Source organism: Haloarcula salina, assembly GCF_049603855.1.
Classification (GTDB): Archaea; Halobacteriota; Halobacteria; order Halobacteriales; family Haloarculaceae; genus Haloarcula; species Haloarcula salina_A.
On record NZ_CP187146.1, the window covers coordinates 2,874,047 to 2,927,170 of the forward strand.

Sequence of the window (53,124 nt, forward strand, 5' to 3'; positions counted from 1 at the left end):
TGACCTGCTCCTCGTACGCTTCGGCGTCGAGTCCCATCGCCTTCGCGACTTCCTTGACGACGACCTGTGCGGTCGGCCCGAGCGCCTCGTAGCGCTCGCTCGCTTCCTCGGCCGATTCCGGCGAGAACTGCCCCTCAGTCTCCATATCGCCCCGTAGTCGCCGGCGGGACTACTGGGTTTCGTCTCCACCGCCGGTGGGGTCGCTCTCGGCGTCGGCGTCCGCGCCCTCCGCGGACCCGTCGGAGTCGTCACTCTCGTCGTCCTCGTCCAGCATCGCTCGGGTCAGTTCGCGGGCCTCGGCCAGCACCTCGCTGTCCTGGTCACGGAGCGCGTTCGTCCCGCGGTGCCGAGACGCCCCCTGCGGAAGGTCGCCGTGGCCGTGGTCGTGATCGTGTCCGCCGCCGCTCCGGTCGACGGTGTCCTCGAACACCTGCGGGAACTCCGTCTCCTCGGCGTGATCGACGACCTCCTCGGAGAGTTCGTCCTCGCCGAGCTGTCCCCAGCCCGGGACGTGTTCGTCGAGCCACGCCTCGTGGTCGTCGCCGCCGGTCATCGCCGTGAACGCGAGGTGGTTCGCGAGGTGGCGAGCGTCGGCTTGCGGGTCGTCGCACACTGGACAGGCGTATCCCATCGGTATCGGGAGAAGGGCACGGAGCCGTATATGGTGTCGGGGTCCGCGCTACAGGAGTCGGACCATCACGAGCGCGTCCGCGCCGTTGCTGTAGTAGTTCGGGATGGTCTTGCGGTGCTCGAAGCCGAAACGGCGGTAGAGCCGGCGTGCGCCGTCGTTGTCCGCTCGGACTTCGAGCTTGACGGAGCCGGCCCCTGTCGCGTCGAGGACCGACAGCGCGCGCTTCAACAGCGCGCTCGCGACGCCCCGACGGCGATAGGACGGGCGGACCGCCAGGTCCTTGACGTGTCCGAGCGGCGTTCCGTGGTTCGGAACCGTGTCAGCGATGACGTAGCCGGCGACAGCGGGCGGGTCGCCGTCGTCGTTGCCCGTTTCGGCGACGAGAAAGCCGTCCTCGTCGAGGTAGCTCTCCAGCGCGGAGAACGGCCAGGGCTGGGGAAACGACGCCTGCTCGATCCGGTGGATCTCGATGAGGTCCGCGCGAACGGCCTGCCGGATCGGCGGGGCGTCGGGCGACCCCGGGCCCTCTGGTGCAACGGTCGTCACACTCGCGTTTCGAGGCGCGTCCTCATATGTGTTGTCGCCGCACGACACTGATCGCATCGGGCAGGCGAAGACGCTCGGAACGCATCCCTCACAGTTCATGGGAGACGGCCGGGGGCGCGAGTGAAACGTCGCAAGGTTCTTTACCGGGACGACCCTTCTTATAAACGCACCCGTTTTGGGTGCCACCACCCCCACCCCCACCCCTCTTTCCGTTCTTTCCGCCGGCGCGCGACGTTTCCGAGAGCGACTGCGCCGCTCACCGGCCGTACTGCAAGTACGAAGCCACGACGAAGAACAGGATTGCGCCGGCGGCGAACGAAAGCAGGCCGACGACCCCGCTCGTCGGGACCGCCCCTCTGACTATCGAGACGGTGAGGAGTCCAACGGCGGCGCCACCGAGGACGAACAGTGCGCCGGTCTGCCAGTTGGCCAGAAACTCGCGGAGGGCGGACTCGGACATAACCGCGACTACTCGGCGTCGGGCCTTAGTTCCACGGCCTGAGTACGAACCGAACTGTCGAGCGGCACAGTCACTGTGCAGATTAGTCCGACCGCTCGCAAAAAATCGAGATTCCTGACGGAATCTCGCCTTAGTCGTCAGCCGGCGCCGCGCCGCCGTCGTCGTGCTGCATCTTCGTGTGGGGCAGCTTGCCGCCGTCGGCGAGGATCTCGCGTTCGCGCTCGGAGGCGTCGAGCGTCGCCGTCGCCTCCCAGTCGTCGTTGACGCGAATCGTAAACTCTTCCTGGCCGGAGCGGACGGCCTCGGCCACGTCGTCGACGATCTCGACGTCGTCGCCCTGCTCGAGCTTCTCGTAGGTGTCCTCGTCGATCTCCAGCGGAACGATGCCGAAGTTGAAGAGGTTCGCCTTGTGGATGCGGGCGAAGCTCTGGGCGAGGACGGACTCGATACCGAGGTACATCGGACACAGGGCCGCGTGCTCGCGTGAGGAGCCCTGACCGTAGTTCTCGCCGGCGACGAGGACGCCGCCGTCGGCCTCGAGCGCGCGCTCGGCGAACGTGTCGTCGACTCGCGAGAGCGTGAACTCGGAGAGCTTCGGCACGTTCGACCGGTACATCAGGATGTCCTGCGTGGCCGGGATGATGTGGTCCGTGGTGATGTTGTCCTCCATCTTCAGGAGGGCCTCACCGCCGACCTCGGACTCGAGCGGGTCCTTCAGCGGCACGTCGCCGATGTTCGGGCCCTTGATGAGCTCGTCGTCGACGGCGTTGTCCGGCGCGATGAGGTCGGACTCGGAGTTGCCGATGTAGGAGTCGGGCATCTCCAGGCCGGGGGCCTCGAGGTCGCCGAGTTCGTCGGCGAGGTTCCGCGGGTCCACGATTTCGCCCTTGATGGCGGCCGCGGTGGCGACCTCCGGCGAGCAGAGGTAGACGTTGTCGTCCTCGATGCCGGAGCGGCCCTCGAAGTTGCGGTTGAAGGTCCGCAGCGAGACGGAGTCGGAGGCGGGCACGTGACCGATGCCGATACACGCACCGCAGGTCGCCTCGGAGAAGTTGACGCCGGCGGCCATCATCTCCGCGGTCCAGCCCTCGCGGGCCAGCATCTCGGAGGCCTGCTTCGAACCGGGCGCGACGATCATCTCGGTCTTCTTGTCGATGTTGCGCCCTTCCAGCATCTTCGCGCCGGGGAGGATGTCCTCGTAGGCGCCGTTCGTACAGGAGCCGATCATGACCTGCTCGACGTCGACGCCCTCGACCTCGGAGACGGGCACGACGTTGTCCGGCATGGACGGCTGGGCGATGAGCGGTTCGAGGTCCGAGAGGTCGACGACGATCTCGTCGTCGTACTCGGCGTCCTCGTCGGGGCCGATCTCGACGAACACGTCCTCGCGGCCGAGGCGTTCGAGGTAGTCCTCGGTCTGCTCGTCCGTCGGGAAGATGGAGGACGTGGCACCGAGTTCGGTCCCCATGTTGGTGATGGTCGTCCGCTCGGGGACGGTCAGCGTCTCGACGCCGGGGCCGGTGTACTCGAGCACCTTGCCGACGCCGCCCTTGACGGAGAGGCGGCGCAGGAGCTCGAGGATGACGTCCTTCGCGGTCGCCCACTCGGGCAGTTCGCCCTCGAGGCGGACGTTGACGACTTCCGGCATGTCGATGTAGTAGGCACCGCCACCCATCGCGACGGCCACGTCGAGCCCGCCGGCACCGATGGCGAGTTCGCCGAGACCACCGGGGGTCGGCGTGTGGGAGTCCGAGCCGAGCATCGTCTTGCCGGGCGCGGCGAAGTTCTCCTTGTGGACGTTGTGACAGATTCCGTTGCCGGGCCGGGAGAAGTGGGCACCGAACGTCCCTGCGGCGGAACGGAGGAAGCGGTGGTCGTCCGTGTTCTTGAAGTCGAACTGGTAGGTCTGGTGGTCACAGTACTGGGCCGCCAGTTCCGTCTGGACTTCGTCGAGGTCGAGCGCCTCGAACTGGAGCCAGACGAGCGTCCCGGTCGTGTCCTGCGTCAGCACCTGGTCGATTTCGATTCCGATCTCCTCTCCGGGTGTCAGCTCCCCTTCGACGAGGTGTTCGTCGAGAATCTTTTCCGTAAGCGTCTGTCCCATAACGTCTGTCAATCGATACCGCGCCCGTATAAATCCCGCGTATTCCTCCCCATTTTGCGTTGAAAACCCCCTCCCGTCTGTCACTCGTGCGCGAGTGAATCAGACCGGCAGGCCTATGCGCCAGAGCGCCACAGTCGGGGATATGTTCAAGAGCGGCCGGTTCGTCGCCGACGCGCTCGGCGACCTCAGAGAGTCGCAGGTGCAACCGAACGGCGTCGACCTCACGCTCGGCAAAGTCTACGAGCAGGTCGAGCCGGGGCGAATCGAGCGCGGTGGCAAGACGGTCGGCGAGCGCCGCGAATGCGAGGCCGACGACGGCGTCTACCACCTCGACCGGGGCGGCTACATCGTGGAGTACGCCGACCGCGTCGCCATCCCGGAGGGCCACGTCGGCTTCCTCCTGCCGCGCTCGTCGCTGCTTCGCAACTCCTGTATGCTGGACACGGCCGTCTGGGACGCCGGCTACGAGGGCCGCGGCGAGGGACTCCTCGAGGTCCACCACCCCATCGAACTCGAATCGGGAGCCCGCATCGCCCAGCTCGTCCTCGCAGAAGCCGCCCACGAAGGAACCTACGAGGGATCGTATCAGGGGGAGAACCTGCAGTAGCGCCGGACACAGTGCCACTTCGGCCGACGAGGGACCAATGATTCCTTCGTGCGAATTTCGTCGGGGGTGTGACCGAGGCTGCCGTTGCCGAGGCAGAACGCAGCCGCTGACCGCGCGAACGGCCGCTGGCGTGACGAATTACAGAACATGGTAGACCATGCCGTGAATTTAAGTGTATCTCCCGAGACGTACCCATTGGTGCTGAACGATACCGACTTCCGGCGCGAGTCCCCGACAGCCTTCAGCGGCCGGGAGTTGCACCGGTATCGCTCTCGAGTACGACAGTCGTCTGACCGGGGTTTATCACCATCGCTGTTTTCACACTGAGATATGATAGTAGAATTTCACATCGACGTTCCCCTCCTGCAGCGCACCGCGGAAACACTCGGTAACTCGGCGATACGGATACAGCGGCTCCACTGCGAAGGCGACGGCTGTCGCGCCGTCGCCTGGATCGGTCCCGTCGAGCGAGCGGCCGTCGAGGCGGGACTTGCACAGGACGAGAGTATCACCGACTACGCCCACGTGGCCGCCGAAGGTGACGGGCACTGGTACACTGTCCACACCGCGAACGGAATCGTCGACACCGTTTCGCGGTCGCTGCTGAACGCCGACGGGTTCCTCCTCGGCGCGGCACAGACCGGCGACGACTGGATCTTCCGGGCACGGTTCCCCGAGAAGAGTTCGGTCCTCTCGTTCCGCGACGCGCTCATCACCGAGGACATCAACATCGATATCCAGACGATCACCGACGACACCGAAGCGTCTCCGCAGTTCGGGGTGACCGACCCCCAGAAGGAGGTGCTGCTGCTCGCGCTCAACCGCGGGTACTTCACCGTCCCGCGGGAGTCGTCGCTCTCCGATCTCGCCGCGGAGCTCGGAATCTCCAGTCAGGCCGCTTCCGAGCGACTGCGCCGCGGGACGCGAACGCTCGTTCAGAACACCCTCGCGGCCCCCGAGCGGCCGCTGGTCGGCTCGCCGCCGGAGTAGGCGACTCGGCCCGCTCGCCGGACTGGGTTGTTTCACGCACTGAAATCGCTCGCACGCTGTTATAACGGAAGTGCCCGTACGTACGTCCATGAGCTACGAGGATGGGACAGTCTACGTGCTCCGGGACGGCGGCACCGACGGTGACGGCTGGGTGAGTCCGAGACCCGCCGACGAGGTCATCACCGACGCCATCGTGGAGGCGACGGATCTGCAGGTCGACGATCTCGACGACCTCGAGACGTACGTCGACACCGAAGTGCTCCGAGCCGTTGTGGTCGACGGCCAGGAGGAGACGGTGACGTTCGCGGTCGAAGGCCACGACGTGACGATCGACCGGGACGGAGCCGTCGAGGTCGGCGGCTGACGGGAATCGAGCGGGTACCACACGCTCGCTTCGCCGTCCGCGGATCGACACATCCGTCTGAGCCCACCCAATGACATAAGGCGGTCGCCCGAGAGCCACCGGTATGACTCGCGTCGCGCTCATCGCCCACGACGACGAGAAACCGGAGATGATCGACCTCGCACAGAGCTACGAGGACGCGCTCTCGGGGTTCGACCTCGTCGGGACTGGCACGACGAGCAAGCGCATCATGGAGGAGACCGATCTGACGGTCGAGCGCAAGGAGAGCGGTCCGCTCGGCGGCGACACCCAGATCGGGGCGGAAGTCGCCGAAGACCGCATCGACGGCATCGTCTTCCTGCGCGACCCGCTGACGGCCCAGCCACACGAGCCGGACATCTCCGCGCTGTTGCGTATCTGTGACGTCCACGACGTGCCGCTGGCGACGACGCGAACCTCGGCGGAGTTCCTGCTCGAAGGGCTGGTTCGAGACGAAACGGACGGGTGAACGGTCAGTCGGCGTAGGTCGGCCGCTCGGCGTAGTCGATGGGGTCGCGCTCGCCGATGCGCTGGAAGGCCTCCAGCCGGAAGGCGCAGGCGTCGCAGGTCCCGCAGGCCGGTTCGTCGTCGCGGTAACAGCTCCAGGTGTCCGCGTATGGGACGCCGAGTTCCACGCCGCGCTCGGCGATATCGGTCTTCGACCACTCGACGAAGGGGGCGACGAGGTCGATCTCGGTCTCCGGTTTCGTCCCCGCGTCGATCACCCGCTGGAACGCCTCGAAGAAGGCGGGCCGGCAGTCGGGGTAGCCGGAGAAGTCCTCGCTGTGCGCGCCGATGAAGACGGCTCCGCAGTCGTTGGCCTCGGCGTAGGAGACGGCCATCGACAGGAGGTTCGCGTTGCGGAACGGGACGTAGGACGTGGGTATCTCGTCGCTATCGGTGTCGGCGTCCGCGACCGCCATCTCGTCGTCGGTCAGCGAGGAGTCGCCGATTTGCTGGAGATGGCCGGTCTCGACGTGGAGGAAGTCCGCCGCGTCGACGTGGTCGGCCAGCGCGCTGGCGCACTCGTACTCCCGGTCCTCGGTGTTCTGTCCGTAGCTCGTGTGCAGCAGGTACAGGTCGTCGTACCCGCGGGTCTGTGCCTCGTAGGCCGCCGTGGCGCTGTCCATGCCGCCGGAGGCGAGCACGACAGCGCGGGTGTCGTCAGTCATGTTGTCGGAGTCGATGGTCGGTCAGGTTCCCGGTGCGTCGTTCCAGAGGTCGACGTGGAGCCGCGGCGTGTAGCGGTAGCCGTACTCCATCGCGAGGGCCGCGACCGTCTCGCGCGTCTCGTTCAGTTCCGCTCGCGTCTGGCCCTCTGGCATCAACAGGACGTCGTCGTCGCGGACGGGAGTCGAGGCGGCGTCGCGGACCCCCTCGACGACGCGCTCGATTTCGGCCAGGTCGTCGGGCCCGGTGACGACGAACTTCAGTTGCGTCTCGTAGGTCTCGACGAGTTCGGCGAGCGTCTCGATGTCGAGTCGCCGGTCCTCGTGGCAGTCGGCCCACTCGCCGTCGCCGGCGGGGTCGCGCTCCGCCGTCGGCGTGCTGGAGGCCAGTTTCGGGCTGACGCTCGCGAGGTCGACGGGTGCGTCCGGGACGATGGTCCCGTTGGTCTCGACGGTGGTGTGATAGCCCCGGTCGGCGAGTTCGGTCAGCAGCGTCTCGCTGGCGTCGTGAATCAGCGGCTCGCCGCCGGTGAGGACGACGTGGTCTGCGTCGTGGTCCGCGACCGCCGCGAGCACGTCCGCGACGGAGAAGTAGTCGTGGGTCGGCTCCCACGAGGTGTGATAGGAGTCACAGAACCAACAGCGGAGGTTACAGCCGCTCGTGCGGACGAACACGCTCGGGACGCCGGCCAGTCGGCCCTCACCCTGGAGCGAGTGAAACAGCTCGTTGATCGGCAGGTCCGCCTCGCCGTCCCCTTGGTCGTCGCTGTCGGCCTCGGAGCGGTCGCCGTCGGCGTCAGTCACACCGGCCGCGTCGTCGTCGCTGGCGACCGGCATCAGCGGACGCAGAGTTCCCCGGTCTCCCGGACGGAGACAGCGACGGACGACACCGTCTCCGGGAGGCGATCGGCGAGGCGCTGTTCCAGCGTCACGGCCATCACCTCGGCCGTCGGCGGGCGTTCGAGCACGACGACCGCGTCGCCGTCGCCGCTGGCCTCGAACGCGTCGACCAGCGGGTCGCCGGCCTCGAGCAGGAAGCGGTGGTCCCACTCGTCGACCACCGCCGTGATCTCACCCTTGTCGACGACCCACCCCTCGTCGGTGAGTTCGCCGGTGACGCGGACGGTAATCTCGTAGTTGTGCCCGTGCGGACGCGAGCACTTCCCGTCGTGGTGGCGCAGGCGGTGGCCCGTAGAGAGTCTGAGCGGGCGGTCGCCGCCGACGACGAGTTCGCGTTCACCGGCGGCCGCGACCGTTCCCTCGGAAGTAGATATTCGCTGGGACATACTCCGGGATTATCGAGGGATGTCTTAACTCCATCGTGACCGCCGTAAGCGATAGGGAGGTCCGGCCCTCACAGGCGAGTGTGACACGACGTGCCGTAGAACAGCAGTTCGAGCGTTACCTCTCGCAGTTCGTCGACGAGACGTACGCGGCCTTCGACGTGGGGGCCGTCCTGCGCGGCTCGCGGGGCGGCGGGAGCCGCGTGGCGGGAAAGCTCCTGAAGAACAGCCAGCCGGTCGAGCGCCACGTCGTCCGACCGAAGCTCCGGGCCTACCAGCAGCAGATCCTCGACCAGCTGGAGCCCGTTCTGGACTACGCCGAGGAGACCGACGCGGCGTTCGACGCGTACGCCGACGAGGTGCTGGCTCGCGACCTGTACTGGAACGCGCTCAGAGAGGAGGTCCGCGGTGACCGCCGCGAGCAGATCCGCGAGCGACTGCTGGCGCGCCAGCGCTCGTTCGGGGACGACCTCGCGCCGCTCGTGGCGGCCGACACCGACGACTTCTGGGCGGCCGTCGCCGACGCCTACGACCGGAAGACGGCGACCGAGGTACTTCGGGAGCACCTCGAATTCACCGTGCCGCTCCGGGAGGAGCGCGACGCCTTCGCCTTCGAACTCACCATCGACCCCGGCGAGGTGCTCGGCGGGCTCGCCCGGGCACTGCCGTCGCTGACGGTGGAGTTCACCGACGAGGCGCTGCGCTCGATGCGGACAGCCGAGGAGCGCGTCATCCCGCAGGCCACGGCAGACGTTGAGCAGGCCTACGAGGAGTGAGCAGTCAAACGGCGTCGCCGTGGCTCCAAGCGGTTTCCGATCCGGGACGCGACGGCCGCGGCTCGCCGGCGAACCGCACTAGAAGGACACGATAGCCGTCGTGGCACGGTGACGGCCGGTTCGTGTCGCGTATTGGTGTTGGTGTTGACTGACGACGGCAGGCGTGGCTTCGCTCACGTCGGCCCGGTCTCGGACTCCGCGAGACCGGCTTAGCATGGGAGCTCGGCAGTGGACCCCGGCGACGGCGTCCGTCTGCGGGCTACAGTAGTAGTCCAGCCCACCTGCCATTGGTTGACATGCAATGCAACGATAAATAACCTACGAAATATGTTACTTGTGTACCGAGTAAATACTTCGACAGGCGAGAGAGCGCGTGCAGACCCAGAATGACAGCGGGGCACTATGTGTAAGTATTCTAGTACGACCGGTCGCCGACGAGTCGCGCCGGCCCCAGCCCTCGGGACGCGCTCCGCCGTGGAACCAGTTACCCGTCGAAGGGCCAGTCGCCGGTGATCCGCATCCCCTCGGCGAGGCCCTGCGATTCGAGGGCGTCGGCGATGACCGAGGGGTCGACTGGCTCGGGGTCGACCGTTCCGTCGGCGAGCGTCACCGCCAGATCCGTCAGCAGGACGGCCTGCTCGCGGAAGGTCCGGGGCTCCAGTTTGTCGAGCGTGTCGGCGTGGGTGTGACCCCACCCGCGGCCGGACTCACCCGTCTCGCTGGTCACGTGATAGCCGGGGACGCCCCGGCGAACGAACGGCCAGTGGTCGCTGTGTGGGCCCTGCTCCGGCGTGAGCGAGATGGGGTGGTCGAAGCGGTCGGCCACCCGCTCGGCGGCGTCGGCCAGCGCGTCGAAGCCGTGGGTGTAGCACTCGAGTGTTCGGCCCTGAACAACCCCGTCGAGATTGAGGACGGCGGTCACGTCGTCGAGGTCCGTCTCGGCTGCGAGGTGGTTCGAACCAACCAGTCCGACCTCCTCCGCACCGAAGGCGACGAACTCCACGCGGGTGTCGAGTTCGTGCTCGCGACCCGCGAGCGCCCGCGCGAGTTCGACGACCATCGCCGTCCCCGCGCCGTTGTCCATCGCGCCCTCGGCGATGTCGTGGGCGTCGACGTGGCTTGTCACCAGCAGGCGCTCGTCGGTGTCCGGGCCGAGTTCGGCGTGGACGTTCCGGCTGGTCGAGTCAGGCGTCTCGCAGTCCACCGCGACGGTCACCGCGTCGCCGTCGTAGCGTCGCGAGAGTCGCGCTCCCGTTTCGCTGGCCACGCCGACCGCGGGGATCTCACCGATCGGTGCCTCGGCCGTCCCGACGCTGCCGGTCGCCGGGAGGACGCCCTCGACGTGGTTCCGGTAGACGAACGCTGCCGCGCCGGCCTCGACGGCGTGGTAGTACTTCTCTCGGCGGTGGATGTAGCGGTCGTACCAGTCGGGCACGTCCGAGCGCGCCATCACGACGCATCCCTCGCAGTCGGCGTCCGCGAACTCCTCGGGCAGGCCGTGGCCCACGTCGACCAGTTCGCCGGTCACCTCGTCGGCGGGCGAGCGCGGCAGAGCGATGCACTCGTGGGCCAGCGCGGCGACCGGTTCGCCGTCGGCCCGGATCGCGCTCTCGCCGCGCTCCCAGCCCTGTACCTCGAACTCCGAGAGCCGGGCGTTCCGGGCGTGTTCTGCGAGAGCGTCGCGGGTCTCCGCCGCGGCCGCCCGTTCGCCGTCGCTGCCGGCCATCCGGTTCCCGATGTCGACCAGCGTCTCCAGGTGGTCCCAGCCGGCGTCGCTGGTGAACGTCTCGCCGATCCAGTCGGTGTCGCTCATGCCCCACGCTGGGGGCGTGACGCGTTTGAAACTACGGGTGAGTTCAGGTCGCCGCGAGCGGACCGTACCGGCTGGCGACGCCGTAGATCAGCACCGCGAGCGCGCTGACCGCGAGGCCCACGAGGACCAGTCCGGTGAGCAACTGCAGCGGCGTGACGACCACGATTGGACGCCCCAGAAGTGCGTTGTAGGCCGTGACGAGCGCACCGTCGAGCGCGGCCGAGGCGACGAAGCCACCGAGGCTGACGACGCCGACGCCAGCGCTCCACCGGCAGCGCGTTTGCCGAGAGAGGCCGCGCTTCGCTGCGTCGGCGGCGACCAGCGCGACGGCGACGGGGACGACGAACAGGGCAGCGAGGAGGGGGAGGGGATTCACGTTGGGGATACTGCAGCGAGCGCACATAAAGTCGGCCGCACCGCGGGGGCCGATCCGGTCACACCCGCGCTTTTGGCGCTGCCGGTCGAAGCCGGCCCATGCGCGCCGCAGTGCTGGAGGCCTACGGCGAACCGCTGGCGGTCGAGGAGCGGACGGCACCGGAACCGGACCCAGACGCCGCGGTCGTCGCGGTCGAGGCGTGTGGGATCTGCCGGAGCGACTGGCACGCCTGGCAGGGCCACGGTGACTGGGCCGACGACGACGTTCCCCTCGGACAGGTGCTCGGCCACGAACCGGCCGGGCGCGTCGTCGCGACGGGGCCGCGCGTCTCGACGCTCTCCGTCGGCGACCGCGTCGTGGTCCCGTTCAACCTCGGCGACGGCACCTGCGACTACTGCCGGAACGGCCACGGCAACGTCTGCACCGACGGCCACGCGCTCGGGTTCGAACCGGCGGTCCCGGGCGCGTTCGCCGAGCGAGTCGGCGTCCCGAACGCCGACTACAACCTCGTCTCGCTCCCCGACGGCGTCGGCTTCGACGCGGCGGCGGCGCTTGGCTGTCGCTACGTCACGGCGTTCCACGCGCTCGCTCACCGGGCAGATATCAGCGCCGGCGACCGCGTCGCCGTCCACGGCTGTGGCGGCCTCGGACTGGCGGCCGTCCAGATCGCCGACGCACTCGGCGCGAGTGTGATCGCGGTCGACATCCGCGAGGGACCGCTCTCGATGGCCGCCGACGTGGGCGCGAGCCAGGTCGTCGACGCCAGCGCGGTCGATGACGTGCCCGGCGCCGTCGACGACCTGACCGACGGCGGCGCGGAGGTGTCGGTCGACGCGCTCGGCATCGCCGAGACGTGCCGGAACAGCGTCCGGTGTCTCCGCCCGCGTGGCACGCACGTCCAGGTCGGCCTGACGACCGACGCCGAGCGCGGCGAGGTGGCGCTCCCGACGGACTGGATCACTCGCTGGGACATCAGCGTGCTCGGCTCGCGCGGGATGCCGCCGTCGCGCTACGGCGAACTCCTCAGGCTCGTCGCCGACGGCACGCTCGACCCCGGCGCGCTGGTCACTCGCCGGGTCGGCCTCGACTCGGTGTCGGAGCGCCTCGCCGCGATGACCGACTACGAGACGGCGGGCGTCGAACTCGTGACGACGTTCGAGTGAGGGTTCGCGCGTCCGGCCGTCACCCCGCGTCCCGCCAGCGCCAAGTCGGCTCCCAGTCGAACAACCGCTCGGCCTTCGACGTGTCGACCAGCGCCGCGTAGGGGTCCCCGGAAGCGAGTGACTCGCGGCACTCGGCGTCGGGAAACAGTTCGGCAACGAGGTCCGCGCTCGGCGTCTCGGCGCTCGTGTCGGGAGCCGACACCCAGACCCGCTCGTGGCCGTCGAAGGAGGCCTCGACGGCCCGTCGGACGAGCGAGGCCGCATCGGTGGCGTGGACGTACGAGAACAGGGTGTTGCGCTGGGTGTGGAAGTGCCGCGAGTCGCGGAGCGCGGCGAGCGAGCGGTCCGCCTCGACGAACGTCTCGCGCGCCAGGTCGTCGTCGACGACCCACGGGAACCGCAGCGAGGTGATGGTCCGCGGCGCGCCCTCGTCGCGGCGAGCGAAGCCGTCGGCGGCGAGTTCGAGCGCCTGCTTTCCCATGCCGTAGGGATTCGATGGCGTAAGCCGGTGGGACTCGTCGACGGGGAGGTAGTCGACCGTGATCGAGTCGGGCTCGAAGCCGCCGCCGATGGCGCTGAAGCTCGACGCCAGCGCCACCGTGTCGACGCCCAGTTCGCCGGCGGCTTCGAGCACGTGATACGTCGTCATGACGTTGCTCTCGTAGGTGCGGTACCCCGGCGTCCGGTCGGGCGTCGGAACCATACCGAGGTGGACGACGGCGTCGGCGTCGCTCCTGGCGACGGCCCCGTACACCTCGCCCGCGTCGAGCAGGTCCGCGGCGATGTACGCGTCGGCGCGCTCCTCGTCGCGCCCGCCCCGCGAGAGATTGACCGTCCGATACCCCGCGTCGTTCAGGTGGGCGAGCACGTGCCCGCCGACGCGTCCGCTCCCGCCGGTGACGGCGACCGTCTCGGTCATACCCGCCGACTCGGCTCGAAGGGTGAAAACAGCCACGCAGGTCGAGCGGAGGCGTGCGGTCAGGCCGAGACGAGCGCCTCGCGCACCGCGTCCTCGATGGGCGTCTGGTCGATGGGGACGACCTGCTGGAGGTCCAGTTCGGGGTCGACCGTCACGGGGTTTCGCATGCTCTCGGCCAGCGGCCGCGCGATGGCGTACTGCACGTCCGTCGTCAGGCGGAGCCAGTGCGAGGACAGCGCCGGCGTCATCACCGGGACGGAGACGATGAACACGCGCTTGCCCTTCTCGCGTGCGGTCAGTTTCAGCAGCGACTCGTAGGACCACACCGACGGCCCGCCGATGTCGTAGGTCTCGCCGCGGGTCTCGTCGGCGGCGAGCACCGCGACGAGGTAGGCGATGGCGTCGCGCACGCCGATGGGCTGACAGGGCGTCCGGACCCACTTCGGGACGAGCATCACGGGCAGGCGGTCGGTCAGGTCGTTGAGGATGCGAAAGCTCGCGCTCTCGGCGCCGATGATGACGGCGGCCCGGAGCACCGTCAGGTCGTAGCTCCCCTCGGCCAGCACCGACTCGACCTCGCGCCGGGACGCCAGATGGGGCGAGAGGTTCTCCTCGTCGCCGCTGATGCCGCTCAGATACACCACGCGGTCGACGCCCGCCTCGGTCGCGATTTCGCAGAAGCGCCGCGCGTACTCGCGGTCGAGTTCGGCGAAGTTCTCGGCCGTCAGCGAGTGGATCAGGTAGTACGCCGCGTCGACGCCGTGACACAGTCCGGACAACGTCTCCGGGTCGCCGAGGTCGCCGTCGAACGGCTCGACCCCCTCGGGGAACGACTCCTCGCTCGCGCTCCGGGAGAACGCCACCACGTCGTGGCCCGCGTCGTTCAGGGCGCGGACCAGTCGCTGTCCGATGAACCCCGTCGCACCGACGACCAGCACTCGCATGTACCTTGGTTGTCGTATCGAACCCCCAAGTCGTTTTGCCCCGTCAGAACGCGTCGATGACCGGGATGCCGGTCGTCTCGAACTCGGTCATGGCGTCGAGCAGGTCCGGCGTCCGGTCGAGCGACACCGTCTCGGAGACGATGGCCGTCGGGTCGAGCTTCCCGCGGTCGATCAGACGGAAGATGTCGTCGTAGTGGGGTCGGGGCATCCCGACCGTCCCGACGAACTGGAGTTCCTTCGCGACCATCAGGTCGGTTGGCAGCGACACCTCGCCGCCCTCCGCGCTCGACGTGAGGCCGATCTGGAGGTGCTGTCCGCGCTTTCCGAGACACTGAACGCTGTTCCGGCACGTCTCGGCGATACCGAGCGCGTCGACGGACACGTGGGCACCCCCGTCGGTGACCGCCGTCACCGCCTCGGGCACGTCCTCGACCCGCTCGGCGTTGACCGTCTCGACGGCTCCGAGGTCGGATGCGAGTCCCAGTTTCTCGTCGAACAGGTCGACGGCGACGACGTTCGCGCCCAGTGCGTCGGCGATGTGGACGGCGGATAGCCCCACGCCGCCGCAACCGTGGACGGCGACCCAGTCGCCGCCGTCGACGTCGGCTCTGTCGACCAGGCCGTGAAAGGAGGTCATGAACCGACAGCCCAGGCCCGCCATCTCGACCGGCGAGATGCCGTCCGGCAGGTGGACGGCGTTGAAGTCGGCCCACGGGACGTGAAAGCGCTCGGCGAACGCACCGGGTGCCTCGGGGGCGAGCCCCAGCGGAATCCGTTCGTCACAGAGGTTCGACATGTCCCGGCGGCAGGACGGACAGGTGCCGTCGGCGAGGTTGAACGGGACCGCCACGCGATCCCCCACGCGGACCGTCTCGACCTCGTCACCCACCTCAACCACGACACCGGCGGGCTCGTGTCCGAACACGTGCCCCTCCGAGAATCCCCGGGACTCCCAGAGCGGGTCGCCCTGCCAGGCGTGCCAGTCGCTCCGGCAGATCCCACACGCCTCGGTCTCGACCACGACGCCCGTGGCGTCCGCTTCCGGTTCGTCGACCTCCCTGACCGCCAGCGGCTCTCCGTGGCCGGTGAACACAGCTGCACGCATACACCACGGCAGACGGTGACGCGCGCCATAACGCTGTGGGGGAGTCGTCGCCTGGATGGTTTCGAGCGGCGACGCTCGCAACCCCTACCGCCAGCTGGTCCAGCCGCCGTCGACCACGAGCGATTCACCGGTCACGTACCCAGCCAGGTCGCTCGCGAGGAACGTCGCCGCGCCGGCGACGTCGTCCGGCTGGCCGTAGCGGCCCAGCGGCACCATCTGCGTGAACTGCTCCGCCTGTTCGGCCGCGGCCTCCGGGTCGGTCGGTTCGCCGCCGATCATCGTCTCGATCCCTCCCGGGTGAATCGCGTTCACCCGGATGTCGTGCTCGCCGAGCCTGTGCGCGAGCGAGTAGGTCAGCGTCGTCAGTCCGCCCTTCGACGCGGAGTAGGTCGGCCAGTCCCCGTTGCCAAAGAGCCCGGCGATGCTGGAGGTGTTGATGATGGTCCCGCCGGTTCCGTGGTCGACCATCCGGTCCGCGGCGACCTGGGAGCCGAAGTAGGCGCCCTTGAGGTTGATGTCCATCGTCCGCTGGTAGTCCGCCTCGGTCACGTCGAAGAAGTCCTCGGCGTGCCAGACGCCCGCGTTGTTCACCATGACGTCCAGCCCGCCGGCCGCGTCGGCGGCCTCCACCGCCTCGATCAGGTCGGCCCGGTTCGTGACGTCACACTCCACGAACACGGCCTCGGCGTCCGTCTCGTCCTCGATCAGTTCGTGCGTCGGCACCCCGTCCTCTTTCGGGTCCTCGCGCACGTCGGCGACGACGACCGCCTCCGCACCGTGGTCTGCGAACCCGTGAGCGATTCCGCGGCCGATTCCCGAACTGCCGCCGGTGACGACGGCCGTCTTGCCATCGAGAAGTGACATTCGTGTAACACCACCGTGAACTGTCGCGGAGGAACGAGATAAAATACAGTGGCGATGTCGCTCCTGTGGTCGGTGGACGGGCGGCGAGGGATTTGAACCCGACTGCGAGACTCGCCAGCGCTCGTCTCGCGTGCTTCGAATCCTCGGGCCGTTTTCACGGCTCACAATCGTTCGCCGAAAAACGGGCGGCGAGGGATTTGAACCCCCGACCATCTGGTCCGGAACCAGGCGTTCTGTCCGCTGAACTAGCCGCCCTTGATACAGGCTATTCGACAGGCTACCTTAACCGTTGTGAACGCGAGAATAGACCGCAGTCAGGGAGATTCGCCGGTCTCGATCGTGAACTCGCCGGTCGGGTAGGCGACGCAGGTCAGACAGTAGCCCTCCTCCATGTCGTCGTCCATCAGCGAGTCGTTGTTGCTGTGTCGGATGTAGTCCTCGGCCGGGCCGTCCTCGATGTGGCCGGCACAGGAGATACACTGGCCCTCGCGGCAGGCGTAGGGGAGGTCCCAACCCTCCTCCTCGCCGGCTTCGAGAATCGTCTCGTTGTTCGCGACCTCGATGGTCTCGCCCTCTTTCGCGAACTCGATCTCGTAGTACTCGACCTCGTCGTCGGCGATGGAATCGGGGTCGAAGCCCTCGTCTTCTTCCTCGGCTTCCTCGCCCTCACCGAGTTCGCCTTCGGCGTCGCCAGCCGGAATCGCGGCGGCGCCGCCGCCACCGATAGAGCGGTTGTACGGCTCGGGGAAGTCCGTCTCGGGAACCGACGCGGCCCGTTGCTCGAGGACCTCCTGGGAGATGTCCTCCGGTGCCTCCCAGCCGGTCCCCTTGGCGTAGTGGAGCGACACCACGATCAGGGTGAGCACGGCCCCGCCGGCGAGTCCAACGAGTTCTACCATGTGGGCGGCTATGGAACACTGGTTTAATTAGCTGTTGTTTCGCCTGCAGGCGTCTCCTCCGGCGCGTCCCGCGCCGGCCCTCCCTCGCCCCCTGAATCGGTTAAATTATTCGAAGGTTCTATTAATACCAATGCTATCAACAACGTATGAGAATCAGGGAGTCCTGGGCCGAGCTGGACGGCGCGACGAAGGTGCTCGTGGAAGTCGTCGGCGGATTCGCCGCGCTGGTGATAGCGGTCGTACTCGTGGTCGTCATCGCGGCAATTCTGGGGTCGTTCGTCCTGGGCGTCGGAGACAGTGTCGAAGAACCGAGAGCGCCCCAGACGTCGTTTTCCATCGAGTACGACCACGCCATGACCGGCCCGATCGTCGTCGTCAGGCACGAAGGCGGTGACGCCATCGCCGCCGACCGACTCACGCTCGAAGCGGACGACCGGCCGGCGAAAACGTGGCAAGACGAAGACGGCACCGTGACCGCCGGCGACGAGTTCGGGATGAACGCACCCAACGGGGCCACCGTCCGACTGGTCTGGCACGGCGAAGACGGGACGGCGGTCCTCGTCCGCGGGCACGTGCCGACCCCCGAGCGCTGAGTCGGGTAGAACGCGGACGGGACGAACCCACAGAAGTACGACACAGCGAGCGCGTTACTCTCGGCGCGGGACCTCGTGTCGGCCGAAGCCGTACCGGAGGCGGTTCGCGAGGCGGCGCGAGAAGCGGCCGTCGTCGGCCCGGGAGCCGAACCGCTCGGCGAGCGACTGATAGATGAGCGGCACGGGGACCTCCTGTTCGAGGGCCTCCTGGACGGTCCAGGTCCCGGTCGACCCGCCCTCGACGCGGTCGGCGACGGTCCCGAGGTCGTTCCCTTCCTCGCGGAACGCTTCCTCGCAGAGCTCCAGCAGCCACGAGCGGATGACCGCGCCGTTGTTCCACGTTCTGGCGACGGCTTCCAGGTCGAGATCGTAGCGCCCGTTCGCCAGCAGTTCGAAGCCCTCGCCGTAGGTCTGCATCAGTGCGTACTCGACGCCGTTGTGCACCATCTTGACGTAGTGACCAGAGCCGGCCGGCCCCATCCGGTCGTGGCCGTCGGGCCCCGTCGCGACGGCGTCGAACACCGGGACGAGTTCGTCGTAGGCCCACTGCGGGCCGCCGACCATCAGCGAGAAGCCCAGTTCCGCGCCCGCGGGGCCGCCGGAGGTCCCGCAGTCGAGGTAGGCCGCGTCGGTCGACTCGGCGCGGCGCACCGAGTCCTCGAAGTAGGAGTTTCCGCCGTCGACGACCACGTCGTCCGAATCGAGCGACGGGGCCAGTTCGTCCAGCGCGGCGTCGACCGGGTCGCCCGCCGGGACCATCAGCCAGATGCGTTTCTCCGGGCCGAGTTCGTCGGCGAGGTCCGGGATCGACTCCGCGGGCCGCGCGCCGGCCTCGGCCGCGTCGGCGACGCTCTCCTCGTCGATGTCGAAGACGACGACCTCGTGGCCGGCTTCGAGTACGCGGTCGACGACGATACGGCCCATGCGTCCGAGTCCGATGACGCCCAGTTCCATACCTGGCGGTCGCCGAGCGCACAGGTAGTGGTTGCGATTCCGCCGAAAAACGTGGCACGAACACCACCGTGCCGTCGTCAGTCAGTCTCTGGGCCCACTTCGACCAGCGCCCTTCGGCGGTGCGGTGAGGAACGGTTGGATCGAAGCGTTACACCGGCGGTCGCCGCGGGCCGTGCCGCGTCCGGCGGGGCTAAATTCACGCCGCTGGCGCAAAAAATCTACGGAAGGCGACCGCGTCAGGTACCCCGGTCGAGGTCGCCGACGCGACCGACCACCGGTGTTTTGCCCGCGCCGCCCGTGGCCGCGGTATGGACGACCGCATTCGCGAGCACGCCCGGACGCTGGTGGAGTGGAGCGCCCGCATCGAGGGCGGCGACGACGTGGTCCTCGCCGTCGACGAGGGCGCACACGACCTCGCTGTCGCCGTCGCCGAGCAACTGGGCGAGCGCGGCGCGAACCTGCTCTCGACGTACCAGTCCGACGAACTGACGCGAGCCTACCTTGACTCCCACGACGGTGAGTTCGACGAGAGCCCCGAGTACGAACTCGCGCTGTACGAGCGGGCCGACAGCGTCCTGTTTCTGAAGGGGGCGCGAAACACCGCGGAGACGGCCGACGTGGACGGCGACACGCGGCGGGCGTACTCGACCGCCCGGCAGGCGATCCGAGAGGCCCGCCTCGACACGGACTGGGTGTCGACCCAGCACCCGACGCGAGCGATGGCCCAGCAGGCCGGGATGGCCTACGCCGACTACCGGGACTTCGTCTACGACGCGACCCTGCGCGACTGGGAGGCGCTCGCCAAGGAGCAGGCCCGGCTGAAGGAGATTCTCGACGCGGGCGAGGAGGTCCGCATCGTCACGGACGGCACTGACCTCACGCTGTTCATCGAAGACCGCATCGCCGTCAACTCCGCGGCCAGCGTGGCCTACGACTCGCACAACCTGCCCTCGGGCGAGGTGTTCACCGCCCCCTACGACACCGCCGGCGTCGTCACCTTCGACGTGCCGATGACCATCCAGGGCCGCCGGGTGAAGAACGTCGAACTGACCTTCAAGGACGGCGTCGTCGTCGACTGGTCTGCCGAGCAGGGCGAGTCGGTCATCACCGAGGTCATCGAGACCGACGGTGGGTCGCGACAGCTGGGCGAACTCGGAATCGGCATGAACCGTGGCGTCGACCGGATCACGGACAACATCCTCTTCGACGAGAAGATGGGCGGGACGGTTCACCTCGCGCTCGGCCGTGCCTACGACGCCTGCCTGCCCGATGGCGAGTCCGGCAACGACAGCGCCGTCCACGAGGACCTCATCACGACGATGGGCGAGGGCTCGCGCCTCGAAGTCGACGGCGAAGTCGTCCAGCGAGACGGGCTGTTCCGGTGGGAAGACGGCTTCGAGGCCGAGGCGTAGCTGTCGCGGTACTGCGGCGTTGTCAGCCGGAAGCGGCCGGTGCGGTGCTGTGGGCCGGGAGTGGCCTCCGTGCCACGACCCGGGGAAGGGCAGGCCTGCCCGGTGCAGTACCGATGATGTACCGCGAGCGAAGCGAGCGGTTTCACTCCGAGCGCGCTCGCAGAGCGCGACTCGGAGGACGTTTTTAGCGTAGATTTTTGCGAGGAGCCCTCCCACAGCGACGCGACGCGCCGCGAGGAAGGGCGACGAAGTAAAAAGGTACTCTTAGATTGCGAGAAATTGCGACACCAGCCACTTCGTGAAGGTCCCGGTGACCGCGCCGATCCACGCGAGGACGACGAAGTGCAGGTAGGTGTTGGCGTAGTGGCCGCCGTCGACGGTCCGTATCATCAGCGCCGAGAGCATGGCCGAGAACATGATGATGATGATGAGCAGGAACTCGATGAGCGGGATGTTGTAGACGCTGGTGTTGATGAGCGAGGCGGCGTCGAGTCGGCTCCCGGTGCTCAGATTGAGCGACATGTCGGCGAGGATGTTGACGACCTGCAGGCCGATGAAGAAGGCGAACGTCGACGCGGCCGTCATCCCGTACAGCAGCCCGACGAGCGTCGTCGTCGCCTGCTTGCGCTTCTGGCGGAGCTGGAGCACCTGGTTCATGTTCTCGGAGATGAGTTCGCCCAGTTGCTTGGGCGAGCCACCCATCTCGCGGCCGATGAGGTACATCTCGGAGAACGTCTGGATGAGATACGAGCGACAGTCGGCGGTGAAAAATCGCCAGGCCGCGGTCGGTTCGATGCGCATGTTGAGCCGCTTGTAGAGGTCGTCAATGTTGTCGGTCAGCGGCCCGAAGTCCTTCTTGCGGAGCGTCCGCAACACCATCCCGGTCGTCGACTGCTTCGCGCCCTCGGTGGCACCGAGCGCGCGGATAAAGTTGGGGAACTCCTCGTCGCGGCCCTTGATGCGCTGTTCCTCCTGCCGGAAGACGATGCCGGGGATGAGCATGGGCGTGATGGGGACGGCCGCGTACAGGGGCAGCGGGACGGTGTCGAACATGAACAGGATGTCGTTGAGTGTCACCGGCGAGACGCCGAGCATCCCGCCGAGCGTGACGAACACGAGCAACAGCGACAGGCCGACGCCGGCGGCCATGGACTTGTCGAGGCGCTCCTCGATCGGCGAGGGGTACTCCTCGGGGTGGAACCACACGGGGTCGTAGGGGGACATCGAGCGGATGGCGAGGTAGAACCCGCTCTGGACGAAGACGAACATCACGATGACGGCGCTGACGGTCATGGTCGGGTTCGTTCCGGTCAGCACCGGCAGGACGACCGCGAACACCAGCGCGAACGTCATCGAGAGGATCATCGACAGGTAGAGGTCCTTCATGACCTCCAGGCTGTCGAGGGTGCTCTGATACACCGTCGAGTAGTGCTGGATGATCTGCTCCTGTTCGGTCAGGAGGTAGTCGTCGAGGCCCTGGCCGGCCCCGAGGGTGTACGCGAGGCGGTCGAAGAAGTCCGAAACGGCGCGGCTGGGGACCTGTTTCGCACGGCGGCGACAGGCGTCGTCGAGGCTGAGGTTCCAGGTGTCGACGAGCTGGACGATGCGGTGCATCTCCATCGCGAGTTCGCCGTACTCGTCTTCCTCGGCCAGGGTGCGAAACACCTCCATCCGGTCGATCTTCGTCGTCGCCAGCACGGTCATGTGGGTGATGAGCAGGTGAAAACGGTTGTTGAGCTCGCGCTTGCGCTGGCTCAGGACGATCTTCGGGTAGAAAATCGCCGATGACATGGCCAGGAAGCCCAGCAGGGGAATCGGGGCGCGAATCGAGAGCGGGAGGTCGAGCAGAAACGCGGCGATCGACGAGAGGACGAAGAAGATCACCGACGGGAGCAGTATCAGAAAGAGGTACCGCTCCACCGGCATCGACATGTGCCGGTAGGACTCGACGAGCCCCTGTATCGTCTCGGTGATCGTCAGATCCAGGTCGCTCTCGGCTTCGCCCTGGGCCATCGTTAGTCCGGCCGCGAAATGTTGAACGGGAGCCCTTCGACGCCGTCGCGCTGGAAGTCGGAGATGAAGTCGTTGACCTCGTGATAGCCCAGGATCCCCTCCTGCATGGCCCGCTCGATGATGTTCGCCCGGAACTGCAGGTCGTCGTAGATGTCGCGGGTGTCCTCGTAGCCGAGCAGGGTCGCGATCTGCTCTTCGAGGACGAAGGAGTTGTTCATCCCCTGGAAGATGATCTCGTCTTCGACGGGGTCCCAGTTGAACACCTGCCGGGTGACGACGCCGTCCATCTCCTTCGAGTACCCCTCGATCTCCTGAACGGACGTGACACGGCGCAGGACGCGGTCGCCCTGCTTGACGCGGTTCTGGAACAGGGCCACGTCGGCCACGTCCATGAACGTCTCCGGGACGTTGATCGGTTCGCCGGTGAACCGCTGGATCATCGAGACGATGTCGCTCGCGTGGAAGGTCAGCATCACCGGGTGGCCGGTCTGGGCCGCCTGGAACGCCATCCGACCCTCCTCACCACGAACCTCGCCCACGATGATGTAGTCGGGGCGCGACCGGAGGGCGGCCGCGACGAGGTCGAACATGTCGATGCTGGTCCCCTCGTCCTCGCCCTCACGGGTGAGCAGTTGCTGCCACGTGTTGTGCGGCGGCAGCACCTCGGCGGTGTCCTCCGCGGTGTAGATCTTGGCGTCGTCGGGGATGAACGAGGTGATGGCGTTCAGTGTCGTCGTCTTCCCGGACGCCGTCTCCCCGACGACGAACACCGTCTGCTCGTTCTCCAGACAGAGCCAGAGGTACGCCGCGAGCTCCGGCGACAGCGTCATCCACTTCGTGATCTGGAACACCGACAGCGGCACGTCGTCGCCCTGACGGATGGTGAGCGAAGGGCCCTTGAGGCTCACGTCGTCGGAGTAGATGAGGTTCAGACGCGACCCGTCCGGCAGCGTCGAGTCGACGATAGGGTCCGAGTCGGACACCGGGTCGCCCATCCGCTCGCCCATGTTGCGGAGCCACTGGTCGAACGCCTCCTCGGTCTCCCACTCGACGGTGGTCTCGAGCATCCCGTAGACCCCGTGGTCGACGTGGCACTCGCTGCGGCCGATGACGTGAATGTCCTCGTTGGCCGGGTCGCGCATGACCGGTTCGAGCGGACCGAGGCCGACGATATCGCGGTTCAGCCGGTAGAGGATGTTCTCGTAAGTCTCCTGGGTGACCTCGACGCTGCTCACGTCGGTGAGGTTCGACAGGCGCGTGAGGACGCCACTGTCGCTGTCTTCGTTGCGGATCTTCGTCGTCTCCTGGAGGAGTTCCTCGATGCGGTCGTCGAACTGGGCCTCGTTCTCCGGCGCGGGCTTGTTGACACTGCGCTGGAGCAGGCGGTTGCGGACCTTGCTGAACACCGTCCGCTCGTCGTCGTCCAGTTCGGGCTCGATGGCGTAGTACTTCGTGTCCTGGCCCACGTCCCCGTAGACGTGACAGAAGATGGGGCCGCCGACGGGATAGAGGACGTTAGGCCGATTTGACTCGTACTCGCTGTCGGCCTCGTCGATGAGCATCGGGAACTCGCCGGTGATCTGTTTGAACTTCTTCAGGTGGTCCCGCAGGTGTGGTCGCCGCGCTGCGATCTGCCGAAGTTCGTCCGACGGTTTCGCTCGTCCGTGATCTGTCATGTCTTAAGTCACCTCTAAGCGACGCTCCGCGATTCGATGACGATGCCGGTCCCCGAGCGCACGGAGAACCCGACGGTGTCACCGACCTGTTCGCCCATGCCGGCGAACCGGAGGACGTTGATCTGCCGGCGCACGTCGTTGCCGACCTCGATCATCTCCAGTTCGATGAACACGTCGGCGATGGCCCGGAACGGGCCGATCGCCTCCTCGTCCAGCGTCGACGGGTCGACGGTGAGCATGATGCACTTGCCCTGTGAGATCACGTCCCGGAAGTAGGAGATGACCTCCAGGGCGGCCTGGCGCTCCTCGTTCTGCCGGACGAGCGCCTCGAACTTGGGGTCGTTCCGGAGGATGGCGTCGAACGTGTCGATGACGATGACGTCGGCCTCCCACATCACCTCGGCCTCCATGAGCCGCTTGAGCAGTTCCTTGCGCTCTTTCTGCTCGCCGCCGGTGAGGGCGTTCGATTCGCCGATGTCGGCGTGCAGGAACAGCACGTTCTCGTCGAGGATGTGATCGACCATGTCGTAGGACAGCGAGTGCATCTGGTCGAGGAAGCTGCCGACGGTGAGCTCCGTCGAGAGGTACGTCACCTCGTGGCCTTCCTCGCAGAGGCCGTAGGTGAACCGCTGGCTCATGGCGGACTTGCCGGCCCCGTAGTCGCCCTCGACGAGGATGATACTGCCGGGTGGGATACCGCCGCCCAGTTCCTTGTTCAGCCGGTCGTGGTCGTCCAGTCCGAGCGAGAACAGGTCGGTGCTTGCGATGCTCATAGGTTGAACTCGAACACCTCCTCGTCGCCGTTGACGATGATCATGACGCGGTGATCGCCGCCGCTGAGGCTCTGGCTGATCTCGAGGCGGACCACGTCGCCGGCCCGCCAGGAGTCGCCGCCGTTCGGTTCGAGCGTCACCGTGTACTCGGTGGCGAACTGGCCGTCCACGAAGACGTCCAGCTGTCCGGGGACCGGCGCGAGCGTCTCCGACCCGGTGTTTTTCACGTAGAGCGTGATCGTGCCGCTGTCGTAGATCGCGTCGCTCCCGCCGTCGGAGATGATCTCGACGTCGCTCCGGACCTCGCTGCTCACGTCGAGGCCCTGCTCGGAGACGGCGTTGCTGAGTTCGCCGATGCTGCTCGTGAACACGCCGGCGACGCTCGCCGCGATGGCCATCGACGCGATGAACAGGATCAGGTGCGAGACGGAGACGCTCGCCATCTCAGCTCACCACCGCGGTGTCCGCGAGTCCGTTCTCGGTGACGACCTTCACTCGGCCGGGCCGGCTGTCGAAGGTCGTCACCGTGATCGTGAGCGTCTCCTGGGGAGCCCAGACGTCGGTCGACGCGTCGGCGTCGACGGCCGTGTCGTAGCCCGATTGGTAGGCGTTGTCGACCAGCAAGTCGGTGTCGCTCACCGCGAGCGTCGTCGAGCCGGTGTTCTCGACGGTGACGTCGAGGTCGTCGGTGCCGCTCGCGTTCCACGTCGCCGCCGTGATCTCGACCGCGGTGTTCTGCTGGTCGAGGAACCGGTCCTGCTGGGCGCCGCGCGCGTCCTGAACGCGCTCGAAGCTGTTCGCGGTCGCCGAGTAGAACATTCCGAAACCGATGAAGGCGGCGACGAAGATGATCGCCGCGGAGCCGCTAACGCTGAAGCCCATCGGAACCACCTCCGCCGACCAGTTTCGAGAGCATGACGGCGTCGGCCCCGCTGTCGCCGTCCAGTTGCGAGATGTATCGCAAGCTCTCCGTGTGGTGGTCGATAGAGAGCCCCGCCCCGGTGTCGTCCACGCCGTCGAAGCCGCGAAGGTACTCCTTGAGTTGGTCCGCGACGGACTCGTCGATCCAGTCGATCGTCTCGTAGTAGTCGATGGCGCGGGCCGTCTCGCGGTACCCGGAGTTCTGGACCAGGTACTCCAGCCACTCGACGATGATGAGGTCCGCCGCGAACCCTTCGGGCATCGTCGACAGGTACGGCTTCCCCCCATCGCCGTCCGTCGTCTCGGCGTCGTCGCCAGTTGCCGCGGAACCGGTGTCGGTGGACTCTGTGTCCGGTTCGGGCTCGGGCTCTGGCTCTGCGACCGGTTCTGGCTCGGGTTCCGGTTCTGGCTCGGGTTCCGACTCGGCGACCGGTTCGGGCTCGGGTTCCGGCTCTGGCTCCGTGACGGATTCGGAACCCGCGTCGGCCCCGTCGTCTGCCAGACCGTCGCCGTCGGCCCCGTCATCCTCGATGACCTCGTCGAAGAGGTCGTCGTCTGCGAGCGCGTCCTCGTCGCCGTCGTCCTCGGCCAACAACTCCCCGTCGTCGTCGGCCAGCAGGTCGCCGTCGTCCTCGAACTCGTCCTCGTCGGCGTCGGCTTCCTCGTCGCCCTCGGCCCACTCGGCGTCGCCGGACTCGTACTCGTCTTTGAGTTCGGCGAAGGACTTGCCGCCCTCGCCGTCGTCGCTGTCTCCGTCGTCGGTGCTCGCGTCGTCCATGCTCATCCCGTCATCCATACTCATGTCATCGTCTCCCGCGTCGTCGAAGTCGTCGAACTCCTCGTCGAAGGACCCGCCGTCGTCCTCGAAGCCGCCCATGTCGTCCCCCTCGTCCGGGAACACGTCGTCGACGCTGCCGTCGTCCATGTCCATACTGTCACCCATCCCCATGTCGCCGCCAGCGCCCTCAGTGAGGTCCTCGTCGAAGAAGCCTTCGGCGTCGGCGTTGGCGACGTCGTCGTCGATGTCCTCCTCCGGTTCGTCGCCGCCGTCGTCGAACAGCCCGAAGGAGCCACCGCCCTCGCCCATACCGCCCATGCCCCCGTCAACGTCGTCGGCGAAGGGGTTGACGCCGCGGGTGACCATCTCGTAGATGTCGAGCAGTTTCCGGACGTTCTCCTCCGTCTCTTCGACCGATTCGGAGATGCTCTCGTTCTCGGTCCGGACCGTGTTGACCGTCGAGGAGAGGCTGCCGACCTCGTTTTCCAGTTCGTCGAGTCGGTGTTCGAGTTCGTCGGTGTCCGGGCCGCTCGCGTCCTCCATGTCGCCGAAGTCGTCGTCGCCGAACCCGCCCATGTCATCGTCGTCGTCCAGGCCGCCGAGGCCGCCGAAGTCGTCGCCGCCGTCGCCGCCGTCGTCGGCCATCAGTCCGCCGCCCCCGTCGGCCATCTCGTCGCTGCCGTCGCTTCCGTCCTCGCTCTCGTCGTCCGACAGAATCGAGTCGAACATGTTCTTGATGCTCATGCCGACCAGCCCGCCCGTCAGGAGAACGAAGAGGACGGGTGCCAGACCGACCAGTACCGGCGAGACGGCTGCGGCCAGCGGCTCGAGAGCGAGACTACTCATCTTGCGTAATGGACGCTTCTGCTACCCTTCAATATTCCCCCTAGCGTATCATATCTGATAATAATTGACCAATTTTCCCTCTAAGAAGTCCTAAATAAACAATCTAGTTACTATCGGATTACATTTCAGATTAATTCCAGCTACGCAGAGAAAGAACTGAGAGTGAGGATCGCGTGCCCGGCAGACGGGTGGCAGACACCCGTCTGACGAGTCTGCGCGGGGCTACTCCAGAGATCTTCACGGGCGGTCACCGAGGTCTGTCACAACGTGAGAGACTTGGTGTTGGCGCTCTTGACGATGAGATCGCCGGTCGCTGTTTCGAGTTTGATCGAGCGGCCGTGATCGCCGCCGAGGTCCTCGCCGACGATCGGGATGTCGTACTCTTCGAGGGTCCGGCGGACCTGCTTCGCGTTGCGGGATCCGATCGACGATCCGTTCTCGGAGAAGTCGAGCATGTCGCTCCCGCCGGCGATCTTCGCCCGCATCGTGTCTGTCGTCGACCCCGCTGCTTCGAGCGCCTCCACGAGCACCTCGACGCCGGTGTCGGCGAACTTCGCGCGATTACCACCGTCGATGTCTGCCGCCGACGGGAGCATCACGTGGACGAGTCCGGCGGCTCCGTTGAGTTCGTCGTAGATGGCGACCCCGATGCAGGACCCCAGCCCGCTCGTGGTCAACAGCGCCGCGTCCGTCGTCACCTTGTACTCGGCGATGCCGACCTTGATTCGCTCGGGAGCGTTCTGGGTCGTACTCTCCGCCTGGCTGCCGTCGTATACTTTCATTATTCGAAGATCTGTTCCACGTCTGCCTGCGTCTCGTTCGCTCGCTCGACGTCGAGGGCTTCGAGCGCTTCGCGCAGTTCCTTCTCGTTCGGGAGAGCGAGGATCTCCGCCTCGAACTCGATGTCGTCAGTCTTCATCTCCGATTCGATGATGAAGGCGTGCTCCTGGTGCTGGCCGACCTGCGCCGCGAGTGGGTCGACGATGGCCCGCCCCATGTCGTGGACCACCCGCGGGGGCGTGTGCTCGACGGAGGTCTGGAGGACGTTGGCCCAGCCGTCGACGAACCCGCTGGTCATGATGTTGCCGAGTTCCTCGATGGCGGCCGTGTGCTGGTCGGTCAGTTCGTCGCTCTCCATCTCGATCGGCATCATCGCCTCGGCGACGGTGACCGCCGACACCTCGTCGAACAGCACCATGAGGTAGCCGCTGGGGGTTCCAGTGAACTCCACGACCGTCCCGACGTAGGTCTCCGTCCCGACCTGTTTTGGCACGTCGGTGATGGGCGCGAAGCTGATCTGGGTCACTTCCGCGTCCGTGGGGATGCCGGTCATCATCTCGACGTTGTCCGCGGCCTGCTGGGTCCCCTTCGTGGTCATCTCGTTGAACGTCTGGAGCTTGTCGATGGGGATGGCGTCGTCCTCGGTGTCGGCCTGTTCCATCATCAGCTCCGCGAGCGGCTCGTACTCCGGGAGCATGTAGATGTAGAAGTTCACGGACTCGTCGATCCACTCGATCTGAGACTTGAAGACGAAGACCTGCTGATAGTCGGCGTCGGTCGGCGCGTCCGGGAGCACGTCCGCCCCGGACTTCTCGATGTACTCCGGCGGCGAGTGATCGATGGTCGCCTCGACGTAGTCGGCCCAGCCGTCGATGAACCCGCTCATCATGATGTTGCCGATCTCCTTGACACCGCTCCGGGCCATCGCCTCGTCGGGGCTGTCGCCGGGCACGAGCGCGTCGGCGATCGTTGCGGCGCTGTCGGCGTCGAACACCAGCACGGTGTCGCCTTCGAGCACGCCGTCGAAAGCGAACTGCACGCCGACGAACTCGCGGCCCGTCAGCTCTTCCCCGACGTCGTCCCGATTCAGAAGCGTGATCTTGGTCACGTCGACGACGGCGTCGATGCCGGTCATCTGCGCCATCGAGCGCGTGGCTTCCTCGGCTCCCTCGTGAGCGAGTTGGTTGAACGTTCCGAGCGACTGGATGTCGACGTTCATCTATGAGGGCACGACGTCCTCGATGGCCTCGATCACGCTGGGTTTCTGGAACGGTTTGGTGATGTACCCGTCGGCCCCAGCCTTCACCGCCTCTTTCATCTTCTCTTCCTGTCCGACGCTCGTGCACATGATGACGTTGGCGTCGGGGTTGTTCGACTTGATTTCGTCCGTGGCCTCGATGCCGTCGCGGATGGGCATCACGATGTCCATCATCACGAGGTCCGGGGTCTCCTCTTTGAACACTTCGACGGCTTCGACGCCGTTCTCGACTTCTCCTACGATCTGGTGGTCCTCTTCCAGGATTTCGCGGAGGAGGTTACGCATAAATTCCGAATCGTCGGCGATCAGTACGTCTGGCATGCCTATCAAGGCTACATATCCCGATGAGTTAGATAAAGGTGTCCCGTAAATTATCGCGTGTGATATTATCGGGGACGGCAGCCGGGTCCCTACACCGCCGGAAGATACTCGACGGCCACGCGGACCACGTCGAGGGCGTGGGGGGCGTACTGGAAATAGAGCAGTCCCGAGAGCGCCACGAACGCCGTGGTCAGTCCGGCCGGGAGCGCGACGCCCACCGCGACGACCCGGGACGGAACGCGGTCCGGGGCGACGGTCCCGCCGACGACGGCCGCGGCGCAGACGGCCGCGCCGCCGAGGTTGAGGAGCGCGTGGAACTGCACGACCTCGCCGAGTGCCAGATCGAGACCGGCGACGACGGCGAGACAGAGCGCGGTTCCGCCGAGAGCGCTCGCGGCGTATCCGCCGACGAGCCATCGGGTCGCGTCCCGAGCGGCCCCGGTCACCGCCGGGAGGCGCGCGACGGCGTAGAGCAACAGGGGGACGGTGGGCAGGAGATACCGGACCGTGAGCTGTGAGTACAGCGGGAGCCGTTCGAGGTAGATGACGGTGAAGACGACGGCGAGTGCCGCGACGAGCAGGTCGGTCTGGGCCCGCGGGGAGTACTGACTCGGCAGGCGGCCGACCTCGCTCGCCCGCCGTCGGAGTAGTCGGACCCCGTAGATCGGGGCGGCCGCCAGCGCGCCCAGCACCGGCACGGATTCGAGCAGCGTGAGTTCGATGATTGCGTGTCCGTTGAGGTGATAGCGGACGCTTGGGATGTGCCCGCTTCGGAAGAAGACGTGCCACATCCGACCGAGGTCCGTCAGCGACTCGAACCCGCCGAATATCGCCGCCGGAACGAACGCCATCGCAGGCCCGATAACGTCGCCGACGCGCCCGACGATGGCGAGGAGTGGCGCGAGGACGGGAATCGCTCCGAGACCGCCACCGCCAGTTTCACCCGACGAGTCACCGCCCCCTTCGCTCCTGCTATTGCCGTCGCCGCCACCGTTCCCTCCGCTTTCATCACTGCCGTCGCTTCCGTCGCTCCCGTCGCTTGCGCCGTCGCCACCACCTGTGCCGGCCCCCGTATCGGAGTCGCCAGACGCCCCGTCGTCAGAGAACATCGTGTCCGGCACGAACTCGGCGTTGGCCCCGTCGACTCGCGGGAGCAGACGCGGGGGCTTTGCGGGGTTGCCGGAGATGAGGTAGTTCGTCAGGAGCATCGGCAGCGAGCCGACGAACAGCGCACAGCCGATCACGAGGAGGTCGGCGAGCGCGTTCCGTCGCGCTGTCACGAGGTCGACGACGCCGAGCGTCGCGACCAGGAAGAACCCCTCGAAGGCGTGCGTCCAGGTGACGAGCGCCGCCGTCAGGTACGCGCCAGCGCGGAACGCCAGCGCCCGGCGGAAGCGGTCGTCATCGTACGCGATCCGGCTGCGAGCGAACGCGTAGACGGTCGTCAGCAGGAGCGCCGCGACGAGAACGTGACGCTTCGGGAGCGACGCCCAGAAACCGACGGAGGAGGCGAGACCGACGGCCGCGCCGGCCGCCAGCGCCACCGACCGGCCGTGCCACAGCCCGACGAGCCGATACAGGACGAGACCGGTCGTCGCCGCCGCGAGCATCGTCGAGAACTGGAACGCGGCCAGCGCGAGTGCAGTGTCGGGGAGCGCCGTCGCCGACGAGACCCCGAGCAGGAACAGTGCCGTGACGACAGCGCTCCCACCCCACAGGATCGCCCGCCGCGACACGCCTGTGTGGCGGGAGCCGAGCGTCCCCAGTTGCGAGACGAACGCCAGTGCCAGCCCCGACCAGAGGCCCAGCAGGAGCAGTCGCGGGGCGACGAGCGCCGAGAGGCCCCGGAAGGCCCAGACGAACGGGACCGCGAGTGCCACCTGCCCGTAGTTCCGCCCGTAGAGCTCGCCGCCGACGTGGTGGAGTCCCGGCTGGGAGCCGAGCGTCAGCGAGTAGGGCGTCTCGACGACGTTCAGGTGGCCCTCGGCGACGGCCACGAGCGTGTTGGCCGTGGTGTAGGTGTCGGCGATGAAGATGCCGACCCGCCAGTACAGCGAAAAGGCGACGAGCAGCCCGAGCCAGAGCGCGACGCCGTACCGGTCGCCGAAGACGCGGCGAGCGATCGCCCGTCCCCGGTCCCCGAGCGTGTCGCGGCGACGGCTCATTCGACCACCGCCACGGTGACGTTCTCGTCGTACACCGTCTCGGACGCCTCGAAGCTCTGGACGGTGATTCGCACGGTGCCGTTGTACGACTCCCGGCCCACCGAAGAAGGCTCCAGTGCCCGGTCACCCGGGGCGAGTCGATACGTCCCGGCCGTCGAGAACACGCGTTCAGAGGTCATCGAAACGTCCAGACGGGGCACCGAAATCTGGTAGAGCAGTCGCGGCCGCCCCGTCACTCCGTCGACGGCGACGGACGCGTCCGGGACTCTGAGGTACGGAACCGCGGTCCCGAAGCGGCCGTCCGTGACCCGGAGGTGGGCGGTGTCCACGTGAACTGCATCGATGGAGGCGGTCCCGTCACCGATGGTCGTGGCCCGCGGCTCGAACCCGCCGATACCGACGAGCGGCCCGGTGGCGACGAGCGTCGCGAGAACGAACAGGGCCGCGACTGCCGGGGGCTCGAATCGGTCCATTAGCTACCCCACCAACCGCCGTGGCCGCAGTTAAATCCCTCGCCGCTCAGAACTGGACGCCGTCGTCGTCCTCGACGGCTTGCAACAGGTCTGCGATGGAGTCGTCGGGCGAGAGCTGCGTCGACTTGACCAGCTCTCGGACGGCCCCGGGCGGGTAGCGGACCGGGACGTTCGACTCCGAGAGCAAGATTCCGAGCACGTCCTCGACCGCCGTCGAACCGTCCATCTGCCGGCCGTACCAGAGCATGAAGCTCTCGAAGACCGTGACGATGTCGTTCGAGACCAGCTGTTGCTGGTCGACCTCGCCGTCGAACTTGGCGGTCACGTCGAACCCGTACCGGGCGTTCGAGTCCGCCATCTGCTCTGCGAGCCACTGGTGGACGTTCGCGTCGGTGAACTCGGGTTCGGGCGGATCCTCTTGCGGTGTATCCGACGGGTCTGACGCCGAATCCGACGGGATCTGGTTCCCGTAGGAGTCGTCGGTGCGGACGTCCGAGGAGACGACGTACCGACCCTCGTCGATCTCGGTGACGTGCTCGTCGTCTGCGATGTCGAGCTCCTCGGGCGAGAGAACCTTGCCTTCTTCCGGATTCGATTCGTCTGACCGCCGTGCCATACGTTGTACTGTGTGAGGAAGTGGTATAACTCCGTCGCCGTTCGAACTGAGAGATCGTCAAGAAAAGAAACGCGAACTTAGAGGCTGACGGCGGAATTACCAGACAGAGTCTCCGGGACCACGAGGCGAACCGTGCTCGTCCCGCCGGACTGGGTGTTCAGGCGGATCGTCGCCGTCTCACCTTCGCCGAGACCGTCGCCGTTGCCAGACCCGCGGATCTGTTCCGCGCTGAAGAGGATCGCCGCTCGGTCGGACGGGTCGTTGAGCACCTGACTGCTCGAAATCGAGCTGTCGTCGTCCTGAATCCCACTCACGGCGAATGAGGTACCGTCGGGGTCACTGGCGCTGTCGTACGTGAGGTCGTAGGAGCCGGTCGAGTCGACCCACTGGGCGATCGTGCTCCCGAGGTCGATGTTCCCGGCACCCGGAGCCTTCTTTACCGTCACCTTCACCGTGTTGATGGTGTTACTCGCGCTCTGGATGTCCTCGCCGACGCTGTTGACGACCTGCAGTCGGTTGGTCACCTGGTCGCTGCTCTGTTGTCCAGTTTCCTCGGCGCTGCTCTGCAGGAAACCGGCCGTGTTGATCAGGACGCCCGCGGCGATCGCCGCCACCAGCACCATCGCGATGAACACGATCAGCGTGCCGATACCGACCTGCCCGCGGTCGTCGTCGTTCGTGAGTTTCGTTAACATTGGTTGTCCGGGCCTGTCTGACCCTATCGATACCGTTCCTTTCACGGGTAATAATACCTCTCCCCGAATTATCGGCTGTGATAACACTATTTCATATGCAGAATAACGCCCAATAACAGGCGGTACAGAAGGTAGGTTCAGACTCGAAAGTAATACTCGGAGTGCCTGTACGAGACGAACGATACTGCGTGAGTTGCGGCGAGAACCGTCGTCGAAGCGAGACGGAAAATGAAAGAGCGGTGTTCCTACAGCGTGACGGCGGAATTACCAGACAGAGTCTCCGGGACCACGAGGCGAACCGTGCTCGTCCCGCCGGACTGGGTGTTCAGGCGGATCGTCGCCGTCTCACCTTCGCCGAGACCGTCGCCGTTACCGGTACCGCGGACCAGTTCGGCGCTGAAGATGATAGACGCCCGGTCGGACGGGTCGTTGAGGACCTGACTGCTCGAAATCGAGCTGTCGTCGTCCTGCACGTCTGAGACGCCGAACGAGGTGCCGTCGGGATCGGGGTCAGCCGCGTACCCGCTCGAGGTGAGGTCGTAGGAACCGGTCGAGTCGACCCACTGAGCGATCGTGCTTCCGAGGTCGATGTTCCCGGCACCCGGAGCCTTCTTCACCGTCACCTTCACCGTGTTGATCGTACTACTCGCGCTCTGGATGTCCTCGCCGACGCTACTGACGACCTGCAGTCGATTGGTCACCTGGTCGCTGCTCTGTTGTCCAGTTTCCTCGGCGCTGCTCTGCAGGAAACCGGCCGTGTTGATCAGGACGCCCGCGGCGATCGCCGCCACCAGCACCATCGCGATGAACACGATCAGCGTGCCGATACCGACCTGCCCGCGGTCGTCGTCGTTCGTGAGTTCCGTTAGCATTGATTATCCGGGCCTGTCTGACCCTATCGATACCGTCCCTTTCACGGGTAATAATACCTCTCCCCGAATTATCGGCCGTGATAACAGTTGGTTCAGGCCGATTTCAGGGGATGTGCGAGACAGGCAGTCGCAGAGCGAAACGGTAGCAGACGTCGAGAAATGCGAATTACGAGATCGAGAGAATCGATATCAATGCTGAATCTCGAGTCGGAACAGCGACCCCGAAGAAACAGACACCACCGCGAGCGCATGCACGAGCTGCCACGACCGCTACTCGTAGGTGACGAGACTGTACATGACGAACAGGTACCCGAACGTGGTCAGGCCGCTGTTCACCAGCAGGAGCGATCGGACTCCGCTAAAGTCGTTTATGAACGCACTGATCATCGTGGCGGCCGCCCCCGCGATCGCGAGCGAGAACCCAACCGAGAGGTGGAGCATCGCCTGCCGGGATGTCTGGACGTACGCCCGCATCGCCATCCCGACCATCGTCAGTCCGGCCACGACGAACACCAGCGTCGAGATGGCATAGAGAAGTTCTATCATCTGCACTATCCGGGCCTACACTGATCCCATTATTAAATCCACGCACGAAAATATCGCCGCTGATAACGACAGGGAACGGGGCGTTACCGTTCGGAGAGGGTCCGCCAGGCCTCGTCGAGTTTGTTCGTCACCTCGGACCGTTCTTCGACGTGGACGGTCAGTTCGTCCTCGAAGTCGACGCGCACCTCGTCAACGTTCCGCCGGTAGACCTTGATCCGACGGCGGTCGTCGGAGAGGATGTTGTCGTGGAGTTCGAGCAGGTCGTGTTCGGTGAGCTCGTCGATGCGGCGATAACACGTCGCGATGGGGATCCCGAGATCGTCGCTGAGTTCCTGTGCGGACACGGGTTCGTCCGTCGCATCGAGGATTTCGGCGCTGTATTTATTGCCAAGCGTCTGAAGAATCTCCCCTGAGGCCATCGTTATCAAAACATAAATTCTGTCGATAATAAAGCTATCGCCTGTGATATCGGCGACCCAGCCCGGTGATCCGCTGACGAACGCAGAGGTTCGAAACGTCAGGTAGGATATCTGTACCCGCCGTTATCCGCAATAATAACGAGTTATCGTGTCGTTATATCGGCGATTCTTCTTCGCTCATCATCGAGAAGGCGCTCGCGTTCTGGTGGACCTTGATTCCGCCCGCGTCGATCTCCATCGGATAGATGTCCGTCTCGATGTTCTGCTTTCGCATCTTCGCGACCCAGACGTATCGGCTGACGCCGTTCTCGGTCGGCGTCTGAATGAGATAGATGTTGCCGTCGGTGAGGTAGTTCTCCAGTCCGATCTCGGTGTCCGGGAAGACGGCGCCTTGCTCGTTCGTCATCAGCGTGGTGAGTCCGCTGTCGCTGAGAATGTCGGTGAACTTCAGGAGGTAGGTCCGCTTCTCCTTCTCGTTCTCGAAGAACAGCGCGAACATGGCGAGGGAATCGAGCACGAGTCGGTCGTAGTCGCCCTCCTCCAGTTCTTCGAGGAGGATGTCGAGCGAGGAGGTAAAGTCGTTCTCGCGGAGCAGGACCTGCTTGTCGTAGATCTTGATGTCGCCGTTCTCGACGAACTCCCCCCACTTCTCGAACCCGATCGACTCGGCGGCCTCGCGGAGGTCCTCTTCGTCCTCCTCGAACGAGAGATAGATCCCCTTCTCGTCGAACTGCTCGACGCCGTTGTAGATGTACTGGAGACAGAGAATGGACTTCCCAGCGCCCGGATTACCACTCACCAATGTCGTCGAGTTCTTGACAATGCCCCCGTTCAGAATGTCGTCGAGGCCTTCGATCCCCGTTTTGGTTTGCTCTATCATAGGTCAGAGTTAGCTAGTCGATTAGATACTTTTCAGTCGGGAATGTTAAAAAGTCTTGCTGGTATCCCGCCACAGCGCCCGGATTCAGTTCCCGGCGTGGACGATCGCGGGATCGACCCAGATGACGAAGCTCTCGTCGCGCTTGACGACGCCGCGGATCGAGCCGGTGTCGTTGGCCGGCGACTGGTCGACCTGGTCGGGAGTGACCTGCACCACCTGATAGACCTCGTCGACGAGCCAGCCGGCCGCGCCCTGGTCCTCGACGATATCAGGGTCGAAAACGATGATGCGTTTCTCCGCGCCCTCGTCGTCGATGCCGAAGACGACCTTCGGGTCGACGATGGATGTCGTGCGCCCGCGAAGGTCCATGACGCCCCGGACGTGGGGCGGCGCGTTCGGGACGGTCGTGAGCTCGCCCACGTCGACGATTTCGGTGACGTAGTCGATGCTCACGCAGTACGTCTCGGACCCGAGCTGGAACTCGAGCACCTGGCCGGTCGTGGCTGACTGGGCTGACATAGAACTCTTGATCGTCTGTCTCGGACAGGACCGCATAAAGCTGCCTCCTGGGCTATCAACTTTGATTACGTGGGCGGAGTATTTATTTCGGGGCCGAACGCGATTTCGAGGTAGGTATGAGGATGTCTCGTTCGCTGATGCGCCCTGCGTTCCGGGAGCGTCAGTGACATGGTAGGTGGTGTCCGCGCCGTGGTCGCAGACGATTCCCACTTTATGCGGAGCGTCATCTCCGATATCCTCGACGACGGGGGAATCGACGTCGTCGCGCAGGCACGCGACGGGGAGAACGCGGTCGAGGCCGTCATCGAACACGAACCGGACGTCGTGACGATGGACGTCGAGATGCCCGTGATGAACGGTATCGAGGCCACGGAGCGCATCATGGCCGAGCGGCCGACGCCGGTAGTGATGCTGTCGGCACACACCGACGAGAACGCCGACGTGACCTTCGAAGCGCTCGATAAGGGCGCGGTCGACTTCTTCACCAAGCCCGGCGGCGAGGTGTCGATGGAGATGTCCAGACTGAAAGACCAGCTGGTCGAGATGGTCGTCTCCGTCGCGGAGGTCGACGTGACAGCGGCGGGCGGACAGACACGGTCCCCTGCGTCTTCCGAGCGATCGACGACGAGCCAGTCATCGTCGTCAGCCGAATCCGGCGGCACCTACGTCGAGAACCCGACGCTCGTCGTCGGCTCGTCGACCGGTGGCCCGAAGATGGTCGAGAAGGTGATGCAGAACCTTCCCGCGGCGGCTGACCTCCGCGTGCTCATCGTTCAGCACATGCCCGAGGGATTCACCGGGCGATTCGCTGAGCGGATCAACGCTCGAAGCGAGTACGACGTCCGCGAAGCGACAGACGGGGCACGCATCGGCGGCGGCGAGGGACTCGTCGCCGCGGGCGACCGGCACATGCGGGTCAAGAACTACCGGAACGGGCGGCTCCGAGCGCGCCTGACCGAGGACGCGCCGGTCAACAGCGTCCGCCCGGCGGTCGACGTGACGATGGAGACCGCCGCGGAGACGATCGACGATCCCCTCGTCGGCCTCATCCTCACGGGGATGGGCGAGGACGGGGCGGACGGCATCCGACGAATCAAGGCGGCCGGCGGCAGCACCATCGCACAGGACGAGGCCACGTCCGCAGTGTACGGGATGCCAAAGCGCGCCGTCGAGACGGGCTGTGTCGACTCGGTGTTACCGATCGACGATATCGCAGACGGCATTATGGACACGATAACTACTGAGGAGAGCTAACAATGAACGACCAATATCTGGACGCATTCATCCGCGAGAGCGAGGAAGCGATCACCGAACTGAACAACTCGCTGCTCGACCTGGAATCGGACCCCTCCAACACGGAGGCGATGGACTCGATCTTCCGGACGGCCCACACGCTGAAGGGGAACTTCGGCGCGATGGGTTTCGACGACGCCGCGAACCTCGCACACGCGATGGAAGACCTGCTGGACGAGATGCGTCAGGGCGAGATGCAAGTCACGCCCGACCTGATGGACCTCGTCTTCGCCGGAGTCGACCAGATCGAAGTCATCGTCGGCGAGATCGAAGAACACGGCGAGTCACAGACCGAGACCGACGAGATGGTCGCGGAACTGCGCGCGGTCCTCGAAGAGGGCGCGGCCGCTGCCGGCGACGGCGCGACCGACTCCGGCGCGGACCCGACGGGCGACGCGCCCGAAGAAGTCGTCGACAGCGTCGATATCGACGCCGAATCCGTCGAGGACCGGGTCCTGCGGGCCGAGATCAGCGTCGGCGACTCGGACATGCTCGGGGTCGACGCGATGCTGGCCGTCGAGGCGATCGAAGAGCGCTTCGACCTCCTCGACTCGACGCCGGACCGTGCAGACATCGAGGACGGGAAGTTCGACGGGACGTTCGTGCTCTACCTCGACGCGCCCGACGCCTCGACGGCGGACGCCGAACTCGGCACGACCGGCAAGGTCGACTCCTTCGACGTGACCGACGTGACCGACGAGGTGACGGGCGCGGCGAGCGCGGCGAGCGCCGGTGACGAGCCCACGGACGTGGCCGGCGACGGCTCCGACCCCGAACAGGAACACAGCGTCGACGAGATCAAGTCCGTTCGCGTAGACGTCGACCAGCTCGACGACCTTCACGGGCTCGTCGAGCAACTGGTCACCAGCCGGATCAAGCTCCGGCGCGGCGTCGAGCAGAACAACCTCGACTCGACGAGCGAGACGCTGAACGAACTGGACAAGATCACCGCGAACCTCCAGAACACGGTGATGGACATGCGGCTCATCCCGCTGAAGAAGGTCGTCGGGAAGTTCCCGCGACTGGTTCGCGACCTCGCACGGGACCTCGACAAGGACGTGGAATTCACCATCGAGGGCGAGGACATCGAACTCGACCGGACGATCCTCACCGAGATCTCGGACCCGCTGATGCACATCCTGCGTAACTCGGTCGACCACGGGATCGAGTCCCCCGACGAGCGCGAAGCGGCCGGCAAGCCCCGCACAGGCCACATCACGCTGCGGGCGTCCCGCGAGCGCGACCACGTCATCATCGAGGTCGAGGACGACGGCGCAGGGCTCGACGTAGAGGGCATCCGGAACAAGGCCATCGAGAAGGGCGTCCGGTCACCGGAGGAACTCGACGCGATGGACGACTCCTCGGTGTACGACCTCATCTTCCACCCCGGCTTCTCGACGGCCGACGAGGTGACCGACACGAGCGGGCGCGGGGTCGGCATGGACGTCGTCCACGACACGGTCTCGCAACTCGACGGGTCGGTCAACGTCGACTCCGAGCCAGGCGAGGGGACGACCGTCTCCCTGCGCCTGCCCGTGACGATGGCCATCGTCAAGGTGCTGTTCGTGAAGGTCGGCGACGAGGAGTACGGCGTCCCGATCAAGAACGTCGACGAGATCACCGGAACCGACGCCGCGAAGCAGGTCAACGGCAAGGAGGTCATCAAGCACAACGACGAGATCTACCCGATCGTCCACCTCGACGACACCTTCGACATCCAGGGCGAGACGGCCAACGGCGACGGGATGCTCGTCCGCATCCGCGAGTCCGAGCGTCAGGTCGCACTCCACTGTGACTCGGTCGACAGCCAGGAAGAGGTAGTCGTCAAACCCCTCGAAGGCATCCTCTCCGGGACGCCCGGCCTCTCCGGAACGGCCGTGCTGGGCGACGGGAACATCGTCCACATCCTCGACGTGGTGACGCTATGAACACGGGCAGCGAGCGGACGTTCGACGATCTCGTCGAGTTCATCGGCGAGGAGATGGACTTCGAGTCGGGCTTCTACAACGACTCGTACCTCGACCGCCGCATCACCGCACGGATGCGCCGGACGGATACCGAGGACTACCGCGCCTACCAGCGACTGCTGGAGCGCGACGACGGCGAGCGCGAGGAACTGCTCGACTCGCTGTCGATCAACGTCACCGGCTTCTTCCGCAATCCCGAGGCGTGGGAACACCTGCGGCCGGTCCTGCGGGAACTCACGGAGGAGAACCGCCGCGTCAAACTCTGGTCCGCCCCGAGCGCGGACGGGCGGGAGCCGTACTCGGCGGCGATGCTCGCGCTCGACGATCCGGAAATCGACGCCCGGCGCGTCGAGATCACGGCGACGGACATCAACGCCGACATCCTCGAGGAGGCGCGAGCGGCGACGTACGCCACGTCCCAGACGACCGACATCGCCGAGGAACTGGAGCCCCTCGACGACTACACCCAGTACATCGAACAGGACGGCGACACGTTCACCGTCCGGGACCGGGTCAGGGACATGGTCACCTTCGAGCAACACGACCTCATCCGGGGCGACCCCAAACAGGACTTCGACCTCGTGTTCTGTCGGAACCTCCTCATCTACATCGACGCCGAGTTCAAGGTCCCCATCTTCGAGACGATCCGCGGGTCGCTGCGGGAGGGCGGCTACCTGATGATCGGCATGACCGAGACGCTGCCGACCGAGTGCCGGAACGACTTCGACCCGGTCGACAAGCGCCACCGGATCTACAAGCGAGTGTAGCGACCGATGAGCCTCTACGAACTCGAACGCGACGGCAAGGCACAGGAACTCATCCGCCTGCTCAGGGAGAGCGACAACGAGCGGGTCACGGCACGCGCCGCCGAGCTTCTGGGGAACTTCGACGACCACGACGACCGCCGTGACGTCGTCAACGCACTGGTTCGGGCGGCACAGGGCGACAGCGACGCCGTGACCGCTGCCGCAATCGACTCGCTCGACGAACTCGGCGACGACGCCATCACCGAACTCATCGGGAGCATGGCCGGCGTCGACCTCGAAGACGACGCCGCAGACTGGGTGAAAGCGAAGGCGTACATGCAGGCACTCGACGCCGACGTGGCCGAACTTCGGATGGCGGCCGCGAACGGCCTCGGGAACCTCGACCAGGCCGACGCGGTCCCGAAGCTCACAGAGCGCTTCGAGGACCCCGACCCACGCGTTCGGGCGCGGGCGGCGCGCTCCGCCGGGAAGATCGGGGATTCGCGGGCGACGAATCCGCTCGAGAACGTCCTGACGGACCCGAAAGCCGCCGTCAGGCGCGAAGCCGCCGACGCCCTGGGTAACATCGGGAACCGGCAGGCGCTCCAGGCGCTCCTCCCGCTGTACGAGGACGACGACGAGCGCGTCCGCCGCATCGCCGTGGGCGCGTTCGGCAACTTCGGGAACGACCGCCCCGTCGACTACCTCGTCGAAGCGCTGTCGGACGACTCGGCGGCCGTCCGGCGCACTGCGGTGTACTCGCTCATCGAACTGCTCTCGAACGTCCCCACGGAGCAGAGTCACGAGATCCGCGACACCGTCGTCGAGAAGCTCTCGAACACGGACGACCGGAGCGTCGTCCTCCCGCTGGTCGAGATCTTAGAGGAGAGTACGCAACCGGCCCAGCGACGCAACACCGCCTGGCTGCTCGGGCGAGTCACCCACGAGGCGGAACGCGACCGCGTCATCGACTCGCTCGTCGACGCACTCTCCGGGGACGACCAGATGCTCCGACAGTTCGCCGCCACTTCGCTCGCGGAGCTGGGCGGCGACGACAACATGGTGGAGCGGCGGCTGCTCGATATCGTCGAAGACGACGGCGTCGACCCGCAGATACGGGGCCAGGCCATCTTCACGCTCGGGAAGGTCGGCGGCGAGCGCTCCCGGAAGACGCTCGACAGGCTCATCGACGACACCGAACACGACGTGATTCGAAAGAAGGCGTTCTCGGCCATCTCGAAGCTCGGTGGTCGCGTATGAGCCGGCCGAGTGCATTAAGACCCGCCGGGGCGTACGTCACGTCGACAGTTAGCTGACCGATGAGCGACGGAGAACACGCGCTGGTCGACACGAAGGGGAAGTTCGTCCAGGTCGTCTCGGATGGGCGGAAGCGAAACGACATCGAGTGGCTACCCGGTCGAATCCTCCTGTCGAACAAACGGCTGGTTCTCGCGACGAACCAGGGCAAGCGGACCATCCCGCTGTCGAAGCTCACCAGCGTCACCGCCAGCCAGATGAACCAGTCGCTGGCGCAGGTCGACAGCTACGTCAAGCTACAGGCCGGTCGCGACGTGACGCTCGTCTCCGCCAGACAGGACGAGGAGTTCCAGTCGAAGCTCTACAGCACCCTGCTGGACCAGATCGTCATCCTGGTCAAACACCCCGCGGTGAAAGGCGGCGTCGTGCAGGACGCCGGCTGGGAGAAGACCCGACTCAAACTCGACGGCGACTGCCTCAACCTCGCCATCTCCACGGGCACGTTCGTCGAACTCGACATCGACGACGTGGGAACCGTCGAGGCCAAAGAGAAGGAGATCCGCGGCGACGAGCGCCCGGTTCTGGAGATCGAACACACCATCGAGGGGACCAGCGTCGAGACGCACGTCTCCGGGATGCCCCGGCACGTCTCGCTGCTCGAGGGACTCGTCCGCCAGGGCGAACAGCGCAACATCGCCGACGACGTGGACCTCTCCGACGAGGAGACGCAGGTCCTGATGGCGCTGTACTCGGGCATCTCGCCGTTCAAGATCCCGGACTTCGTCGACATGGAAATCGAGGAGGTCGAGGACGTCTACGACCGGCTCATCGAGTCGGAGATCCTCGAACCGGTTCGGACACGCCGGGAAGTGCAACTCGAAGCGCGCGGGCGGTCCATCGCGAGCGACGCGATGGCCGACCAGTAGCCTCGCGGGCCCGCGTCAACGAGTCACAGTGGTGAACGACGGTTCGACGCGTTTTTGAAGCGCGGTCAATACCACACAGGTATGGCAGAATTTACGGTCGCCGTTTCCGACCCGGAGAGCGGCCACACCTACCAGATCGACGTCGACGGACAGGACGCCAACCGATTCATCGGCCGCGAGCTCGGCGACGAGGTCGACGGCGGCGCGGTCGGCCTCGACGGCTACACGCTCGAACTCACCGGCGGCTCCGACACGGCCGGCCGACCGATGCGCCCCGACGTGCGCGGCGTCGCGACGAAGGAGATCATGTCCGACGGCGGCGTCGGCTTCGAGCCGACCACCGACGGCGAGCGCAAGCGTATCACCGTCCGCGGCCGCGAGGTCAGCGACGACACGCGCCAGATCAACGCGAAGATCACGGGTCGCGGCAGCGGCGAGGTCGACGACCTGCTCGGCGGCGACGACGAGTAAGCCCGCGTGCCGGACCGCGTTCCCAGCGACCACGACACCGTCGAGACACGTCGCGTGGCCGTCGAGTCGGTCGGCCGGACCGACCGACCGCGCGTCGTGCTCCCGGCGGACCTCGGCCTCGCCGAGGGCGACACCGTTCGGCTGGCGCTCGACGGCGACACCTATCACGCCGCCGTCGGCGAGAACTTCGACGGCGAACCGATACTCTCACACGTCGCTGACAACCGCCGCCTGGCCCGCGAGGGCGATGGACCGAATCGCCTCGCCGAGTGGGTGGCGTCGAGCGAGGTGACCCTCGGCGGGTCGGCCCACCTCGACGTGATCACCGCCGGCGAGGAGTACGGCCTCCGGACGCCCGGCAAGCGCGTCGTCTACACCGCGACCGACGGCCCGGACTCGTCGCTGTCGGACATCGCCAGAAACCTCGACAACTGACGGCAGTTCGCGCCGCTCGCTCGGATTCGCCCGATTTTCTCAGTTGATACTCGCGCGAAACGCTCAATATCGGGGCTGCTGTAGGTTCGACAACGCTCGATGTCGGAATCAGTGATCGCGGATTTCGTCGGCAAATTCAACTCCGAGGTGGCCTCACGGGGCGACCCCATCAAGGGCCGCGTCGTCCTCTCCCAGAAGCGACTGGTGTTGGCCGCAAGCGAGACGGACAAGCTGACGATTCCGCTCGACTCCATCTTCGACATCGCCATCGGGCAGGTCCCGCCCGACCTCGGGGACTTCTTCGACTCGACGGTGACCGTCGCCTTCGAGCGCAACGGGCGGCGTCTCATCGCCGCGGTCGAGGCCGACAACGAGAAGATCGAGAAGTTTGGGACCGTCCTGTTCAAGGCCGTCATCAACGGGACCGAGACCACGGTCAAAGAACGCGCCCGCGTCGGCGGTCGCGTCACCGACGACCCGTTCAAGACGGCACGACTGTTCCTGACGGCCGGGACCGTCGAGTTCCGTCGTGACGACGGAGCGTTCACGATCGACCTCAAGACCGTCTCCGACTTCGAACGGGACACGCGGGAAATCGGCGGCGCGAAGCGACCGGTGCTGACGGTCCGCCACATGAAAGACGGGACCGCCATGACGACGCAAGCGGCGCTGGCCTCCGGCCGGAAGATGGCCATCCTCGGACGCTACCTCCGCCGGGAGTACTCCGAACTCATGGAGGAACTGCGGAACGTCGAACTCACGAAGGACAAGAAGGAGGTGCTGGTCGCGATGTACTCCACCGGCGACATGGACGGCATGCCGCTTGCCAGCATCCTCGGGAAGGACTCCTCGCAGGTGTCGATGATCCTCCAGGACCTCTCCGAGGACGGCCTCATCCAGGACGGGGCCGACGGCCCGACGCTCACGCCGACCGGGAAGGTCGTCGCCAGCCGACACCTGGAAGACGTGAACGCTTGACTGGGACGACGCACACTCGCGGCGCAGTCAGCGGCTGTCGGAACCGCCGCCTCACTCGTCGGCGGCGACGATCGTGCTGACCCGCGCGTTCTCCTTCAGTTTCAGTCCCGCGCCGCCGACGGAGAGCGGCACTCGCGGGAGAGAGTCCACGTGCAGCGTCGGGTGCGTGGCCCCGCGTTCGAGCAGTTCCGTCCGGGGCTGGAGCGTCACCGTCGCGTCGCCGGTCAGCGACTCGTTGTATTCGACGAGGAACTGTCCGTCCCGGAGCGTCCACCACTCGTAGTCGTCGTCCGGGTCGCGCCTGTGGCTCTCGTGGAGCGCGGTCGTGGCCGGGTCGAGTTCGCCGCCGCCGAAGTCGATCCGGCCCGGTTCGATGACTTCGTAGACGGTCGCGACCGTGAGGTCGAATCCCGGGCTGTCGGTCTGGGTCGGTTCGTGGACGATATCGGTGACGTACTCGCTGAGATCGACCATGGGCCAGAGTAGCACGGCGTCGGTTGAAAACGCTGTGTGTCGTGACCGAGAGCGGGCCACTTTTGCCCGGCGAGCGTCTCACAGCGGGCATGACCAATCACGCGGAGTTCCTGGCGGGCGAACGGCCCGACGACGTGCTCTTCTTCCTCCACGAGGACGCCGTCTCGAACCCCGGCGCGCTGGCCGACTACGCCGACGCGGTCGAGGACGGGCACGTCCTCGTCCTGCCGGGCGACGACGGCCGCAGCGCCTTCCAGTCGGCGACGGGCATCGACCCGATGGGACTGGCCCAGCAGGCGATGGGCACCGAGGGCCACGTTCACGACGACCTGACCGGCGCGGACTGCCCGGTCGCAGAAGAAGAACCGGACATCGACCACACGACGCGGTTCGTCTTCGCCTTCGCCGAGGAGCAAAACGAGGATGTCGGCGGCTTGTATGCCGAAGGCGACGTGATTCACGCCTACGCAGTCTGTGCCTGCGGCGAGCGCTACAGCGACAAGTGGGTCGTCGAGCAGTAGCCGAGCGACCTACAGCGAGAACGGTCGGGCCAGTCGGACGAGCAGCGCCTTCGGTAGTCCGGTGACGATGCTGCCTCCGTGGGTATACGGTATCTCGACCTCGTCGCGCGTGACGCCGTGGCGGAGGTGCTGGACCCCGTCGATCAGGAACCAGCAGCCCAGGAGCGCCGCCGGGACGACGGCCCACGTCGGCTCACCGGTCGCCGACCAGTACCCGACGAAGCCGAAGATGAGCAGTCCGAAGACCACGTGGTCGGCGTAGTCGCCGACGGCGGCCTGGGCGGCGTCGGCGACGAGCCAGACGCAGAAGGCGATCGCCGCCGAGGCCGCGGCGTACCGTATCGACCCGTCGAGAACGTACAGCGTCACGCCGACCACGACAGCGCTCGCGAGACGCTGTCGCACGGCTACGCTGTTCGCGACGCGTGTGTGGAGGGCGTCTGTCATCAGTCGACGTGACGCCGGAAACGCAAATCAAGATTGCGTCCCACCGGGACGGGACACTCCGTTTCCGGTTGACGCCGCTTATCTGTCGGAGTCTACGCCCTCGTCTTCGTCCTCGGGCAGTCGCCGGAACGCGTCCACGATGGCCTGCTTCGCCACCGCGCCCTGTGTGGTCCAGTGGTGGGCGTAGTCCATCATGTCGTCGTAGATGTCGGGCTTGCAGCCGGCGGCCTTCGGGTGGCCGCCGCCGTTGACCTGCTGGGCGACCTCGTGGGCGCGCTCGAAGTTCTCGGTGCCGCGGATGGAGGCGGAGCCGGCGGGCTTGACGATGACGGCCGCGTCGGCCCCCTGCTCGCGCAGGGCCTCGGCGACCTCGTTCTGCGAGCAGCGGCCGTAGGTGACGCCGACGGTCCAGTCGGCGACCTCGCGGAGTTCCGCCCGGTCGACGGCCTTCTCGATGAGGGCCTCCTTCTCGACGCGCTTCTCGGCCAGGAAGTCGTGAACCTCTGGCGAGAGGTCGGGACCGTGCTCGCGGACCGCCTCGATGTACTCCTCGGGCTCGCTCCAGTACGAGAAGTCAGCGAGGTCGTCGCTGCGGGGGTCGTCGCGGATCCAGAGGTCGTGGTCGCGGGTGACGGCGGCGAGGTCGGCCCACTGGTCGGCGAAGTCGTGGTCGAGTTCGGCCAGCGCTACGTCGGCGGTGCACACCTCGTCTGAGTCACCGACGGTACGCTCGACGCCGGCCGCGTCGACGGCCGCGGCGAGATCCTCGGGCCACTGGTGGTGGTCGAACCAGACAACGCGCTCGACGCGCGCGACCACGTCGTCCAGCGGCGCGATGTCGGAGTCGCGGTCGGGACAGAGGTCGCAGACGAAGACGGTCGCGCCGGGGTCGGCGTACTCGGCGGTCCACTCCAGGGCCTCGGTGAGTTCGTGGGGGCCGGCCGGAAGCAGCGCGCCCTCGCCGTGGGCCTCCCGGATCAGCGCCGTACAGGCGAGGCCGTCGGCGTCCGGGTCCGCGATGACCACGACGCCGGCGTCGGAAACCGTCTCGGCGGCCTCGGCTTCGGCCTGCTCTTCCTCGTAGGAGTCGGGGACGAAAAACCCCTCCCCGGGGAGAACGGATTTGCGGCCGAGAGAGAGGCGGTCGTCGTCGATGAGCCAATCGTCCATGCCCGAGCAAGCGGGCGAGTCGTCAAGAAGCCGTCGGGTTCGGGCGTCGGGACGCCGCGGCACCCGCGAGTCCTCCCGGCGACGCAGAACGACCCGTCAGGCCGTTTCGACGCCGCGAATCTCGAACCGTGCGCCGCCGCGCTCGCCGTCCGCCACGGAGATCTCCCAGCCGTGGGCGTCGGTGATCTGCTTGACGATCCGCAACCCGAAGCCGGACCCGTCGTCGTCGGTCGAGTACCCTGCTTCGAAGATCCTCTCCCGGTCTTCCACCGGAAGTCCGACGCCGGTGTCCTCGACGTAGAAGCCGTCGTCGAGCGGGCCGACGGTCACCGTGACCTCGCCACCCCCGTGCTCCACGGCGTTCCGAATGAGATTCTCGAGGAGTTGTTCGAGCCGTCCCGGGTCGGCCAGGATCGTCTGCTCGGTCCGGCAGTCGAGCGTCGCCGCTTCCGTCGGGACGTTCTGCCAGCACCGCTCGACCGTCGCCGCGAGGGCGACTTCCTCCGTCGCGCGTACGTGCTCGCCGCTACGGGCGAGGGTCAGGAGATCGTCGATGAGCGCGTGGCTCCGATCCAGCGCGGTGTCGGCGTGGGTCAGGTGGTCGCTGTCGCACTCCGCGCGAGCCAGTTCGAGCTGACCCCGAGCGACGTTCAGGGGGTTCCTGAGGTCGTGGCTCACTACGCTTGCGAACTCTTTCAGTTGCTCGTTCTGGCGCTCGAGTTCCGTCTGACGGGCCCTTCCCTCCGTGACGTCCACCGAGACGGCGAGCCCCGAGATGACGTCGCCGCTCTCGTCTCTGACCGGGACTGTCTGTATCCGGTAGTACCTGTCCTGAAACGCCTGTTCGAAGGTGTTTTCGTCACCCGCGAGCGCTGCCCGGTAGTACTGTTCGAGTTCGTCGGCGATGGCCTCGGGAAAGAGGTCGCTCGGACTCGCTCCCTCGAAGTCGGTCGACGTGAGCCCGACCGCCGAGAGTTCGTCGCCGCCAGCGACCGTGTACCGGGCGTCGCGGTCGAACAGGAACACGCCGATCCCAGGGATGTTCTCGATCAGCGTCTCGTACTGGGCTTTGAGTTCACGGAGCTCTCGTTCGCGCTCGTTTTGCCCGGTGATCTCTCGACCGATGCCGACGATCAGCGGCGTCCCGTCCGGGTGTGAGACGCGGTTCGTGACGTATTCGTAGGGAATCTCGCGGCCGTCGGCGGTCAAGAGCGCCGCCTGCAGCCGCGTGTGGTCCGCCTCGAACAGCCCGCGAATAGCGTCTTCCGCGCGGCGCTCCGGCGTGGCGACGAAATCGAACACGTTCATCGACGAGAGGGCGTCGTCGTAGCCGGTCACGGTCGCGAAGCTCTCGTTCCACCGGCGGAGTGCGCCAGACTCGTCGATGACGAACAGCACGTCGTCGATGCCGTCGAGGACGCGGTCGGTGTACGCTCGATACCGTTCGAGGTCACGCTCGCGCTCTTTTCGGTCGGTGATATCCCGAACGAGCCCCTGAACGTAGCGGACCGAGCCGTCGTGCATGACCGGGCTGGCGCTCACTTCGACGTCGACCAGGTCGCCGTCGGCGTCGATGAGCGCGACTTCCAGTTCGCGGACGGTCTCGCCCGCCGCGACGCGAGAAAAGCCGTCGAACGCGACCGAGAGGCTCGTCTCGGGGACGTACCGCTGGAAGTTCTCACCGAGGAGTTCCTCGGCGGCGTACCCGAGTAGCGACTCGACGGCGGGCGAGACGTACGTGAACACGCCGTCGGTGTCGAGGCGGAAGATCGTGTCTGGACTGACCTCCGCGATCTCCCGGAACAGCCGTTCGCTCTCGCGGCGGCGCTGTTCCGACCGGTGGCGCTGAATCGCGCTACCGAGGAGATTGGCGACGTTTTGCACGAACGTGACGTCATCTGCGCTGAACGAGCGGGCGGTCGTCGAGTGGGTCTCCAGAACGCCCCACGGATCGTCCCTGCTTCCGACGACGACGCTGATTCCGCTGACGACGCCGTGCTCTGAGAGGAACGTCGAGTCCCGGAACCGATCGTCAGTTCGGCGGTCCGGGACGACGACCGGCTCGGACGCCGAGAGCGTGTAACTAGCCAGTGTTTCACCGTCGCCACCGCCAAGCGCACCTTCGAGGACTGCTTCGTCCCATCCAGACGCGGCCGCAGTGGAGAAGCGTCCGTCGGCCGCCGAGAGGCGAAAGAGGCCGGTGTACTCGGTCCCCAGTCGGTCGGAGACGATTCCCACGGCTCGCTGGAACAGGGGTTGACGATCCAATCCTTCGAGTGCGTCTCGGCTGAGATCGGCGATTGCCTCGTCCTGCCGGCTCTTGCGCTCCAGGTTCCGTCTGGTCTGGTAGGCCGCCGCGGCATTGGCGATGCGGTTCGCGAGGACCGTGTACTGGCCGATTCCGCCACCCTTCTGGAGGTAATCGGTCACGCCGCTAGAGATGGCGTCGCTGGCGATCTCCTCGCTTCCCTTACCAGTGTAGAGGATGAACGGGAGGTCCGAATCAGTCGAGCGGACGGTTTCGAGGAACTCGATTCCGTTCCGCTTCGGCATATCGTAGTCCGAGACGACGCAGTCGAATTCGGCCCCGGCGAGCCGTTCCAGGCCCTCGTCCGCACTCAGTACCGTCTCCACGGTGAAGCGGTCGTCCTCGCGTTCGAGGAACGTCGCGACCACTTCGGCGAGTTCGGGATCGTCGTCGACGTGAAGAACACGAATCTGACTACCCATACACTCTCTACGCGAAGCAAGGGAATATAGGCGCGGTACGGTATCACGTGGATCGGTCGACTGTCGAACCGGCCGTTCCGACCGGCCTCAGTCGGCGGTTTCCCCTCGGATGAAGGCCTGTCAGACCCCTTCGCGCTCGGGGTTGGGGTCGCCTTCGAGCTGGCGCACCGTGAGGACCGGCATCGGAGCCTGGCGGACGACCTCCTCGGCGACGCTCCCGAGGAGGAAGCCGTGTTCGCCGTGGCGACCCCGGGTCCCGCTCGCGATGACGTCGGCGTCGTGCTCGTTCGCGTACTTGCAGATCTCGTCGGCCGGGTCGCCCTGCCGGACCGCTGTGACGAGTTCCTCGTCGGCCTCGGCGTCGGCGGCCTCGCGGATGAACGACAGGGCGCGACCGCCGGTGGTCGCCAGCGCGCGCTCGAGCGCCTCGCGGACCTCCTCCGGCGTTGCCTCGACCTCGCCGGCGTCGACGACATACAGCCCGTGGACGGTCGCGTCGAAGCGCGACGCCAGATCGAGTGCCGCCTCGACGGCCCGCTCTGCGCTCCCGGACCCGTCCGTGGCGATGACCACCGTATCGAACATATGCCACGCTATTTCGGGCACGATTAAATAAGCAGTCCCTTCCCGGACAGGACGACGGGGCCCGGACCTCGGTGGCTTTTTGCCGGGTGGGGTCACAGTGGCGTGTGATGGACATCGACCTCGTACTCGCGCCAGTCGACGGCAGCGACAAGTCAGAACGGGCGGCCGAGTACGCGATCGCCGTCGCGGAGCGCTACGACGCGGACATCCATCTCCTGTTCGTCGTCGACGAGCGACTGCACCGCGACATCGAGAACGGCGACGTCGACCCGGACGTCGTCGCCGACATCCACAAGTCCTTCGCCGCCGACATCCGCGCGCAGTTCGCGGATTCCTACGACGGCACGTTCGACACGTCGGCGGCCGCGGCGTTCTCCGAGACGCGCCTGATGCAAACCCCGGGGAGCGTCGTGCTCGACGTGGCCGAAGAGATCGGGTCGGACTTCATCGTCGTGCCGCGCGAGGCGGACGCGGAGGACGCCGTGGGCCGCGCGGCATTCTACGTCATCGAGTACGCGAGTCAGCCAGTCCTCTCCGTCTAGAGGCGAATCGCCATCTCGACTTCGAAGCTCTCGGTATTGCTCGTCTCGAAACCGACTTTCTCGTACAGCGCGATCGCGGGTTCGTTCCAGCGTTCGACGGTGAGCCACACTTTCCCGACCCCCTGGTCCTGGCCGTGACCGAGCAGCGTTCGGACGAGCGCCGTCCCGATACCAGCACCCTGGTAGGCCTGTAACACGAAGATGGCGAGTTCCTGCTCGTCCTCGTTGTCGGGAACGAGCGTCGCGTGGCCGACCGCGTCGCCCTCGTGTCGAGCGACGACGTTGAGACACTCGTCGTCGAGAATGACGTCGAGCCACTTGCGGATCGCCTCGTCCTTGACCGGCGGGATACCCTGCGCGCGATCCTCGGGGTTGAAATCGAGATACATCTCCACGAGGGCCTCGGTGTCGGTCGCGTCGGCTGCGACGACCTCGATCTCGCGGCCCTCGCCGTCGGTGATCGTCCGCGGCGGTCGCGGGAACGCGTCCGCGGGGTCGTCTGGATAGGTACGAGTCATCGGATGAGCGTGATCGGGGTCTGTGCGTTCAGCAAGACGAACTCGACGATGGAACCGAGCTGGATCTTGCCGAGCGGGGAGCGGTTGCCGCCGCCGAGAACGATGCGGTCGAAGTCCTCGCTCTCGGCGATGTTCACCAGGTCGCTTCCCGGCGACGACCCCTCGATACGGCGGATCGTCGCCTCGACGCCGGACTCCTCGACCCGTTCTCTCACGCGTCGAGCGACCGTTTCGACGTCGTCCGCTGCGTCCTCGTCCTCGTAGACCGCGACCGTCAGGTCGTCACCCGTCTCCGAGGCGCGTGTCAACGTCTCGTCCAGTGCGCGGTAGGACAGGTCGCTGCCCCCGACACCGAGCAGTACGTTCATAACCGGGACTTGTATACCCCCGGTCAAAAAGCCACCTGGCGAACGTGTCATCCAGTTGTTTGGAGTGTCGTCTCGCGGCGATACCCTTTTTCGCCGCGGGGACCCAACGTCGGCCATGACCGAGGGCGCATCGCCGGACGAGACGGACATCGACGGGGGAGACGCCGAACCGGAGCCGAGCGACCGGCCGGCGACCGAGAGCGACGAACGCACTGGGGACGGAGAGCCCGAGGAGGCTTCCGGGGAGGACCCCGACGCGACCGACGAGCAGGACCCGCCGGTCCAGAACGCCGACGTTCCGGCGGACGTGCGAAAGTACGACCGCTTCAAGAAGATCGAGGGCGGGACCTACGACCGCGCCAACGACTTCCTCCGGGACCGGACGTACATCACCGCCCGCGAGTGGGCCATCGCGCGCCTCTGTGCCGACTTCCGGACCGAGACGGGCGTCGAGATGACGAAGATCGGCGAGAACCTGCCCGAACTCGTTCCGTTCATGACCGACACCTACACGCCACAGGCCGTCAACCAGGCTCGCTCGGCTTTCGAAGACAAGGTCCGAAAGGCCGGCGCGACCTTCCTCTACGGCGCGATGTGCGACTTCTTCACCGCCGAGGAACTCGACGACGTGATGTACGAGGCCACGGAGGTCGCGAAGTTCCTGCTCGAAGTCGAGGGCGTCGACCTCGCCGTCGAAGACGAGATGGAGGCCGAAGACCGCATCTCGACCGTGATGCGGGAGGTCCGGGAGCAGTCGGCCGCGCTGCGACACGACGAGGTGTGTTGTCCGGAGTGTGGCCACGAGTTCGAGGCGGATGAGTAGGCCAGTTCGGACCGCTGTGCGTGTCCGAACACGGAGTCATCCGCCTCGCTTGCAGCGGACGAGTAAGCCAGTGAAGACCGTGTGTCTGAACACTTCCTCGGACGGCTCGCAGAGGCGGACGAGTAGGCCAGTGAGGACCGCGAGATTCCGCAGGAATCTCGGTAGTCCGAGCGGTGGAGCCGCGAGGACCGCTGTGCGTGTCCCAACGCGTCGGTGAGATGAGCGGCCCAGACTCGCGAGCGGCCCCGCTGTCGGATCGCGAAGCGAGACAGCGGGTCCTGCGAACCGACCTCGCGGTCGGACTCGGCGGAGCCGTGCTCGGCTACGCGGAG

At 66.3% G+C, this 53,124-nt stretch carries 61 protein-coding genes and 1 tRNA gene (2 of these 62 only partly in view); 20 read left to right on the forward strand and 42 right to left on the reverse strand.

Features of this window, described 5'->3' with window-relative positions; translation table 11 throughout:
• From ACOZ4I_RS14545 to ACOZ4I_RS14565, 5 genes are all read right to left on the reverse strand, one after another.
• A protein-coding gene (locus tag ACOZ4I_RS14545; RefSeq protein ID WP_424000765.1) for a DUF5809 family protein crosses the window boundary here: on the reverse strand, positions 1-145 show its beginning. The gene continues 269 nt to the left of window position 1, outside the view; 145 of the gene's 414 nt are visible here — the first part of the coding sequence; the start codon lies at positions 143-145; its stop codon lies off the left edge, out of view.
• A 24-nt stretch (positions 146-169) separates the two neighbouring features.
• A complete protein-coding gene (locus ACOZ4I_RS14550; protein WP_424000767.1) occupies positions 170-631 on the reverse strand; it encodes a DUF5810 domain-containing protein in 462 nt (153 codons plus the stop codon).
• A gap of 48 nt (positions 632-679) precedes the next feature.
• On the reverse strand, positions 680-1,177 hold the full coding sequence (rimI, locus tag ACOZ4I_RS14555; RefSeq protein WP_424000769.1) for a ribosomal protein S18-alanine N-acetyltransferase: 498 nt from the start codon (positions 1,175-1,177) through the stop codon (positions 680-682).
• Between the two features lie 256 nt (positions 1,178-1,433).
• Entirely contained in the window at positions 1,434-1,637 is a 204-nt protein-coding gene (locus tag ACOZ4I_RS14560; RefSeq protein ID WP_424000771.1) for a hypothetical protein, read from the reverse strand.
• A 130-nt stretch (positions 1,638-1,767) separates the two neighbouring features.
• On the reverse strand, positions 1,768-3,741 hold the full coding sequence (locus ACOZ4I_RS14565; protein WP_424000773.1) for an aconitate hydratase: 1,974 nt from the start codon (positions 3,739-3,741) through the stop codon (positions 1,768-1,770).
• Between the two features lie 142 nt (positions 3,742-3,883).
• On the opposite strand from ACOZ4I_RS14565, the gene ACOZ4I_RS14570 reads away from it, so the two are divergent.
• The 4 genes from ACOZ4I_RS14570 to ACOZ4I_RS14585 all read left to right on the forward strand — a co-directional run bounded on the left by ACOZ4I_RS14570 (position 3,884) and on the right by ACOZ4I_RS14585 (position 6,189).
• On the forward strand, positions 3,884-4,348 hold the full coding sequence (locus ACOZ4I_RS14570; protein WP_424000775.1) for a deoxyuridine 5'-triphosphate nucleotidohydrolase: 465 nt from the start codon (positions 3,884-3,886) through the stop codon (positions 4,346-4,348).
• A gap of 330 nt (positions 4,349-4,678) precedes the next feature.
• On the forward strand, positions 4,679-5,338 hold the full coding sequence (locus ACOZ4I_RS14575; RefSeq protein ID WP_424000777.1) for a helix-turn-helix domain-containing protein: 660 nt from the start codon (positions 4,679-4,681) through the stop codon (positions 5,336-5,338).
• Positions 5,339-5,426: 88 nt separating this feature from the next.
• Positions 5,427-5,702 carry a HalOD1 output domain-containing protein gene (locus ACOZ4I_RS14580; protein WP_424000779.1) on the forward strand — a complete coding sequence of 92 codons (276 nt, stop codon included), beginning with the start codon at positions 5,427-5,429 and terminating at the stop codon, positions 5,700-5,702.
• A 103-nt stretch (positions 5,703-5,805) separates the two neighbouring features.
• Positions 5,806-6,189, forward strand: a complete 384-nt coding sequence (locus ACOZ4I_RS14585) for a methylglyoxal synthase (protein WP_424000781.1) — start codon at positions 5,806-5,808, stop codon at positions 6,187-6,189.
• A 4-nt stretch (positions 6,190-6,193) separates the two neighbouring features.
• Here the strand turns inward: ACOZ4I_RS14585 and queC are convergent, their stop codons facing one another.
• From queC to ACOZ4I_RS14600, 3 genes are read right to left on the reverse strand one after another with little or no spacing between them, the layout of a single operon-like run.
• The gene (queC, locus tag ACOZ4I_RS14590; protein ID WP_424000783.1) at positions 6,194-6,892 is read right to left on the reverse strand and encodes a 7-cyano-7-deazaguanine synthase QueC; all 699 of its coding nucleotides are present in this window, start codon (positions 6,890-6,892) and stop codon (positions 6,194-6,196) included.
• A gap of 21 nt (positions 6,893-6,913) precedes the next feature.
• Positions 6,914-7,726 (reverse strand): 7-carboxy-7-deazaguanine synthase QueE, encoded by an 813-nt coding sequence (locus tag ACOZ4I_RS14595; RefSeq protein ID WP_424000785.1) that lies wholly within the window; start codon positions 7,724-7,726, stop codon positions 6,914-6,916.
• The gene (locus ACOZ4I_RS14600; protein WP_424000787.1) at positions 7,726-8,175 is read right to left on the reverse strand and encodes a 6-pyruvoyl trahydropterin synthase family protein; all 450 of its coding nucleotides are present in this window, start codon (positions 8,173-8,175) and stop codon (positions 7,726-7,728) included. Before ACOZ4I_RS14600 ends, ACOZ4I_RS14595 begins: the two co-directional genes overlap by 1 nt.
• A gap of 80 nt (positions 8,176-8,255) precedes the next feature.
• On the opposite strand from ACOZ4I_RS14600, the gene ACOZ4I_RS14605 reads away from it, so the two are divergent.
• Complete coding sequence (locus ACOZ4I_RS14605; RefSeq protein WP_424000789.1) at positions 8,256-8,948, forward strand: hypothetical protein; 693 nt, start codon at positions 8,256-8,258, stop codon at positions 8,946-8,948.
• A gap of 484 nt (positions 8,949-9,432) precedes the next feature.
• On the opposite strand, the gene ACOZ4I_RS14610 is transcribed toward ACOZ4I_RS14605, so the two are convergent.
• Positions 9,433-10,761 (reverse strand): M28 family peptidase, encoded by a 1,329-nt coding sequence (locus ACOZ4I_RS14610; RefSeq protein WP_424000791.1) that lies wholly within the window; start codon positions 10,759-10,761, stop codon positions 9,433-9,435.
• A gap of 43 nt (positions 10,762-10,804) precedes the next feature.
• Positions 10,805-11,137, reverse strand: coding sequence for a hypothetical protein (locus tag ACOZ4I_RS14615; RefSeq protein ID WP_424000793.1), 333 nt, complete (start codon positions 11,135-11,137; stop codon positions 10,805-10,807).
• 98 nt (positions 11,138-11,235) lie between these two features.
• Here ACOZ4I_RS14615 and ACOZ4I_RS14620 point away from each other — a divergent pair, with 98 nt between their 5' ends.
• On the forward strand, positions 11,236-12,300 hold the full coding sequence (locus ACOZ4I_RS14620; RefSeq protein ID WP_424000795.1) for a zinc-dependent alcohol dehydrogenase family protein: 1,065 nt from the start codon (positions 11,236-11,238) through the stop codon (positions 12,298-12,300).
• Between the two features lie 19 nt (positions 12,301-12,319).
• On the opposite strand, the gene ACOZ4I_RS14625 is transcribed toward ACOZ4I_RS14620, so the two are convergent.
• The 6 genes from ACOZ4I_RS14625 to ACOZ4I_RS14650 form a co-directional block, all read right to left on the reverse strand.
• Positions 12,320-13,219, reverse strand: coding sequence for an NAD-dependent epimerase/dehydratase family protein (locus ACOZ4I_RS14625; RefSeq protein WP_424000797.1), 900 nt, complete (start codon positions 13,217-13,219; stop codon positions 12,320-12,322).
• A gap of 59 nt (positions 13,220-13,278) precedes the next feature.
• On the reverse strand, positions 13,279-14,163 hold the full coding sequence (locus tag ACOZ4I_RS14630; protein WP_424000799.1) for an NAD(P)H-binding protein: 885 nt from the start codon (positions 14,161-14,163) through the stop codon (positions 13,279-13,281).
• Between the two features lie 43 nt (positions 14,164-14,206).
• Entirely contained in the window at positions 14,207-15,268 is a 1,062-nt protein-coding gene (locus ACOZ4I_RS14635; RefSeq protein WP_424000801.1) for a zinc-dependent alcohol dehydrogenase family protein, read from the reverse strand.
• A gap of 84 nt (positions 15,269-15,352) precedes the next feature.
• The gene (locus tag ACOZ4I_RS14640) at positions 15,353-16,132 is read right to left on the reverse strand and encodes an SDR family oxidoreductase (RefSeq protein WP_424000803.1); all 780 of its coding nucleotides are present in this window, start codon (positions 16,130-16,132) and stop codon (positions 15,353-15,355) included.
• 182 nt (positions 16,133-16,314) lie between these two features.
• Positions 16,315-16,387: transfer RNA gene (locus ACOZ4I_RS14645), tRNA-Arg, on the reverse strand.
• 59 nt (positions 16,388-16,446) lie between these two features.
• A complete protein-coding gene (locus ACOZ4I_RS14650) occupies positions 16,447-17,031 on the reverse strand; it encodes a 2Fe-2S iron-sulfur cluster-binding protein (protein ID WP_424000805.1) in 585 nt (194 codons plus the stop codon).
• Between the two features lie 146 nt (positions 17,032-17,177).
• On the opposite strand from ACOZ4I_RS14650, the gene ACOZ4I_RS14655 reads away from it, so the two are divergent.
• Positions 17,178-17,624 (forward strand): type IV pilin, encoded by a 447-nt coding sequence (locus ACOZ4I_RS14655; protein ID WP_424000807.1) that lies wholly within the window; start codon positions 17,178-17,180, stop codon positions 17,622-17,624.
• Positions 17,625-17,678: 54 nt separating this feature from the next.
• Here ACOZ4I_RS14655 and gnd read toward each other — a convergent pair whose 3' ends face one another.
• On the reverse strand, positions 17,679-18,578 hold the full coding sequence (gene gnd / locus ACOZ4I_RS14660) for a phosphogluconate dehydrogenase (NAD(+)-dependent, decarboxylating) (RefSeq protein ID WP_424000809.1): 900 nt from the start codon (positions 18,576-18,578) through the stop codon (positions 17,679-17,681).
• A 308-nt stretch (positions 18,579-18,886) separates the two neighbouring features.
• Here gnd and ACOZ4I_RS14665 point away from each other — a divergent pair, with 308 nt between their 5' ends.
• A complete protein-coding gene (locus ACOZ4I_RS14665) occupies positions 18,887-19,990 on the forward strand; it encodes an aminopeptidase (protein ID WP_424000811.1) in 1,104 nt (367 codons plus the stop codon).
• A gap of 264 nt (positions 19,991-20,254) precedes the next feature.
• Here the strand turns inward: ACOZ4I_RS14665 and flaJ are convergent, their stop codons facing one another.
• The 18 genes from flaJ to ACOZ4I_RS14755 form a co-directional block, all read right to left on the reverse strand.
• Positions 20,255-22,003 carry an archaellar assembly protein FlaJ gene (flaJ, locus tag ACOZ4I_RS14670; protein WP_424000813.1) on the reverse strand — a complete coding sequence of 583 codons (1,749 nt, stop codon included), beginning with the start codon at positions 22,001-22,003 and terminating at the stop codon, positions 20,255-20,257.
• 2 nt (positions 22,004-22,005) lie between these two features.
• Entirely contained in the window at positions 22,006-23,679 is a 1,674-nt protein-coding gene (locus tag ACOZ4I_RS14675) for a type II/IV secretion system ATPase subunit (protein WP_424000815.1), read from the reverse strand.
• 14 nt (positions 23,680-23,693) lie between these two features.
• Positions 23,694-24,452, reverse strand: a complete 759-nt coding sequence (locus ACOZ4I_RS14680) for an ATPase domain-containing protein (protein WP_162415070.1) — start codon at positions 24,450-24,452, stop codon at positions 23,694-23,696.
• Positions 24,449-24,895: a flagellar protein G gene (locus tag ACOZ4I_RS14685; protein ID WP_162415069.1), complete on the reverse strand. Its 447-nt coding sequence runs from the start codon at positions 24,893-24,895 to the stop codon at positions 24,449-24,451. Before ACOZ4I_RS14685 ends, ACOZ4I_RS14680 begins: the two co-directional genes overlap by 4 nt.
• Before the next feature lies 1 nt (position 24,896).
• Positions 24,897-25,334 carry a flagellin gene (locus ACOZ4I_RS14690; RefSeq protein WP_162415068.1) on the reverse strand — a complete coding sequence of 146 codons (438 nt, stop codon included), beginning with the start codon at positions 25,332-25,334 and terminating at the stop codon, positions 24,897-24,899.
• Positions 25,318-26,997 carry a FlaD/FlaE family flagellar protein gene (locus ACOZ4I_RS14695; RefSeq protein WP_424000818.1) on the reverse strand — a complete coding sequence of 560 codons (1,680 nt, stop codon included), beginning with the start codon at positions 26,995-26,997 and terminating at the stop codon, positions 25,318-25,320. Before ACOZ4I_RS14695 ends, ACOZ4I_RS14690 begins: the two co-directional genes overlap by 17 nt.
• A 260-nt stretch (positions 26,998-27,257) precedes the next feature.
• Positions 27,258-27,779, reverse strand: coding sequence for a chemotaxis protein CheD (locus ACOZ4I_RS14700; protein WP_424000820.1), 522 nt, complete (start codon positions 27,777-27,779; stop codon positions 27,258-27,260).
• Positions 27,779-28,996, reverse strand: coding sequence for a chemotaxis protein CheC (locus tag ACOZ4I_RS14705; protein WP_424000822.1), 1,218 nt, complete (start codon positions 28,994-28,996; stop codon positions 27,779-27,781). The genes ACOZ4I_RS14700 and ACOZ4I_RS14705 overlap by 1 nt, the downstream gene beginning before the upstream one ends.
• Positions 28,997-29,356, reverse strand: a complete 360-nt coding sequence (cheY, locus tag ACOZ4I_RS14710) for a chemotaxis protein CheY (protein WP_162415064.1) — start codon at positions 29,354-29,356, stop codon at positions 28,997-28,999.
• Positions 29,357-29,445: 89 nt separating this feature from the next.
• Complete coding sequence (locus ACOZ4I_RS14715) at positions 29,446-31,521, reverse strand: hypothetical protein (RefSeq protein WP_424000824.1); 2,076 nt, start codon at positions 31,519-31,521, stop codon at positions 29,446-29,448.
• A complete protein-coding gene (locus ACOZ4I_RS14720) occupies positions 31,518-31,994 on the reverse strand; it encodes a hypothetical protein (protein ID WP_424000826.1) in 477 nt (158 codons plus the stop codon). The genes ACOZ4I_RS14715 and ACOZ4I_RS14720 overlap by 4 nt, the downstream gene beginning before the upstream one ends.
• A gap of 46 nt (positions 31,995-32,040) precedes the next feature.
• Positions 32,041-32,610 carry a DUF7500 family protein gene (locus ACOZ4I_RS14725; protein ID WP_424000828.1) on the reverse strand — a complete coding sequence of 190 codons (570 nt, stop codon included), beginning with the start codon at positions 32,608-32,610 and terminating at the stop codon, positions 32,041-32,043.
• Positions 32,611-32,687: 77 nt separating this feature from the next.
• Entirely contained in the window at positions 32,688-33,305 is a 618-nt protein-coding gene (locus tag ACOZ4I_RS14730) for an archaellin/type IV pilin N-terminal domain-containing protein (protein WP_424000830.1), read from the reverse strand.
• Positions 33,306-33,550: 245 nt separating this feature from the next.
• Entirely contained in the window at positions 33,551-34,177 is a 627-nt protein-coding gene (locus tag ACOZ4I_RS14735; protein ID WP_424000832.1) for an archaellin/type IV pilin N-terminal domain-containing protein, read from the reverse strand.
• Between the two features lie 270 nt (positions 34,178-34,447).
• Entirely contained in the window at positions 34,448-34,723 is a 276-nt protein-coding gene (locus ACOZ4I_RS14740) for a DUF7521 family protein (RefSeq protein ID WP_424000834.1), read from the reverse strand.
• A gap of 83 nt (positions 34,724-34,806) precedes the next feature.
• A complete protein-coding gene (locus ACOZ4I_RS14745) occupies positions 34,807-35,142 on the reverse strand; it encodes a helix-turn-helix domain-containing protein (protein WP_424000836.1) in 336 nt (111 codons plus the stop codon).
• 154 nt (positions 35,143-35,296) lie between these two features.
• Complete coding sequence (locus tag ACOZ4I_RS14750) at positions 35,297-36,022, reverse strand: RAD55 family ATPase (protein ID WP_424000838.1); 726 nt, start codon at positions 36,020-36,022, stop codon at positions 35,297-35,299.
• Between the two features lie 84 nt (positions 36,023-36,106).
• Complete coding sequence (locus tag ACOZ4I_RS14755; RefSeq protein ID WP_424000840.1) at positions 36,107-36,541, reverse strand: chemotaxis protein CheW; 435 nt, start codon at positions 36,539-36,541, stop codon at positions 36,107-36,109.
• A 168-nt stretch (positions 36,542-36,709) separates the two neighbouring features.
• Here ACOZ4I_RS14755 and ACOZ4I_RS14760 point away from each other — a divergent pair, with 168 nt between their 5' ends.
• The 8 genes from ACOZ4I_RS14760 (at position 36,710) to ACOZ4I_RS14795 (ending at position 44,614) form a co-directional block, all read left to right on the forward strand.
• Positions 36,710-37,795 (forward strand): protein-glutamate methylesterase/protein-glutamine glutaminase, encoded by a 1,086-nt coding sequence (locus ACOZ4I_RS14760; RefSeq protein ID WP_424000842.1) that lies wholly within the window; start codon positions 36,710-36,712, stop codon positions 37,793-37,795.
• A 2-nt stretch (positions 37,796-37,797) separates the two neighbouring features.
• Positions 37,798-39,762, forward strand: a complete 1,965-nt coding sequence (cheA, locus tag ACOZ4I_RS14765) for a chemotaxis protein CheA (RefSeq protein WP_424000844.1) — start codon at positions 37,798-37,800, stop codon at positions 39,760-39,762.
• Complete coding sequence (locus tag ACOZ4I_RS14770; RefSeq protein WP_424000846.1) at positions 39,759-40,568, forward strand: CheR family methyltransferase; 810 nt, start codon at positions 39,759-39,761, stop codon at positions 40,566-40,568. The genes cheA and ACOZ4I_RS14770 overlap by 4 nt, the downstream gene beginning before the upstream one ends.
• A gap of 6 nt (positions 40,569-40,574) precedes the next feature.
• Entirely contained in the window at positions 40,575-41,807 is a 1,233-nt protein-coding gene (locus tag ACOZ4I_RS14775) for a HEAT repeat domain-containing protein (RefSeq protein ID WP_424000848.1), read from the forward strand.
• Positions 41,808-41,866: 59 nt separating this feature from the next.
• A complete protein-coding gene (locus ACOZ4I_RS14780) occupies positions 41,867-42,730 on the forward strand; it encodes a CheF family chemotaxis protein (protein WP_424000850.1) in 864 nt (287 codons plus the stop codon).
• 81 nt (positions 42,731-42,811) lie between these two features.
• Positions 42,812-43,201: a 30S ribosomal protein S6e gene (locus ACOZ4I_RS14785; RefSeq protein WP_424000852.1), complete on the forward strand. Its 390-nt coding sequence runs from the start codon at positions 42,812-42,814 to the stop codon at positions 43,199-43,201.
• 6 nt (positions 43,202-43,207) lie between these two features.
• Positions 43,208-43,636, forward strand: a complete 429-nt coding sequence (locus ACOZ4I_RS14790; protein ID WP_424000854.1) for a DUF7112 family protein — start codon at positions 43,208-43,210, stop codon at positions 43,634-43,636.
• Between the two features lie 99 nt (positions 43,637-43,735).
• Positions 43,736-44,614: a CheF family chemotaxis protein gene (locus tag ACOZ4I_RS14795; RefSeq protein ID WP_424000856.1), complete on the forward strand. Its 879-nt coding sequence runs from the start codon at positions 43,736-43,738 to the stop codon at positions 44,612-44,614.
• A gap of 51 nt (positions 44,615-44,665) precedes the next feature.
• Here the strand turns inward: ACOZ4I_RS14795 and ACOZ4I_RS14800 are convergent, their stop codons facing one another.
• Positions 44,666-45,088, reverse strand: coding sequence for a dCTP deaminase (locus tag ACOZ4I_RS14800; protein WP_424000858.1), 423 nt, complete (start codon positions 45,086-45,088; stop codon positions 44,666-44,668).
• Between the two features lie 89 nt (positions 45,089-45,177).
• Between ACOZ4I_RS14800 and ACOZ4I_RS14805 the strand changes: the two genes are divergently transcribed.
• Positions 45,178-45,609: a DUF5807 family protein gene (locus ACOZ4I_RS14805; RefSeq protein ID WP_424000860.1), complete on the forward strand. Its 432-nt coding sequence runs from the start codon at positions 45,178-45,180 to the stop codon at positions 45,607-45,609.
• 9 nt (positions 45,610-45,618) lie between these two features.
• On the opposite strand, the gene ACOZ4I_RS14810 is transcribed toward ACOZ4I_RS14805, so the two are convergent.
• The 4 genes from ACOZ4I_RS14810 to ACOZ4I_RS14825 form a co-directional block, all read right to left on the reverse strand.
• Positions 45,619-46,056 (reverse strand): hypothetical protein, encoded by a 438-nt coding sequence (locus ACOZ4I_RS14810; RefSeq protein ID WP_424000862.1) that lies wholly within the window; start codon positions 46,054-46,056, stop codon positions 45,619-45,621.
• A gap of 78 nt (positions 46,057-46,134) precedes the next feature.
• The gene (locus ACOZ4I_RS14815) at positions 46,135-47,226 is read right to left on the reverse strand and encodes a DHH family phosphoesterase (RefSeq protein ID WP_424000864.1); all 1,092 of its coding nucleotides are present in this window, start codon (positions 47,224-47,226) and stop codon (positions 46,135-46,137) included.
• A gap of 96 nt (positions 47,227-47,322) precedes the next feature.
• Positions 47,323-49,956: a PAS domain S-box protein gene (locus ACOZ4I_RS14820; RefSeq protein ID WP_424000866.1), complete on the reverse strand. Its 2,634-nt coding sequence runs from the start codon at positions 49,954-49,956 to the stop codon at positions 47,323-47,325.
• Positions 49,957-50,076: 120 nt separating this feature from the next.
• Positions 50,077-50,541, reverse strand: coding sequence for a universal stress protein (locus tag ACOZ4I_RS14825; RefSeq protein ID WP_424000868.1), 465 nt, complete (start codon positions 50,539-50,541; stop codon positions 50,077-50,079).
• Between the two features lie 107 nt (positions 50,542-50,648).
• Between ACOZ4I_RS14825 and ACOZ4I_RS14830 the strand changes: the two genes are divergently transcribed.
• Positions 50,649-51,083, forward strand: coding sequence for a universal stress protein (locus ACOZ4I_RS14830; protein WP_424000870.1), 435 nt, complete (start codon positions 50,649-50,651; stop codon positions 51,081-51,083).
• Here ACOZ4I_RS14830 and ACOZ4I_RS14835 read toward each other — a convergent pair.
• Positions 51,080-51,601: an N-acetyltransferase family protein gene (locus tag ACOZ4I_RS14835; protein ID WP_424000872.1), complete on the reverse strand. Its 522-nt coding sequence runs from the start codon at positions 51,599-51,601 to the stop codon at positions 51,080-51,082. The genes ACOZ4I_RS14830 and ACOZ4I_RS14835 overlap by 4 nt on opposite strands.
• Positions 51,598-51,969, reverse strand: coding sequence for a universal stress protein (locus ACOZ4I_RS14840; RefSeq protein ID WP_424000874.1), 372 nt, complete (start codon positions 51,967-51,969; stop codon positions 51,598-51,600). Before ACOZ4I_RS14840 ends, ACOZ4I_RS14835 begins: the two co-directional genes overlap by 4 nt.
• A 115-nt stretch (positions 51,970-52,084) precedes the next feature.
• Here ACOZ4I_RS14840 and ACOZ4I_RS14845 point away from each other — a divergent pair, with 115 nt between their 5' ends.
• Together ACOZ4I_RS14845 and ACOZ4I_RS14850 are read left to right on the forward strand one after the other, a co-directional pair.
• Positions 52,085-52,792, forward strand: coding sequence for a DUF5806 family protein (locus tag ACOZ4I_RS14845; protein ID WP_424000876.1), 708 nt, complete (start codon positions 52,085-52,087; stop codon positions 52,790-52,792).
• Positions 52,793-52,989: 197 nt separating this feature from the next.
• A protein-coding gene (locus tag ACOZ4I_RS14850) for a hypothetical protein (RefSeq protein ID WP_424000878.1) crosses the window boundary here: on the forward strand, positions 52,990-53,124 show its 5' portion. 306 nt of this gene lie beyond the right edge of the window; 135 of the gene's 441 nt are visible here — the first part of the coding sequence; the start codon lies at positions 52,990-52,992; the stop codon falls past the right edge of the window.

Bases quoted from the DNA above. Each gene is read 5' to 3' on its own strand.
- ACOZ4I_RS14550 (WP_424000767.1), bottom strand. From the start codon at position 631: ATGGGATACGCCTGTCCAGTGTGCGACGACCCGCAAGCCGACGCTCGC.
- ACOZ4I_RS14560 (WP_424000771.1), bottom strand. From the start codon at position 1,637: ATGTCCGAGTCCGCCCTCCGCGAGTTTCTGGCCAACTGGCAGACCGGC.
- ACOZ4I_RS14565 (WP_424000773.1), bottom strand. From the start codon at position 3,741: ATGGGACAGACGCTTACGGAAAAGATTCTCGACGAACACCTCGTCGAA.
- ACOZ4I_RS14570 (WP_424000775.1), top strand. From the start codon at position 3,884: ATGTTCAAGAGCGGCCGGTTCGTCGCCGACGCGCTCGGCGACCTCAGA.
- ACOZ4I_RS14575 (WP_424000777.1), top strand. From the start codon at position 4,679: ATGATAGTAGAATTTCACATCGACGTTCCCCTCCTGCAGCGCACCGCG.
- ACOZ4I_RS14580 (WP_424000779.1), top strand. From the start codon at position 5,427: ATGAGCTACGAGGATGGGACAGTCTACGTGCTCCGGGACGGCGGCACC.
- ACOZ4I_RS14585 (WP_424000781.1), top strand. From the start codon at position 5,806: ATGACTCGCGTCGCGCTCATCGCCCACGACGACGAGAAACCGGAGATG.
- queC (WP_424000783.1), bottom strand. From the start codon at position 6,892: ATGACTGACGACACCCGCGCTGTCGTGCTCGCCTCCGGCGGCATGGAC.
- ACOZ4I_RS14595 (WP_424000785.1), bottom strand. From the start codon at position 7,726: ATGCCGGTCGCCAGCGACGACGACGCGGCCGGTGTGACTGACGCCGAC.
- ACOZ4I_RS14600 (WP_424000787.1), bottom strand. From the start codon at position 8,175: ATGTCCCAGCGAATATCTACTTCCGAGGGAACGGTCGCGGCCGCCGGT.
- ACOZ4I_RS14610 (WP_424000791.1), bottom strand. From the start codon at position 10,761: ATGAGCGACACCGACTGGATCGGCGAGACGTTCACCAGCGACGCCGGC.
- ACOZ4I_RS14620 (WP_424000795.1), top strand. From the start codon at position 11,236: ATGCGCGCCGCAGTGCTGGAGGCCTACGGCGAACCGCTGGCGGTCGAG.
- ACOZ4I_RS14625 (WP_424000797.1), bottom strand. From the start codon at position 13,219: ATGACCGAGACGGTCGCCGTCACCGGCGGGAGCGGACGCGTCGGCGGG.
- ACOZ4I_RS14630 (WP_424000799.1), bottom strand. From the start codon at position 14,163: ATGCGAGTGCTGGTCGTCGGTGCGACGGGGTTCATCGGACAGCGACTG.
- ACOZ4I_RS14635 (WP_424000801.1), bottom strand. From the start codon at position 15,268: ATGCGTGCAGCTGTGTTCACCGGCCACGGAGAGCCGCTGGCGGTCAGG.
- ACOZ4I_RS14640 (WP_424000803.1), bottom strand. From the start codon at position 16,132: ATGTCACTTCTCGATGGCAAGACGGCCGTCGTCACCGGCGGCAGTTCG.
- ACOZ4I_RS14650 (WP_424000805.1), bottom strand. From the start codon at position 17,031: ATGGTAGAACTCGTTGGACTCGCCGGCGGGGCCGTGCTCACCCTGATC.
- ACOZ4I_RS14655 (WP_424000807.1), top strand. From the start codon at position 17,178: ATGAGAATCAGGGAGTCCTGGGCCGAGCTGGACGGCGCGACGAAGGTG.
- gnd (WP_424000809.1), bottom strand. From the start codon at position 18,578: ATGGAACTGGGCGTCATCGGACTCGGACGCATGGGCCGTATCGTCGTC.
- ACOZ4I_RS14665 (WP_424000811.1), top strand. From the start codon at position 18,887: ATGGACGACCGCATTCGCGAGCACGCCCGGACGCTGGTGGAGTGGAGC.
- flaJ (WP_424000813.1), bottom strand. From the start codon at position 22,003: ATGGCCCAGGGCGAAGCCGAGAGCGACCTGGATCTGACGATCACCGAG.
- ACOZ4I_RS14675 (WP_424000815.1), bottom strand. From the start codon at position 23,679: ATGACAGATCACGGACGAGCGAAACCGTCGGACGAACTTCGGCAGATC.
- ACOZ4I_RS14680 (WP_162415070.1), bottom strand. From the start codon at position 24,452: ATGAGCATCGCAAGCACCGACCTGTTCTCGCTCGGACTGGACGACCAC.
- ACOZ4I_RS14685 (WP_162415069.1), bottom strand. From the start codon at position 24,895: ATGGCGAGCGTCTCCGTCTCGCACCTGATCCTGTTCATCGCGTCGATG.
- ACOZ4I_RS14690 (WP_162415068.1), bottom strand. From the start codon at position 25,334: ATGGGCTTCAGCGTTAGCGGCTCCGCGGCGATCATCTTCGTCGCCGCC.
- ACOZ4I_RS14695 (WP_424000818.1), bottom strand. From the start codon at position 26,997: ATGAGTAGTCTCGCTCTCGAGCCGCTGGCCGCAGCCGTCTCGCCGGTA.
- ACOZ4I_RS14700 (WP_424000820.1), bottom strand. From the start codon at position 27,779: ATGAAAGTATACGACGGCAGCCAGGCGGAGAGTACGACCCAGAACGCT.
- ACOZ4I_RS14705 (WP_424000822.1), bottom strand. From the start codon at position 28,996: ATGAACGTCGACATCCAGTCGCTCGGAACGTTCAACCAACTCGCTCAC.
- cheY (WP_162415064.1), bottom strand. From the start codon at position 29,356: ATGCCAGACGTACTGATCGCCGACGATTCGGAATTTATGCGTAACCTC.
- ACOZ4I_RS14715 (WP_424000824.1), bottom strand. From the start codon at position 31,521: ATGAGCCGTCGCCGCGACACGCTCGGGGACCGGGGACGGGCGATCGCT.
- ACOZ4I_RS14720 (WP_424000826.1), bottom strand. From the start codon at position 31,994: ATGGACCGATTCGAGCCCCCGGCAGTCGCGGCCCTGTTCGTTCTCGCG.
- ACOZ4I_RS14725 (WP_424000828.1), bottom strand. From the start codon at position 32,610: ATGGCACGGCGGTCAGACGAATCGAATCCGGAAGAAGGCAAGGTTCTC.
- ACOZ4I_RS14730 (WP_424000830.1), bottom strand. From the start codon at position 33,305: ATGTTAACGAAACTCACGAACGACGACGACCGCGGGCAGGTCGGTATC.
- ACOZ4I_RS14735 (WP_424000832.1), bottom strand. From the start codon at position 34,177: ATGCTAACGGAACTCACGAACGACGACGACCGCGGGCAGGTCGGTATC.
- ACOZ4I_RS14740 (WP_424000834.1), bottom strand. From the start codon at position 34,723: ATGATAGAACTTCTCTATGCCATCTCGACGCTGGTGTTCGTCGTGGCC.
- ACOZ4I_RS14745 (WP_424000836.1), bottom strand. From the start codon at position 35,142: ATGGCCTCAGGGGAGATTCTTCAGACGCTTGGCAATAAATACAGCGCC.
- ACOZ4I_RS14750 (WP_424000838.1), bottom strand. From the start codon at position 36,022: ATGATAGAGCAAACCAAAACGGGGATCGAAGGCCTCGACGACATTCTG.
- ACOZ4I_RS14755 (WP_424000840.1), bottom strand. From the start codon at position 36,541: ATGTCAGCCCAGTCAGCCACGACCGGCCAGGTGCTCGAGTTCCAGCTC.
- ACOZ4I_RS14760 (WP_424000842.1), top strand. From the start codon at position 36,710: ATGGTAGGTGGTGTCCGCGCCGTGGTCGCAGACGATTCCCACTTTATG.
- cheA (WP_424000844.1), top strand. From the start codon at position 37,798: ATGAACGACCAATATCTGGACGCATTCATCCGCGAGAGCGAGGAAGCG.
- ACOZ4I_RS14770 (WP_424000846.1), top strand. From the start codon at position 39,759: ATGAACACGGGCAGCGAGCGGACGTTCGACGATCTCGTCGAGTTCATC.
- ACOZ4I_RS14775 (WP_424000848.1), top strand. From the start codon at position 40,575: ATGAGCCTCTACGAACTCGAACGCGACGGCAAGGCACAGGAACTCATC.
- ACOZ4I_RS14780 (WP_424000850.1), top strand. From the start codon at position 41,867: ATGAGCGACGGAGAACACGCGCTGGTCGACACGAAGGGGAAGTTCGTC.
- ACOZ4I_RS14785 (WP_424000852.1), top strand. From the start codon at position 42,812: ATGGCAGAATTTACGGTCGCCGTTTCCGACCCGGAGAGCGGCCACACC.
- ACOZ4I_RS14795 (WP_424000856.1), top strand. From the start codon at position 43,736: ATGTCGGAATCAGTGATCGCGGATTTCGTCGGCAAATTCAACTCCGAG.
- ACOZ4I_RS14800 (WP_424000858.1), bottom strand. From the start codon at position 45,088: ATGGTCGATCTCAGCGAGTACGTCACCGATATCGTCCACGAACCGACC.
- ACOZ4I_RS14805 (WP_424000860.1), top strand. From the start codon at position 45,178: ATGACCAATCACGCGGAGTTCCTGGCGGGCGAACGGCCCGACGACGTG.
- ACOZ4I_RS14810 (WP_424000862.1), bottom strand. From the start codon at position 46,056: ATGACAGACGCCCTCCACACACGCGTCGCGAACAGCGTAGCCGTGCGA.
- ACOZ4I_RS14815 (WP_424000864.1), bottom strand. From the start codon at position 47,226: ATGGACGATTGGCTCATCGACGACGACCGCCTCTCTCTCGGCCGCAAA.
- ACOZ4I_RS14820 (WP_424000866.1), bottom strand. From the start codon at position 49,956: ATGGGTAGTCAGATTCGTGTTCTTCACGTCGACGACGATCCCGAACTC.
- ACOZ4I_RS14825 (WP_424000868.1), bottom strand. From the start codon at position 50,541: ATGTTCGATACGGTGGTCATCGCCACGGACGGGTCCGGGAGCGCAGAG.
- ACOZ4I_RS14830 (WP_424000870.1), top strand. From the start codon at position 50,649: ATGGACATCGACCTCGTACTCGCGCCAGTCGACGGCAGCGACAAGTCA.
- ACOZ4I_RS14835 (WP_424000872.1), bottom strand. From the start codon at position 51,601: ATGACTCGTACCTATCCAGACGACCCCGCGGACGCGTTCCCGCGACCG.
- ACOZ4I_RS14840 (WP_424000874.1), bottom strand. From the start codon at position 51,969: ATGAACGTACTGCTCGGTGTCGGGGGCAGCGACCTGTCCTACCGCGCA.
- ACOZ4I_RS14845 (WP_424000876.1), top strand. From the start codon at position 52,085: ATGACCGAGGGCGCATCGCCGGACGAGACGGACATCGACGGGGGAGAC.